57 protein-coding genes and 1 riboswitch (2 of these 58 running past the window's edge) are annotated in these 57,671 nt (G+C 52.8%); of the genes, 33 read left to right on the plus strand and 24 right to left on the minus strand.

From position 1 onward, the window contains the following. A protein-coding gene (locus DBY68_RS03260; RefSeq protein ID WP_041686241.1) for a diaminobutyrate--2-oxoglutarate transaminase crosses the window boundary here: on the minus strand, positions 1-1,099 show its 5' portion. The gene continues 287 nt to the left of window position 1, outside the view; only the first 1,099 of its 1,386 coding nucleotides appear in the window; its start codon is at positions 1,097-1,099; its stop codon lies beyond the left edge, outside the window. A 616-nt stretch (positions 1,100-1,715) separates the two neighbouring features. Here DBY68_RS03260 and lysC point away from each other — a divergent pair. The 8 genes from lysC to DBY68_RS03300 all read left to right on the plus strand — a co-directional run bounded on the left by lysC (position 1,716) and on the right by DBY68_RS03300 (position 8,750). Next, complete coding sequence (lysC, locus tag DBY68_RS03265; protein ID WP_108474261.1) at positions 1,716-3,077, plus strand: lysine-sensitive aspartokinase 3; 1,362 nt, start codon at positions 1,716-1,718, stop codon at positions 3,075-3,077. A gap of 99 nt (positions 3,078-3,176) precedes the next feature. Continuing rightward, the gene (locus tag DBY68_RS03270) at positions 3,177-3,455 is read left to right on the plus strand and encodes a VF530 family protein (protein ID WP_108474260.1); all 279 of its coding nucleotides are present in this window, start codon (positions 3,177-3,179) and stop codon (positions 3,453-3,455) included. A gap of 65 nt (positions 3,456-3,520) precedes the next feature. After that, complete coding sequence (locus DBY68_RS03275; protein WP_108474259.1) at positions 3,521-4,849, plus strand: glycoside hydrolase family 10 protein; 1,329 nt, start codon at positions 3,521-3,523, stop codon at positions 4,847-4,849. A gap of 85 nt (positions 4,850-4,934) precedes the next feature. After that, the gene (gene lysM / locus DBY68_RS03280) at positions 4,935-5,378 is read left to right on the plus strand and encodes a peptidoglycan-binding protein LysM (RefSeq protein WP_108474258.1); all 444 of its coding nucleotides are present in this window, start codon (positions 4,935-4,937) and stop codon (positions 5,376-5,378) included. Positions 5,379-5,456: 78 nt separating this feature from the next. Beyond that, a riboswitch (TPP riboswitch) is annotated at positions 5,457-5,559 on the plus strand. 63 nt (positions 5,560-5,622) lie between these two features. Further along, positions 5,623-6,306 (plus strand): thiaminase II, encoded by a 684-nt coding sequence (gene tenA / locus DBY68_RS03285; RefSeq protein WP_108474257.1) that lies wholly within the window; start codon positions 5,623-5,625, stop codon positions 6,304-6,306. Beyond that, complete coding sequence (locus DBY68_RS03290; protein WP_108474256.1) at positions 6,303-7,043, plus strand: ABC transporter ATP-binding protein; 741 nt, start codon at positions 6,303-6,305, stop codon at positions 7,041-7,043. The genes tenA and DBY68_RS03290 overlap by 4 nt, the downstream gene beginning before the upstream one ends. A gap of 47 nt (positions 7,044-7,090) precedes the next feature. Beyond that, a complete protein-coding gene (locus tag DBY68_RS03295) occupies positions 7,091-7,792 on the plus strand; it encodes an ABC transporter permease (RefSeq protein WP_233503874.1) in 702 nt (233 codons plus the stop codon). A 10-nt stretch (positions 7,793-7,802) separates the two neighbouring features. Then, the gene (locus DBY68_RS03300; protein ID WP_108474254.1) at positions 7,803-8,750 is read left to right on the plus strand and encodes an ABC transporter substrate-binding protein; all 948 of its coding nucleotides are present in this window, start codon (positions 7,803-7,805) and stop codon (positions 8,748-8,750) included. A gap of 129 nt (positions 8,751-8,879) precedes the next feature. Here the strand turns inward: DBY68_RS03300 and mqo are convergent, their stop codons facing one another. The 8 genes from mqo to sad all read right to left on the minus strand — a co-directional run bounded on the left by mqo (position 8,880) and on the right by sad (position 17,518). After that, on the minus strand, positions 8,880-10,535 hold the full coding sequence (gene mqo, locus DBY68_RS03305) for a malate dehydrogenase (quinone) (RefSeq protein WP_233503871.1): 1,656 nt from the start codon (positions 10,533-10,535) through the stop codon (positions 8,880-8,882). Positions 10,536-11,011: 476 nt separating this feature from the next. After that, a complete protein-coding gene (locus tag DBY68_RS03315) occupies positions 11,012-11,926 on the minus strand; it encodes a bestrophin family protein (RefSeq protein ID WP_108474403.1) in 915 nt (304 codons plus the stop codon). Positions 11,927-12,146: 220 nt separating this feature from the next. Next, positions 12,147-13,598, minus strand: coding sequence for a tagaturonate reductase (locus DBY68_RS03320; protein WP_108474252.1), 1,452 nt, complete (start codon positions 13,596-13,598; stop codon positions 12,147-12,149). 114 nt (positions 13,599-13,712) lie between these two features. Then, positions 13,713-14,240 (minus strand): GNAT family N-acetyltransferase, encoded by a 528-nt coding sequence (locus DBY68_RS03325; protein WP_108474251.1) that lies wholly within the window; start codon positions 14,238-14,240, stop codon positions 13,713-13,715. 78 nt (positions 14,241-14,318) lie between these two features. After that, positions 14,319-14,684 (minus strand): DUF4186 domain-containing protein, encoded by a 366-nt coding sequence (locus DBY68_RS03330; protein WP_108474250.1) that lies wholly within the window; start codon positions 14,682-14,684, stop codon positions 14,319-14,321. Further along, complete coding sequence (glsB, locus tag DBY68_RS03335; RefSeq protein WP_108474249.1) at positions 14,684-15,610, minus strand: glutaminase B; 927 nt, start codon at positions 15,608-15,610, stop codon at positions 14,684-14,686. The genes DBY68_RS03330 and glsB overlap by 1 nt, the downstream gene beginning before the upstream one ends. A 163-nt stretch (positions 15,611-15,773) precedes the next feature. After that, positions 15,774-15,926 (minus strand): Hok/Gef family protein, encoded by a 153-nt coding sequence (locus DBY68_RS22715; protein ID WP_146745430.1) that lies wholly within the window; start codon positions 15,924-15,926, stop codon positions 15,774-15,776. 206 nt (positions 15,927-16,132) lie between these two features. Further along, positions 16,133-17,518 (minus strand): succinate-semialdehyde dehydrogenase, encoded by a 1,386-nt coding sequence (sad, locus tag DBY68_RS03345; protein ID WP_108474247.1) that lies wholly within the window; start codon positions 17,516-17,518, stop codon positions 16,133-16,135. A gap of 104 nt (positions 17,519-17,622) precedes the next feature. Here sad and DBY68_RS03350 point away from each other — a divergent pair, with 104 nt between their 5' ends. Next, positions 17,623-18,495 carry a LysR family transcriptional regulator gene (locus DBY68_RS03350; RefSeq protein ID WP_108474246.1) on the plus strand — a complete coding sequence of 291 codons (873 nt, stop codon included), beginning with the start codon at positions 17,623-17,625 and terminating at the stop codon, positions 18,493-18,495. On the opposite strand, the gene DBY68_RS03355 is transcribed toward DBY68_RS03350, so the two are convergent. Next, positions 18,485-19,285 carry a PhzF family phenazine biosynthesis protein gene (locus DBY68_RS03355; RefSeq protein WP_108474245.1) on the minus strand — a complete coding sequence of 267 codons (801 nt, stop codon included), beginning with the start codon at positions 19,283-19,285 and terminating at the stop codon, positions 18,485-18,487. The genes DBY68_RS03350 and DBY68_RS03355 overlap by 11 nt on opposite strands. 197 nt (positions 19,286-19,482) lie before the next feature. Between DBY68_RS03355 and DBY68_RS03360 the strand changes: the two genes are divergently transcribed. After that, on the plus strand, positions 19,483-20,682 hold the full coding sequence (locus DBY68_RS03360) for a sugar transporter (protein WP_108474244.1): 1,200 nt from the start codon (positions 19,483-19,485) through the stop codon (positions 20,680-20,682). Between the two features lie 38 nt (positions 20,683-20,720). Here DBY68_RS03360 and DBY68_RS03365 read toward each other — a convergent pair whose 3' ends face one another. Beyond that, on the minus strand, positions 20,721-21,392 hold the full coding sequence (locus tag DBY68_RS03365; RefSeq protein WP_108474243.1) for a MarC family NAAT transporter: 672 nt from the start codon (positions 21,390-21,392) through the stop codon (positions 20,721-20,723). Positions 21,393-21,631: 239 nt separating this feature from the next. On the opposite strand from DBY68_RS03365, the gene marR reads away from it, so the two are divergent. The 3 genes from marR to marB are packed head-to-tail and all read left to right on the plus strand — an operon-like array spanning position 21,632 to position 22,717. Further along, on the plus strand, positions 21,632-22,066 hold the full coding sequence (marR, locus tag DBY68_RS03370; protein ID WP_108474242.1) for a multiple antibiotic resistance transcriptional regulator MarR: 435 nt from the start codon (positions 21,632-21,634) through the stop codon (positions 22,064-22,066). Between the two features lie 18 nt (positions 22,067-22,084). Further along, positions 22,085-22,468, plus strand: coding sequence for an MDR efflux pump AcrAB transcriptional activator MarA (marA, locus tag DBY68_RS03375; protein ID WP_108474241.1), 384 nt, complete (start codon positions 22,085-22,087; stop codon positions 22,466-22,468). 30 nt (positions 22,469-22,498) lie between these two features. Next, the gene (marB, locus tag DBY68_RS03380) at positions 22,499-22,717 is read left to right on the plus strand and encodes a multiple antibiotic resistance protein MarB (RefSeq protein WP_108474240.1); all 219 of its coding nucleotides are present in this window, start codon (positions 22,499-22,501) and stop codon (positions 22,715-22,717) included. 33 nt (positions 22,718-22,750) lie between these two features. Here the strand turns inward: marB and eamA are convergent, their stop codons facing one another. After that, positions 22,751-23,650, minus strand: a complete 900-nt coding sequence (eamA, locus tag DBY68_RS03385; protein ID WP_108474239.1) for an O-acetylserine/cysteine exporter — start codon at positions 23,648-23,650, stop codon at positions 22,751-22,753. Positions 23,651-23,846: 196 nt separating this feature from the next. Between eamA and ydeE the strand changes: the two genes are divergently transcribed. After that, complete coding sequence (ydeE, locus tag DBY68_RS03390; protein WP_108474238.1) at positions 23,847-25,037, plus strand: efflux MFS transporter YdeE; 1,191 nt, start codon at positions 23,847-23,849, stop codon at positions 25,035-25,037. Between the two features lie 9 nt (positions 25,038-25,046). On the opposite strand, the gene DBY68_RS03395 is transcribed toward ydeE, so the two are convergent. Further along, positions 25,047-25,466: a rhodanese-like domain-containing protein gene (locus DBY68_RS03395; RefSeq protein ID WP_108474237.1), complete on the minus strand. Its 420-nt coding sequence runs from the start codon at positions 25,464-25,466 to the stop codon at positions 25,047-25,049. A 124-nt stretch (positions 25,467-25,590) separates the two neighbouring features. On the opposite strand from DBY68_RS03395, the gene ftrA reads away from it, so the two are divergent. Both ftrA and nqrE read left to right on the plus strand, forming a co-directional pair. After that, positions 25,591-26,562, plus strand: a complete 972-nt coding sequence (ftrA, locus tag DBY68_RS03400; RefSeq protein ID WP_233503872.1) for a transcriptional regulator FtrA — start codon at positions 25,591-25,593, stop codon at positions 26,560-26,562. A gap of 719 nt (positions 26,563-27,281) precedes the next feature. Beyond that, on the plus strand, positions 27,282-27,881 hold the full coding sequence (nqrE, locus tag DBY68_RS03405; RefSeq protein WP_108474235.1) for an NADH:ubiquinone reductase (Na(+)-transporting) subunit E: 600 nt from the start codon (positions 27,282-27,284) through the stop codon (positions 27,879-27,881). 121 nt (positions 27,882-28,002) lie between these two features. On the opposite strand, the gene dcp is transcribed toward nqrE, so the two are convergent. Beyond that, entirely contained in the window at positions 28,003-30,048 is a 2,046-nt protein-coding gene (gene dcp / locus DBY68_RS03410) for a peptidyl-dipeptidase Dcp (protein WP_108474234.1), read from the minus strand. Positions 30,049-30,171: 123 nt separating this feature from the next. Between dcp and ydfG the strand changes: the two genes are divergently transcribed. Then, the gene (gene ydfG, locus DBY68_RS03415) at positions 30,172-30,921 is read left to right on the plus strand and encodes a bifunctional NADP-dependent 3-hydroxy acid dehydrogenase/3-hydroxypropionate dehydrogenase YdfG (RefSeq protein WP_108474233.1); all 750 of its coding nucleotides are present in this window, start codon (positions 30,172-30,174) and stop codon (positions 30,919-30,921) included. A gap of 93 nt (positions 30,922-31,014) precedes the next feature. Next, positions 31,015-31,701: a GntR family transcriptional regulator gene (locus tag DBY68_RS03420; RefSeq protein ID WP_108474232.1), complete on the plus strand. Its 687-nt coding sequence runs from the start codon at positions 31,015-31,017 to the stop codon at positions 31,699-31,701. A gap of 39 nt (positions 31,702-31,740) precedes the next feature. On the opposite strand, the gene DBY68_RS03425 is transcribed toward DBY68_RS03420, so the two are convergent. Next, complete coding sequence (locus DBY68_RS03425; RefSeq protein ID WP_108474231.1) at positions 31,741-32,175, minus strand: universal stress protein; 435 nt, start codon at positions 32,173-32,175, stop codon at positions 31,741-31,743. Between the two features lie 295 nt (positions 32,176-32,470). On the opposite strand from DBY68_RS03425, the gene ydfZ reads away from it, so the two are divergent. After that, entirely contained in the window at positions 32,471-32,674 is a 204-nt protein-coding gene (ydfZ, locus tag DBY68_RS03430; RefSeq protein WP_108474230.1) for a putative selenium delivery protein YdfZ, read from the plus strand. A 186-nt stretch (positions 32,675-32,860) separates the two neighbouring features. On the opposite strand, the gene DBY68_RS03435 is transcribed toward ydfZ, so the two are convergent. The 5 genes from DBY68_RS03435 to DBY68_RS03455 all read right to left on the minus strand — a co-directional run bounded on the left by DBY68_RS03435 (position 32,861) and on the right by DBY68_RS03455 (position 38,694). Beyond that, the gene (locus DBY68_RS03435) at positions 32,861-34,321 is read right to left on the minus strand and encodes a fructuronate reductase (RefSeq protein WP_108474229.1); all 1,461 of its coding nucleotides are present in this window, start codon (positions 34,319-34,321) and stop codon (positions 32,861-32,863) included. 172 nt (positions 34,322-34,493) lie between these two features. Further along, the gene (locus DBY68_RS03440) at positions 34,494-35,870 is read right to left on the minus strand and encodes an MFS transporter (RefSeq protein WP_108474228.1); all 1,377 of its coding nucleotides are present in this window, start codon (positions 35,868-35,870) and stop codon (positions 34,494-34,496) included. A 55-nt stretch (positions 35,871-35,925) separates the two neighbouring features. Continuing rightward, positions 35,926-36,945, minus strand: a complete 1,020-nt coding sequence (locus tag DBY68_RS03445; RefSeq protein WP_108474227.1) for a Zn-dependent oxidoreductase — start codon at positions 36,943-36,945, stop codon at positions 35,926-35,928. A 14-nt stretch (positions 36,946-36,959) separates the two neighbouring features. Continuing rightward, on the minus strand, positions 36,960-38,174 hold the full coding sequence (rspA, locus tag DBY68_RS03450; RefSeq protein WP_108474226.1) for a starvation-sensing protein RspA: 1,215 nt from the start codon (positions 38,172-38,174) through the stop codon (positions 36,960-36,962). Between the two features lie 193 nt (positions 38,175-38,367). Then, positions 38,368-38,694 (minus strand): YnfA family protein, encoded by a 327-nt coding sequence (locus DBY68_RS03455; RefSeq protein WP_108474225.1) that lies wholly within the window; start codon positions 38,692-38,694, stop codon positions 38,368-38,370. Between the two features lie 139 nt (positions 38,695-38,833). On the opposite strand from DBY68_RS03455, the gene DBY68_RS03460 reads away from it, so the two are divergent. Continuing rightward, positions 38,834-39,175, plus strand: coding sequence for a DUF1283 family protein (locus tag DBY68_RS03460; protein ID WP_108474224.1), 342 nt, complete (start codon positions 38,834-38,836; stop codon positions 39,173-39,175). 77 nt (positions 39,176-39,252) lie between these two features. Then, on the plus strand, positions 39,253-39,813 hold the full coding sequence (gene speG / locus DBY68_RS03465; protein WP_108474223.1) for a spermidine N1-acetyltransferase: 561 nt from the start codon (positions 39,253-39,255) through the stop codon (positions 39,811-39,813). Here speG and DBY68_RS03470 read toward each other — a convergent pair. Further along, on the minus strand, positions 39,807-40,517 hold the full coding sequence (locus tag DBY68_RS03470; protein ID WP_108474222.1) for a YnfC family lipoprotein: 711 nt from the start codon (positions 40,515-40,517) through the stop codon (positions 39,807-39,809). The two genes, speG and DBY68_RS03470, sit on opposite strands and share 7 nt — an antisense overlap. Positions 40,518-40,618: 101 nt before the next feature. On the opposite strand from DBY68_RS03470, the gene DBY68_RS03475 reads away from it, so the two are divergent. The 11 genes from DBY68_RS03475 to clcB all read left to right on the plus strand — a co-directional run bounded on the left by DBY68_RS03475 (position 40,619) and on the right by clcB (position 53,760). Next, a complete protein-coding gene (locus DBY68_RS03475; protein WP_108474221.1) occupies positions 40,619-40,888 on the plus strand; it encodes a DUF1161 domain-containing protein in 270 nt (89 codons plus the stop codon). A gap of 143 nt (positions 40,889-41,031) precedes the next feature. Beyond that, entirely contained in the window at positions 41,032-43,467 is a 2,436-nt protein-coding gene (gene ynfE, locus DBY68_RS03480; RefSeq protein WP_108474220.1) for a selenate/tellurate reductase subunit YnfE, read from the plus strand. 66 nt (positions 43,468-43,533) lie between these two features. Further along, positions 43,534-45,963 carry a selenate/tellurate reductase subunit YnfF gene (gene ynfF, locus DBY68_RS03485; RefSeq protein WP_108474219.1) on the plus strand — a complete coding sequence of 810 codons (2,430 nt, stop codon included), beginning with the start codon at positions 43,534-43,536 and terminating at the stop codon, positions 45,961-45,963. Positions 45,964-45,973: 10 nt separating this feature from the next. Continuing rightward, positions 45,974-46,591, plus strand: a complete 618-nt coding sequence (locus tag DBY68_RS03490) for a DMSO/selenate family reductase complex B subunit (protein WP_108474218.1) — start codon at positions 45,974-45,976, stop codon at positions 46,589-46,591. A 1-nt stretch (position 46,592) separates the two neighbouring features. After that, positions 46,593-47,450, plus strand: coding sequence for a dimethyl sulfoxide reductase anchor subunit family protein (locus DBY68_RS03495; RefSeq protein ID WP_108474217.1), 858 nt, complete (start codon positions 46,593-46,595; stop codon positions 47,448-47,450). Between the two features lie 50 nt (positions 47,451-47,500). Continuing rightward, complete coding sequence (gene dmsD, locus DBY68_RS03500; protein WP_108474216.1) at positions 47,501-48,115, plus strand: Tat proofreading chaperone DmsD; 615 nt, start codon at positions 47,501-47,503, stop codon at positions 48,113-48,115. 265 nt (positions 48,116-48,380) lie between these two features. Beyond that, entirely contained in the window at positions 48,381-49,091 is a 711-nt protein-coding gene (gene osmY / locus DBY68_RS03505; RefSeq protein WP_108474215.1) for an osmoprotectant ABC transporter permease OsmY, read from the plus strand. 16 nt (positions 49,092-49,107) lie between these two features. Next, positions 49,108-50,010, plus strand: a complete 903-nt coding sequence (osmX, locus tag DBY68_RS03510; RefSeq protein WP_108474214.1) for an osmoprotectant ABC transporter substrate-binding protein OsmX — start codon at positions 49,108-49,110, stop codon at positions 50,008-50,010. Positions 50,011-50,019: 9 nt separating this feature from the next. Further along, a complete protein-coding gene (gene osmW / locus DBY68_RS03515; RefSeq protein ID WP_108474213.1) occupies positions 50,020-50,667 on the plus strand; it encodes an osmoprotectant ABC transporter permease OsmW in 648 nt (215 codons plus the stop codon). Next, positions 50,667-51,815 carry an osmoprotectant ABC transporter ATP-binding protein OsmV gene (gene osmV, locus DBY68_RS03520; protein WP_108474212.1) on the plus strand — a complete coding sequence of 383 codons (1,149 nt, stop codon included), beginning with the start codon at positions 50,667-50,669 and terminating at the stop codon, positions 51,813-51,815. The genes osmW and osmV overlap by 1 nt, the downstream gene beginning before the upstream one ends. Positions 51,816-52,467: 652 nt before the next feature. Beyond that, the gene (clcB, locus tag DBY68_RS03525) at positions 52,468-53,760 is read left to right on the plus strand and encodes a voltage-gated ClC-type chloride channel ClcB (protein ID WP_108474211.1); all 1,293 of its coding nucleotides are present in this window, start codon (positions 52,468-52,470) and stop codon (positions 53,758-53,760) included. Here the strand turns inward: clcB and bioD are convergent. The 3 genes from bioD to DBY68_RS03540 all read right to left on the minus strand — a co-directional run bounded on the left by bioD (position 53,713) and on the right by DBY68_RS03540 (position 56,784). After that, on the minus strand, positions 53,713-54,408 hold the full coding sequence (gene bioD, locus DBY68_RS03530; RefSeq protein ID WP_108474210.1) for a dethiobiotin synthase: 696 nt from the start codon (positions 54,406-54,408) through the stop codon (positions 53,713-53,715). The genes clcB and bioD overlap by 48 nt on opposite strands. Positions 54,409-54,535: 127 nt before the next feature. After that, a complete protein-coding gene (gene mlc, locus DBY68_RS03535; RefSeq protein WP_108474209.1) occupies positions 54,536-55,756 on the minus strand; it encodes a sugar metabolism global transcriptional regulator Mlc in 1,221 nt (406 codons plus the stop codon). 110 nt (positions 55,757-55,866) lie between these two features. Beyond that, positions 55,867-56,784 carry a LysR family transcriptional regulator gene (locus tag DBY68_RS03540; RefSeq protein ID WP_108474208.1) on the minus strand — a complete coding sequence of 306 codons (918 nt, stop codon included), beginning with the start codon at positions 56,782-56,784 and terminating at the stop codon, positions 55,867-55,869. Positions 56,785-56,900: 116 nt separating this feature from the next. Between DBY68_RS03540 and DBY68_RS03545 the strand changes: the two genes are divergently transcribed. After that, positions 56,901-57,671: the 5' portion of an MFS transporter gene (locus DBY68_RS03545; protein ID WP_108474207.1), read on the plus strand. 480 nt of this gene lie beyond the right edge of the window; the window shows 771 of its 1,251 coding nt (coding positions 1-771); the start codon lies at positions 56,901-56,903; its stop codon lies beyond the right edge, outside the window.

Below are 57,671 nucleotides of genomic sequence, written 5' to 3' on the forward strand. Positions count from 1 at the left end.
GTTTTTGCAGTTCTGCCAGTTTGCCTTTCAGCCACTCACCCTGGGCGGCAACTTTGTCAGCAATGTTGTCATCTTTCAGGATTTTCAGCGTGGTCAGACCGGTAGCCATGGCCAGCTGGTTACCACGGAAGGTACCCGTGTGGTGGCCCGGCGCCCAGGCGTCGAACTGTTTCTTGATACCCAGTACGGCCAGCGGCAGACCGCCACCGACAGCTTTAGACATCACAATGATGTCCGGCTCAATACCCGCATGTTCAAAGGCGAACAGTTTACCGGTACGTGCAAAGCCCGCCTGCACTTCATCAATGATCAGCAGAATGCCGTGTTCCTGAGTCACTTTGCGGATGCGCTGCAGCCACTCGACCGGAGCCGGGTTAACACCGCCCTCGCCCTGTACTGCTTCGAGGATAACCGCGGCGGGTTTACGAACGCCGCTTTCCACGTCATTGATCAGGTTTTCGAAGTAATACGTCAACGCTTTAACGCCAGCGTCGCCGCCAATACCCAACGGGCAACGGTACTGATGCGGATACGGCATGAACTGCACTTCCGGCATCATGTTGGAAACGGCTTCTTTTGGCGACAGGTTACCGGTGACGGAAAGCGCGCCATGCGTCATCCCGTGATAACCACCAGAGAAGCTGATAATGCTGGAACGACCGGTCACTTTTTTCGCCAGCTTGAGCGCAGCTTCTACTGCGTCAGCGCCGGACGGGCCGGTAAATTGCAGGCAATACTCTTTGCCCTGACCCGGCAATAAAGAGAGTAAATAAGATGAAAATTCATCTTTTAAAGGTGTGGTAAGGTCAAGCGTATGTAACGGTAAGCCGCTGCTGATGACACTTTGAATGCTTTGAAGCACGTCAGGATGATTATGACCCAGCGCCAGGGTGCCAGCACCTGCCAGACAATCAAGATATTGATTATTTTCAACGTCAGTGATCCAAACGCCCTGCGCTTTGGCAATCGCCAGCGGCAGTTTACGTGGATAACTTCGTACGTTGGATTCAAACTCAGCTTGTCTTGCTAAAAAGGTATCATTGCTTTGTGGTAATGAATTAGCACTTAAAGTATCAATACGGACTTTATCCGTCATCATATCACTCCCACAACCTCGGGTATTAATAACGCCGGGTTGAATTAAGGTTAAAGGGGCTGCCTGTAAAAAAACGCGGCTAATATAAGTGGTTTTAGCGTAGGACTCAATCATTTATTTTAGCGCGGTTTTCATTAGGATTTTTCCTTTCTGAATCAGGGGTTAACATGGGGTTCTGTCGTTTACATACTTTAAAGATCGTTACCATTTCAGGCAAAATGTAACTGAAGGCTAAAATGCGTACAACGTCATGTAAACCATCAGAATGTCATGGTTTTATGCTTTCTTTACACACATTTACCTTTATTAACGCCCATGAATTGCCGATAAGACATTCTTTTTAACTAGTTTATCGATAAATATAATAAAAACGTCGACCCTAAAAGATAAATCACTTACTATGGCGCGCTTATTTGCACTACATGTAAATAAAAGAACTAATGCGCATCACACCGGTAACGCGTAAGAGGCATACACGTTATCGACAACGGGATGTTTATCCTGGGTTGTCACCAGAAATGTTCGCGGGCGGACATTTCGTAAGGCGAAGTCACTTCCCTTATGCCGAGAATGAAAATTTTCTAGCCATCTTTATATGGCGCCCTGATATGAGATTGTTATGACACGCATTTATCCACAATTCGTCGTTGCCAAATTTGGCGGTACCAGCGTTGCTGACTTTGACGCGATGAATCGCAGTGCCAGTATTGTTCTTGCAGATGAACAGGTTCGCCTGGTCGTATTATCTGCCTCCGCCGGTGTCACTAATCTGTTAGTCGAGCTTTCTGAAGGACTGGAAAGCAGCGATCGTATGGATAAAATCGATACCCTTCGCACCATCCAGTACAACATTATTTCCCGCCTGAAACAGCCAACGGTTATCAGCAAAGAAATAGACCAACTGCTTGAAAATATTGCCCGCCTTGCTGAAACCGCGCAGGCAATGCCATCGGCAGCATTAAGCGATGAACTGGTGAGCCACGGCGAGCTGATGTCGAGCCTGCTGTTTGCCGAAGTGCTGCGTGAACGTGAAGCTCAGGCAGAATGGTTTGACGCACGCAAAGTGATACGCACTAACGACGTATACGGTTGTGCGGAACCGAATCTTAGCCAGATCGCTGAACAGGCTGAAATGCACCTGCGCCCACGCATTGAACAGGCCATTGTTATCACTCAGGGCTTTATCGGTAGCGATGACGCCGGGCATACCACTACGCTTGGGCGCGGCGGCAGCGACTATACCGCATCCCTGATAGGCGAAGCGTTACAGGCAATGCGTGTCGATATTTGGACGGATGTCGCCGGGATCTATACCACCGATCCTCGCGTTGTACCGCAGGCCCAACGCATCGACCATATTTCATTCGCCGAAGCCAGCGATATGGCTGCGTTTGGGGCGAAAGTCTTACATCCGGCAACATTACTGCCAGCGATGCGCAAAAACATTCCGGTATTTGTCGGTTGCAGTAAAAATACTACTGCTGGCGGTACGCTGGTGCGCCGTGAAACCGAGAATCCACCGCTGTATCGTGCGATTGCCGTTCGTCGCAAGCAAACGCTGTTACGACTGCACAGCCTGCACGCGCAGCCTGCCTACGCTTTTTTTGCTGATATGTTTGCCATCCTGGCACAGCATCAGGTGGATATTGATCTGGTGACCACGTCCGAAAGCAGCATTGCGTTGGCGCTCGATCCCTCCTGCGCGACATCCGGGGAAGATCACACCTTAACCACCTCACTGCTGACGGCGCTCTCTTCCCACTGCCGGGTTGAGATTGAAACGGGGCTGGCGTTGGTGACGTTGATTGGAAATCAGCTCCATCACGGTACGGGCGTATGTCGGGATGCTTTCGCTGAACTGGACGCGCATGCGGTACGTATGATTTGTCACGGCGCATCCAATAATAATCTCAGCTTCCTGCTGCCGGGCGACGCTGCCGATAGCGCCGTCGTTGCATTACATCGCAGGCTGTTCGAGTAAGGTTTTCAGGGGCGTTCGCGCCCCTTTTCAATTCATTGCCCCCGTTACCGCTTTCTTGTAACCTTCCCCGCTTATTTACGCACACTTTTTCGGACACTCATGACCGCTCAACATTCGAAAGATCCTTTGCACGGCGTTACGCTGGAAATGCAGGTTAATGCCCTGGTGGCTCGCTACGGTTGGGAAAAACTGGGCAAGCTGGTGAACATTAACTGTTTTAAAAATGATCCCAGTGTGAAATCCAGCCTCAAGTTTTTGCGCCGCACGCCCTGGGCGCGGGCGGAAGTTGAAGCGCTCTATCTTGATTCCCTCGAAGACGATGAACCTCAGGACGGCGGATTTAACCCGTGGCTTCAGGGGCGTGACGATAAGATCTGATTCCCTTCCCCTGCAAATCGTAAGAGAATATCGCCTCTCAAGGGACTAGTAGAAAACGGGCGTTTATGATCATCTCTTTGCGGGGCGTATCCCCGGTCACTCAGGTTAAAAAACTAGGCACGCTGGTTGCCGCGGCATTACTTGTTGTCAGTTGTTCGTCTAAGCCACCGAGTTCACTTGTCACGCCGTCGGGCAACACATCGAAGCCCGCCGATAAAGCACAGCGAAGTAACGAACCGATGCGCGGTATCTGGCTGGCGACGGTCTCACGGCTCGATTGGCCGCCAGTTAACTCGGTCAATATCAGCAGCCCCGCCATTCGCATCAATAAACAGAAAGAAGCGCTGACGGCAAAGCTCGACAACCTGAAACAGCTCGGTATTAATACCGTTTTTTTTCAGGTAAAGCCCGATGGCACCGCCCTGTGGGATTCCAAAATTTTGCCGTGGTCCGATACCTTAACCGGCAAGATTGGCGAGAACCCCGGGTACGATCCGTTGCAGTTTATGTTGGATGAAGCTCATAAACGCGGCATGAAAGTGCATGCATGGTTTAACCCGTACCGGGTGACAACCAACACCAAGCCGTCAACGGTGGCCGAGCTTAATCGCACGCTCTCACAGCAACCTGCCAGCATTTTTGTCCTGCATCGCGACTGGATCCGCACATCAAGCGATCGCTTTGTGCTTGATCCCGGCATTCCGGAAGCGCGCGACTGGATTACCAGTATTGTGGCGGAAGTGGTGGCGAAATATCCGGTCGATGGCGTTCAGTTTGATGACTATTTCTATACCGAAACCCCTGGCTCGACGCTTAACGATAACCAGACCTGGCGCCAATACGGCCAACAGTACGCGTCAAAAGCCGACTGGCGACGCCATAATACGCAACTGCTTATCGAGCAGGTGTCACGCACCATCAAACAGCTGAAACCCGACGTCGAGTTTGGCGTAAGCCCGGCGGGCGTCTGGCGTAACCGTTCGCACGATCCGTTAGGGTCGGATACGCGCGGTGCGGCAGCCTACGACGAATCTTATGCTGATACTCGCCTTTGGGTACAACAGGGCTTGCTGGATTACATTGCCCCGCAACTTTACTGGCCGTTCGCGCGTGATGCAGCGCGTTATGATGTGCTGGCAAAATGGTGGGCGGATGTGGTGAAACCAACCAAAACGCGTCTGTACATTGGCGTGGCGTTGTATAAAGTGGGCGAACCGTCAAAAAAAGAACCTGACTGGGCGGTGAATGGCGGCGTGCCGGAGCTGAGCAAACAGATAGATCTCAACGAATCCATCCCTGAAATTAACGGGACGATCCTGTTCCGTGAAGATAATCTCAATCAACCGCAAACTCGCCAGGCGGTGAATTATCTGAAAACCCGCTGGGGCCATTAATCCTGCCTTTTGTGCGCTACGCAAATCCGGCGTAGCGCGCCTCATCTGCTATGCTTACCCTGACATTCTTTACTGGAGAACGGATATGGGATTGTTTAACTTCGTGAAAGAAGCAGGTGAAAAACTGTGGGATAAACTGACGGATTCGCATCAGGACCAGGGCGAAAAAGTCACCGAGCATTTGAAGAAACTCAATATTCCCGGTGCGGATAAAGTCCAGGTGACGGTTGTTGATGGGAAAGCCAGCGTCACCGGTGATGGACTAACCCAGGAAGAGAAAGAAAAAATTCAGGTTGCGGTGGGTAACGTTGCCGGGGTCAGTGAAGTGGAGAATAACATCACGGCTGCTGATAGCGCGGATGAAGCCACCTATTACACCGTGAAGTCCGGTGATACGCTGAGCGCGATTTCTAAAACCGTTTATGGCAATGCCAATCTGTATAACAAAATTTTTGAAGCCAACCGTCCGATGCTTTCTCACCCGGATAAAATTTATCCCGGTCAGACATTACGTATTCCTAAAGCCTGATAGCCATACGCTTGCCGGAAGTCATTCCGGTAAGCGTTTCCCCCTCGTTGTATTCACAGGCAAAATATCGTATAAAACCTCCTGTCCGAGGGGTGTCCAGTAATGGGCTGAGATGGCGCAAGCCGAACCCTTAGAACCTGATCTGGGTCATGCCAGCGAAGGGACGGGTTAGCCATCTATTTATACAGCCAATTCCTGTTCTTCCCTTATTGCGCCCGGATCTCCACCGATTACTGGAGGTCCCATGTCTTTACCCCTTTTTGAAACTGGTCTTTACGCGCGTCTGCGCTCGCTTGCCGGTCACCACTGGCATGATTACGTCGCGCATGAATTTGTTCAGCAGTTAGGCGCAGGCACCCTGCCTGAACCCGCGTTTCGCCGATATCTCACCCAGGATTATCTGTTTTTAGTTCATTTCGCCCGCGCCTACGCGCTGCTGGTCAGCAAACTGCAAAACCTGCCGGAAATGCGCGCCGCGACAGCATCACTGAATGCGATTCTTAACGAATTGCCGCTGCATATCAGCTACTGCCAGCAATGGGGGTTAACGGAATCCGACGTTACGCAGGTGGAAGAAGCCGCTGAAACGGTGAACTACACCCGTTACGTGCTGGATGTGGGACACTCAGGCGATGTGCTTGATTTGCTTACCGCATTGATGCCCTGTGTAGCAGGCTATGCGGAAATCGGCCTGCGGCTGCTCAACGATCGGGCGACTGTCTTTGAGGGTAACCCCTACGCGCCGTGGATCCGTAACTATGGTGACAAGGACTATCTGGCAGGCGTACAAGCCTCACTGACACTATTTGAAAATCTGGCCGCTGCGCGTGGAGGTGAAAGCCGTATCGGTGAGCTTTCATCTATCTTCACCACCGCCACTCGACTGGAAAGCGCGTTCTGGCAGATGGGATTGAACGCAAAATCATGAAGTGCGTGAATGCATCCCCGGCCATCAGGGTAAAAGACCTTACGCTTCGCTACGGCGATAAGACGATATTTGAACATCTCAACGTCGAGATCCCCGCGGGTCATTTCGTTTCGTTGCTCGGTGCCAGCGGTGCGGGGAAAACCAGCCTGCTGCGTATCGTTGCCGGGCTGGCCGCGCCAACGGCTGGCTCGGTGACGGATGAACACGGTCATCCGCTGGAAGGCCGTATCAGCTGGATGGGTCAGCGCGATCTGCTCTATCCGTGGTTAACCATCGAACAAAATGTTTGCTTGGGTGCGCGTTTGCGCGGTGACCAAGCCGATCGTGAGTGGGCACAAGAGTTGCTCTATCGCGTTGGCTTAAGTGGTTACGGCCATGCCCTTCCGCAGACGTTATCCGGCGGGATGCGTCAGCGCGCCGCCATCGCCCGTACCCTCTACGAACAGCAGCCAATTGTGTTGATGGATGAGCCATTTTCCGCGCTGGATGCGATTACCCGCGCCACGATTCAAACGCTGGCGGCGGAATTACTGGCCGATCGTACCGTGTTGCTGATTACCCACGATCCCGCTGAGGCCTGCCGTTTGAGCCATCGCATTCTCGTTCTGGCGAAATATCCCGGCGGTATTGATGACGCCCACATTATGGCTGGCATCCCGCCACGTGACCTGGACGATCCTCAGGTTATCCAGAGCCAACGCGAGCTTATGCAACAACTGATTCGGGGGGCACAGTGATTTTCTTATCACGTATCTGGCGCGGGGTGACGCTGTTTGCAGGCTTAATGGGCTTATGGTGGCTGGCGACGCTCGGCTCTATTCCGGCATTCCTGCTGCCCTCGCCCACGGCGGTGGTTCAGGCCCTGCACGATAATGGTCGTTACCTCGGCTGGCACACATTGATTACGCTATCGGAAATCGCCAGTGGGCTGGTGATTGGTGTACTGCTCGGGGCAATTCTGGCGCTGTGCATGGTCTTCTCACCCCGTCTTCAGCGCTGGGTGATGCCAGTGGTATTAACCAGCCAGGCGATTCCTGTCTTCGCACTCGCTCCGCTGCTGGTGCTGTGGTTTGGTTTTGGCATGAGCGCCAAGGTCACCATGGCGGTGCTGATTATCTTCTTTCCGGTGTCGTCGGCTCTGTTTGATGGTCTGCGCCGGGTAAGCGGTGATTATCTCGACCTGGCCCGCACCATGGGAGGATCACGCTGGGCACTACTCCGCCATGTCCAGTTGATGGCCGCCCTGCCTGCTTTTGGCTCTGGCCTGCGCATGGCGGCGGCCGTTGCGCCCATCGGCGCCATCATTGGCGAATGGGTCGGCTCGGCGGAAGGTTTGGGTTACGTGATGCTCAACGCCAACGCGCGCATGCAGAGTGATATCTGCTTCGCCGCCCTTCTGATACTCGTTTTGATGACCATCTCGCTGTGGATGATCATCGATGCCCTTTTACATCGCCTGATTTATTGGGTTCCGGATAACCATTGAGAAAACTACGATGACAACAAAAATACTGAAACCTGCGCTCGCTGCTCTGCTTATCGCCGGTACACTTTCGCCAGACGCCTGGGCGCTGGAGAAAGTGACGCTGGTACTGGACTGGTACATCAACCCAGACCACGCCCCCGTGATGGGTGCACAGCAAATCGGCGCATTTAAAGAGGAAGGCCTGGACGTCACAATTGTCCCGCCTTCCGATCCGGCGCTTCCTCCGCGCCTGGTGGCAGCAAAACAGGCCGATCTGGCGATCACCTATCAACCGCAACTGCACTTTTTTGCCGATCAGGGCTTACCGCTGATGCGTGTGGGCACACTTATCAATACGCCGCTGAATACGGTGATTGCGCTGGATAAAAATATTAAATCGCCTGCTGATTTAAAAGGTAAAAGCGTGGGCTATTCCGTCAGTGGCATCGAGCAGGCGACGCTCGATACCATGCTGAAACATAGCAATACGCCAGCGGATGCGGTGAAGCTTATCAACGTTAACTTTCAGCTAACCAGTGCTCTACTGACCGGCAAAGTGGACGCGGTGATTGGCGGCTATCGAAACATCGAAGCCCTGGAGATCCAGCTTCAGGGAAAAGAACCGGTGGTGTTTAATGTCGAGGATTATGGCGTGCCTGCTTACGATGAGCTGATTCTGGTGGCGAATAAAGAGATGGCTGGAGAAGCGAAAATTAAAAAATTCCTCGCGGCTTTGAAAAAAGGGAGCGACTACCTGCACGCGCATCCGCAGGAGAGCTGGAAAACATTCGCCAGTCTGCATCCTGAGCTTAATACCGAATTGAATAAGCAGGCATGGATGAAAACGCTGCCGCTCTTTGCGCAAGATCCGGCAAAACTGGATAAAGCCCGCTATGCGCATTACGAGCAGTTTTTGTTTGATAACAAACTTATCAAAAAAATAACCCCGGTAGAGCAGTACGCTACCGAGGTTATGTAAGCCATACATCAGATTGCGAACGAAGTGCGCTTTGTTATTGCCGGATGTGGCGTAAACGCCTTATCCGGCTACAAAATTTCGTGAATTCAATCTAATGTAGGCCTGATAAGCGCAGCGCATCAGGCAATTTTACAGCGCCATGTCGTGCTGAGGTGACGCTTCAGGCTGTGTTGCTTTCTGCGTGACGTTGTCACTTGCATCAGCATTCATTTTGATTACCGGAGGTTTAACCAGCTGCAACGTGGCTGCGGTATCGTCCCAAACCTGCTGCGTCAGCGCGCTGTTACCGTTCAGTTGCTGACCGTAGCTCGGCACAATCGCGCGGATTTTGCTCTGCCATTGCTCAGAACTGAATTGTTCCGGGAACATCTTCTTAATCACGTTCAGGGTGATGGGAGCCGCGGTCGATGCGCCCGGAGAAGCACCCAGCAATGCGGAAATCGTGCGCTGTTGGTCAACAACCACTTCCGTACCCAGTTTCAGTACGCCACCTTTGTCTTCATCTTTCTTGATAATCTGCACACGCTGACCTGCCTGAATCAGTTTCCAGTCTTCTTTACGCGCCTGAGGATAGTACTCTTTCAGCGCGGCAAAACGGTCATCATCGCTCAACATAACCTGACTAATCAGGTATTTGACGAGATCAAAGTTATCCAGCCCCACATGCGTCATCGGCATCACGTTGCTGGTTGTGGTGGTGCTCAGCAAATCGAAGAACGAGCCATTTTTAAGGAATTTGGTGGAGAACGTCGCGAACGGCCCAAACAGCACCACGCGTTTACCGTCGATGAAACGTGCATCAATGTGTGGTACGGACATCGGCGGCGCACCAACGGAGGCCTGGCCATAGACTTTCTGTAGGTGCTCTTTAGTGATTGCCGGGTTTTCCGTCATCAGGAAAGAGCCGCCAACCGGGAACCCTGCATAATTATCGGCTTCAGGAATGCCAGTTTTTTGCAGTAATTTCAGTGCCCCGCCGCCAGCACCGATAAATACATATTTGGCATCAATCGCATGCTCTTTACCGTTATTCACATCCTTGATTGTCACGTGCCAGGAGTTATCGCCATTGCGTTTAAACTCAGTCACTTCAGACGAGGTTTGCAAAGAGAAATTCGGGCTTTTTTTCAGGCTGCCGATCAACTGGCGGGTAATTTCACCGTAGTTCACATCGGTACCGGCTGGCGTCCAGGTTGCAGCCACTTTCTGCTGCGGATCGCGCCCTTGCATTACCAGCGGAGCCCATTGCTGAATTTGCTGGTGATCGGTAGAGAATTTCATGCCCTGGAACAACGTCGTTTTTTGCAGCGCATCATAACGCTTTTGCAAATAATTAACGTTGGTGTCGCCCCAGACAAAACTCATATGCGGGGTGGAATTAATAAAGGAGTGCGGTTCACGTAAAATGCCGCGTTTCACCTGCGCCGTCCAGAATTGACGCGAGATCATAAACTGCTCATTAATATCCAGCGCTTTGCTGACATCAATCGAACCGTCCGGACGTTCCGGCGTATAGTTCAGCTCCATATTCGCCGAGTGACCCGTACCGGCGTTATTCCAGCCATTAGAGGATTCCAGCGCCACGCCGTCGAGTTTTTCGACCATGACCTGCTTCCAGTCTGGCTGCAGCTCCTGGAGCCACGTGCCGAGAGAGGCACTCATAATACCGCCGCCAATCAGAAGGAAATCGGTTTTTTGTGAGGTTTCAGAATTAGCCCAGGTTGCCGAACTGACAAACAGCGCCACAGAGGTGAGTGAGATAATTGTCTTTTTAATTGCAGGCATAATAGTAATATCACATAGCATTGATGAAACATGAATAAATATAGTAAAGCATTTTTACGATAATTTAAAATATCTACAACATTTTTCGCACTATTATATAATTACATATTTATTTAGTTATTTAATTAAATAAATCATCAACACTCTTTGTTGGGTATTTTCGTTATGTAGGAAGGCATGCGCTTCCCTCGTTCTTATCGAACGAGGGAGTAAAATGAAAGGCTTTACCAGGAGAAATCCTGGACCAGTGATAAGTCCCAGGCAGTGGCAAACAGTGAAATGAAGATGATCAGGTTCACTGCGGTTTCTATTCTTTTTTCCATTTTGATTCTCCTTATGCCGGTTATGACGATCTAACACGGAAAACCTTAATGATTTCTTAATGCTGCACGACCATCATAAGGCGAACGCAGCAGGTTATGAATACGAGTATGCCAATAAAAACCGGCTGCGTCCCCCTCTTTTACTTTTGCGCACTAAGTGAGCTGATAGTGCTTATCTGCCGTCAGTTTTGCCGGGATCACGGTTTCATCGTTCATTTGCAGCAGCTCTATCTCAATCGCGTTGCAGATAGCATCCAGCGGCAGATCGTTATCTTCCATGCCAAACGGCTCTTCCAGTTCTTCGGCAAGGGTATCAAGCGCGATAAACGTGTACGAGATAAGCACCGACACAAACGGCGTCATGTAGTGCAAATCAACAACCAGCGCGAACGGCAGCATGATGCAAAACAGATAAACGGTGCGGTGCAGGATCAGCGAATAGGCAAAAGGCACGGGCGTATTGGCAATACGCTCGCACCCGGCCAGTACGCCCGACATATCATTAAGCCGGTTATTCACGCTATGAAACAGAATGTCCGACAGTTTTCCTTCGCGACGACGCACGGCCAGCCACTCCCCCATCATCAGGAGAATACGGTTTGCAGGCGTTTGAACGGCCAGAACCTGAGCCAGCTGTTTGTCATCAAGGTAGTTTGCCAGCACCGCTTTCGCAGGCTGGCGGCGTAATGACAAGCGCAGGCTGTGGGCAAACGCGATTTGCAGCCTGGTAAACTCCGCAATATTGGGTTCGTCGTGAAGCGTATTTTTCACTTCCCGCAGCAAGGAGCGTGAAGCAATCATCAGTTGCCCCCACAGCAAGCGCGCTTCCACATAACGTGCGTAGCAGGCGTTATTTCTGAAGCCCAGGAAGATAGCAATGGCGACACCAAGAATACTGAATGGCGCCACGGTAAGCTTGATACCCAGTGAGGTGTACCACGGTAAAATTGCGATAACCACAATTGAGAGCAGGAAATTGAGTAGCAAGCGAGAGTAGATCTTGGGAAGCACCGAGCCATGCCAGACAAGAATGCGAGGCAGCCAGTGTTGATGAGGACGCGCAATCATATATTTATCGATTAAGTTAATAACTTGTTTATTAAACGTGATTGCGGTCACATATTCAAGCGGTTTGCTTGGCTGTCGCGTATAATCAATCCCCTTTCATTCCTGCCAAAAATGACGACGCACGATGTTTAAGTGTGGATTACAAAGAGATGAAATATGTATGTTGTAACTAATGGTGCTAAATAAAAAACCCGGCATTTGCCGGGTCTGGTTCATGCTCTTAGCACAGCGGCTGAACGGCTTTACGCATTCCCTGCAGCAGAATCGCGTCAAGATCCAGAGACACCTGCTCGACAAGGCCGACAACCTGAGTCAGGTCCTGCTCCCAATGCTCACTCACAGAAAGCACCGTTTTCACCAGCTCGCTGGTACTAATCAACTGATCACGATGCTGCGCCCACAGTTGCTGATAACGTTCAATCCAGTGCGCATCATCCTGTACCGGATACGTTTCACCGTTACGCTCTGCGCGATAAAACGCAATCAGTGCCGCCAGCGCGAAAGTTAAACGTGCAGGCAGTTTGCCGGTTGCCTTCTGCCCTGCCAGCAGTTGCGGCAGAATACGGGTACGGAATTTCGTCATCCCGTTCAGCGCGATAGAAAGCAACTGATGCTTGATATACGGATTGCGGAAACGCCCGGTTACCGCGCTGGCGAAAGATTCCAGCTCATCACGCGGCAAATCGAGCACCGGGATAATCTCGTCGTAAATGGCTTTTTCAACGAAAGCACAGATTTCCGCGTCATTCATCGCCTCGCCGACCGTATCGAGCCCTGCCTGGTAGGCTACCGGCACCAGAGCCGTGTGCGCCCCGTTCAGAATCGCCACTTTACGCTCTTTATACGGTTTGATGTCATCCACAATCAGCACGTTGAGGGAGAGTTTGTCGAGACGCAGTTCGCTGGCGAGCGATTTCGGCCCCTGAATAACAAACAGGTAGAAGTGCTCAGCGGTATCAAGGAAACCGTCTTTGTAACCCAGTTCCGCTTCAATGGACGCCGCTTCATCACGCGGATAACCGGTAACAATTCGGTCGACCAGGGTGGAACAGAATGTGTTGGATTCATTCAGCCAGGTCACAAATTCCACCGGCAGCGCCCACTCCTGCGCGTAACGCAGCACCAGTTCATGCAGCGCGTCACCGTTATAGTCAATCAGTTCGCAAGGAATGATAATCCAGCCTTTATCCGCTGCGCCGTTAAAATGCGTGTAGCGTTCAAACAGCAGACGAGTCAGTTTAGCCGGATAGCTTACGGCCGGTGCATCATCAAATTTATCGCCGGCATGGTAGCTGATGCCTGCTTCCGTGGTGTTCGAGAAGACAAAGCGCATGTCCGGGTTGTGTGCCAGTTTCAGGAAAGCGTCGTAATCGGTATAAGCGCTGATTTCGCGGTTAACGGAACGAATTAAACGCGCATCGCTCACGGCATCGCCCTGCTCATTCAGGCCACGAATGATGGTCGTGTACAGGCCATCCTGCGTGCTGAGTGACGGCGGGAAATCGCTGGCAATCGGGCGAACAATCACTACACCGGCATTGAGATCGGTGTGTTCGTTCAGCAGGTCGATCTGCCAGTCAACGAATGCGCGCAGGAAGTTACCTTCGCCAAACTGAATGATACGTTCAGGGTACTGCGCACCGGGGAAGTCCTGGCGGTTCAGAGTCTTCACAATCGTTTCCTTTTTTAATTAGTCATACAACCTGGTGGAATTGGTGTAATAACTTAACAGATTTTTAGACAATGAAACCCTGTTTTGATCAAAATGTGAGGACTAATTCATAATTCAGAGGAATTTATAAAACACACTGGTGGCGGTTAACTCCCCCGCAGGCATCAGCGCATAACGCGGGATTTCGCCCACTTTATGCCAGCCAGCGCGCTGGTAGAACGTCTCCGCCCCGCTTCCCGTTGCGGTATCAAGCACAAGCACGTTTTTGCCTGCATCACGCGCTATCGTTTCCAGATGCGACATCAACTGACTTGCTATACCAAAACGTCTGGCATCCTCATGCACCAGCAGTTTAGCCACATCCGCGCGATGCGGCTGGTTCTCGGGTTGATCGATAATAAGCTGGACGGTGCCGACAATCCGCTGCTGCGCATCTACTGCCACAAGTAAGATACGTTCATTCGCCACCACGCTCGCCGCGGTACGTTGCCAGAATGCCAGCGCTTTTTCGCGGCTAAAAGGCAGCATAAAACTGACCGACGCGCCGCCTTCAACGCAGTTGATCAGAATGTCGGTCAGATCATGGAGATGCAACAGAATTTCATCATGGGATAGCGTGCGCACGGTAAAGGACGGGGTCATGTAACTCTCCTGAGTGAATTTCATGTCACTATCGCTGGCGGCGCGTAACAGCACAAGAGGTGCCGTCATCGCATTTACTTATGGTTGTGGTTTATTCATCTGAATCACCAGCCAGTGGTGAATGACGCCGACAATATAGTGTTGCTGGGCGTCATCAAGCGCCGTTCCCGCAGGAATGTTATGCCATTTTTCCAGGCAGCCGCGACAGCAGGTTGCCGTCGCGTGCTGGGCGATAAACACAGGGTGCCCGCGCATGGGTGTTTGCTTGCCATCATTTTTCGGCTGCGCCGGGGCGAGTCGGGATGCGATGAAATCGGCCGCGTGACTGTCGATAACCTCGGGGCCCTTGTCATAGCAATACTGTCGCTCTTTTGCGCCAAGTTTAAAACGGCTACGAAACGTCGAGCGCGCCAGGCGTGTAAACAAATTATCGAGAGGAACCATTAGTACACTGAACGTCCAATCTTATGCGTTAATTTTTCCAGAACCGCGACGCCCGCCAGCGAGTTACCGGCTTCGTCCAGTTCCGGGCTCCAGACGGCAATCGCCATCTCATGCGGCACGATCGCAACCACACCGCCGCCAACGCCGGATTTCGCCGGCAGCCCGACGCGCCAGGCGAACTCACCGGCATTCTGATACATGCCGCTGGTCGCCATGAGAGCATTAACCTGCCGCGCCTGCATCGGTGAAATAATCGGGTGGTGAATATGCGGTGCCCGCCCCTGATTCGCCAGGAACAAAAATGCCCGCGCCAGTTCGTTGCAGCTCATTTTCAACGCGCAATAGTGAAAATAGTTTTGCAGTACCGTCGCCACATCGTTATGGAAATTACCAAAGGATTTCATTAACCAGGCGATCGCCGCATTACGCGCGGAGTGCTCAAACTCGGAGCGTGCAACCACAGAATCGTAGGTAATATCCGGGACGCCGCACAACGTGCGAATAATCTCCAGCATGCGCATACGCGGTGCGCTCAATCGTCCCTGCAGCATATCGCACACAACCAGCGCGCCCGCATTAATAAACGGGTTACGCGGAATACCCTGCTCGATTTCCAGCTGCAACAGCGAGTTAAAGGGCTGACCGGAGGGATCTTTCCCAACCCGTTGCCAGATTTCGTCTTCTGAATAGTGGTTCATCGCCACCACCAGACTGAGTACTTTGGAGATGGACTGAATGGAGAAACGTTCGTCGGCATCGCCCGCCGAGAAGTGCTGACCATCCACCGTGCTGATGGCAATCGCCAGCTTGTTACCGCTTACCTGGGCCAGCGCCGGAATATAATCCGCTACCTTACCTTGCCCAATCAACGGCCTGACGTCGGCTAAAATCGACGCCAGCATGTCATTATCGATGACCGTAGTCACTTACTACTCCTTGCCCGCAGGCTATTTCCGGCCTGCAAGTATAACAGAGCATGATGGATGAAACATAAGAAAGCCCGCACGAAGCGGGCTGAGAAAAAAAAGGGTGCGTTGTGGATATGCCTGACACACAAAGAGTGGCGGGGATCGCTCCCCGCCGTTGCTCTTACACGGATCGGCACGCTGTGAAAACAGCAACCTCCGTTTGGCCAGTTCGGATGTGGACCTCACAGAGATCTTTTCTCATTACCAGCACCGCCACATCGGCGGAAACACAGATAATGACCAGGGCAAGTAGCATCCCTTTGTACTGTTTCATCGCGCTCTTTTCCTTGACCTTACAGTCTGTAAGAGGCACTCTACATGTGCTGACATATAGGGGGCCTCGGGTTGATTGAAAAATCACTCGGGGCTTTTCTCTATCTGCCATCCTGCAAATGCCTGAGACAGTAGCCTCAAGCACCCACAACCATCTTACGCCGCGCCATCCCTGTTTACGCTTTGATAAACACTCTTTTTTCGAGATTATCGACGGTCTTTCCACACCGTTTGTACATTGCAGAATTCATGCAAACCAAAATGCGACAGCTCTCGACCAAATCCGCTTTTCTTCACGCCACCGAAAGCCACGCGCGCGTCACTGGCGCTGTAACCGTTGATAAATACTCCGCCGCATTCGAGCTGTGCGGCAAAGCGTTGAGCCTGTGCGTCATCGGCAGTGAAAACAGTCGCTGAAAGACCAAACTCACTGTCGTTTGCCAGTTCGAGAGCATGATCGGCATCGCGCGCAATGGTAATTGCCGCGACCGGGCCAAACATTTCCTGACGAAACGCAGTCATCTCTGACGTGACATTCCCCAGCACGGTCGGCGCGTAATAATTACCGTTTCCGGCCATTTTTTCGCCGCCTAACAGCAGAGTCGCGCCTTCGGCAAGCGTTGCCTGAACCTGTTGATGCAGTTCATCACGCAGGTCAAAGCGCGCCATTGGGCCTAAATAGTTTTGCTCGTCCAGCGGATCGCCCATTTTCAGTTGCTCGGTTGCCGCAACAAATCGGCGTGTAAAAGCATCCGCGATCCCGGCTTCAACAATAAAGCGCTTCGCCGCAGCGCAAACTTGCCCGGTATTCTGATAACGCCCGATAACTGCCGCCTGCACCGCGGTATCGAGATCCGCATCGTTCAGCACAATAAAGGGATCGGAACCGCCCAGCTCAAGCACGCATTTTTTCAGCGCGGCACCGGCCTGAGCGCCAATCGCGCGGCCAGCACGCACGCTTCCCGTTACCGTGACAGCGGCGATACGCGCGTCGTTAATCGCCTGCGTAACCCCCTCATTGGTCGCATTCACCCAGCCGAAAACGCCCGCAGGAACGCCCGCTTCGAGGAAGATCTTACCGATCAGTTGCGCACTGCCCATCACATTAGGCGCATGTTTTAACAGATAACTATTCCCGGCCAGCAGAATTGGCACCGCGCCGCGCAGCACCTGCCACAACGGGAAGTTCCACGGCATAACTGCCAGAATCGGCCCCAGTGGACGATATTCAATAACAGCTTTGTTATCCTCCACCAGCGTGGATTCGGTATTCAGCATCGCCGGGCCATGCTCGGCGTACCAGTCGCAAAGGCTGGCGGATTTCGTGACTTCCCCGCGCGCCTGAGCAATCGGTTTGCCCATTTCGAGGGACATCATTTGTGCCATCTCTTCGCCACGTTGACGCAGTACGCGGCCAACAGCACGTAATGCCTCTGCGCGCGCCGTGACGGAGGTATTACGCCACTGGCGATAGCCAGCATCAGCAAGGGCGATAGATTCATCGACCTGTGCGGTTGTCGCCCACGGCATTGCCGACAGAGTTTCGCCATTAGCCGGGTTGATGGAAATCGCGTGAGTTACAGGTGAAGTCATTCTCTTCTCTCTTATCCGGTGATGTGATGTTGTCATTCTGGACGCTTGTTGTCTTTCTGAAAACTGAATAATATTAAGCCCATTATTCACGAATCGAGAATATCATGGACCTGACGCAACTTGAGATGTTTAACGCCGTCGCGCAAACCGGCAGCATTACCCAGGCCGCGCAGGTTGTGCACCGCGTGCCCTCAAATCTCACTACCCGTATTCGCCAACTGGAGGCGGATCTGGGTGTTGAACTGTTTATCCGCGAAAGCCAGCGTCTGCGTCTTTCCCCCGCCGGACACAGTTTTCTGCGCTACAGCCAGCAGATCCTCGCGCTGGTCGATGAAGCCCGTATGGTGGTCGCCGGAGATGAACCACAGGGGCTATTTTCCCTCGGAGCGCTGGAAAGCACTGCCGCCGTGCGCATCCCGGAAACGCTGGCACGTTATAACCAGCGTTACCCGAAAATTCAGTTTGATCTGGCGACCGGCCCTTCCGGCACCATGATCGACGGCGTTTTAGAAGGCTCGCTGAGTGCGGCTTTTGTTGACGGCCCGGTGATGCATCCCGGTCTGGAGGGCATGCCGGTGTATCAGGAAGAGATGATGATCGTCGCGGCGAACGGGCACCCTAAAATTACTCGTGCCAGCGACGTCAACGGCACAAGTATTTACGCTTTTCGGGCCAATTGCTCCTATCGTCGCCATTTCGAGAGCTGGTTTCAGGCGGATCACGCAACGCCCGGCAGAATTCACGAGATGGAGTCCTATCACGGGATGCTGGCCTGCGTGATTGCCGGGGCGGGATTGGCCTTGATGCCGCGGAGTATGCTGGAAAGCATGCCCGGACACCACCAGGTCGAAGCCTGGCCGCTGGCAGAAAAATGGCGCTGGCTGACGACCTGGCTGGTCTGGCGACGTGGCGCGAAAAGCCGCCAGTTAGAGGCGTTTATTGAATTGCTGGATGAGCCTCAAAAACTTAAAGACTAGCCTCAGGCAAAAAAAGCGTTCCTTTCAAATAGAGGGACGCTTTCCCGCCCATCAATACCCTATCCCCCTGCCATTCGCAGCGTACATCGCCACCGCGTGCGGAAACCTGACGCGCCAGCATGTGCGTTTTCCCAAGCTTGTCGCCCCAGTAGGGAATGAGCATAGTATGCGACGAGCCAGTCACCGGATCTTCCCACACCGCTTCGCCCGGCGAGAAAAATCGGCTAACAAAATCATACGCACCGTTGCCGCGTGCAGTAATCGCCACTTTATGTTCTCTGGGGATCATAGCGCTAATATTCGGCGTCACGGCTTCCACCTGCTGTCTGTTTTCCAGCTCAATAACCCAGGCGCGGCCTTTACGTGCATGCAGATAATCCGTAATCCCCAGCGCGGCAAGCATGTCGGAAGGCGGCGTCGCGGGTTGCGTCTCGCCCATCGGAAAATCGAGCGTCAGCCATTCGCCATCGCGCGTGACCGTCAGTTGTCCTGATGCGGTTTCGAAGCGAATTGTGCGTTCCGGATAATGCAGTTGCTGAAAAATAACGTGCGCCGTGGCAAGCGTCGCGTGCCCGCATAAATTGACTTCCTGGCGGGTGGTAAACCAGCGCAACGCAAAGCCACTCGGCTGCTGTACCACAAATGCGGTTTCTGACTGATTATGCTGCTGGGCCATTTTTAGTAATAATGAATCGGGTAACCAGTTCTCCAGCACACATACCGCCGCTGCATTCCCCTCAAACGGACGCTCGCTAAACGCATCCACCAGATAAATATCAATTTCCCGCATTCTGATCTCCTGTCGCTATTCAATCGTTAAAATGACACAAATCTGCGGGTCGCGGCAGACGGTGAGGAAAATCGTTGGCAACGCCATTGAGCTAATAACCACAAAATGAGATCCAAATCACAAAATGATTGTCATTCAGCCAACATTGGCTTTAAGATCGCACGTCTCATCCCGATCAAACTACCCCAGAAAATCCTATGACAACCAACACAGTCTCGCGCCACATCGCATGGCTTAGGGTGGTGACGCTCGCCATCGCAGCCTTCATCTTTAATACCACCGAGTTTGTGCCGGTGGGCCTGCTTTCTGATATTGCCGACAGTTTTGCCATGACCACGGCGCAGGTCGGTATCATGCTGACAATCTATGCATGGGTCGTCGCGCTGATGTCGCTGCCGTTTATGCTGCTGACCAGCCAGATGGAGCGCCGCAAGTTGTTAATTGGCTTGTTTGCGCTGTTTATTGCCAGCCATATACTCTCTTTCTTCGCCTGGAACTTTAGCGTGCTGGTTGCCAGCCGTATCGGCATCGCCTTTGCCCATGCCGTGTTTTGGTCGATTACCGCGTCCCTGGCCATCCGCATGGCGCCTGCCGGAAAACGCGCGCAGGCGCTAAGCCTGATAGCCACCGGTACCGCGCTGGCGATGGTGTTTGGCATTCCGATTGGCCGCATCGTAGGGCAATATTTTGGCTGGCGAACCACCTTCCTTGCTATCGGTATTGGCGCGCTGCTGACCATGGTGGCGCTGATTAAACTGCTGCCCAAACTGCCGAGTGAACATTCGGGTTCCCTGAAAAGCCTGCCTGTGCTGTTTCGTCGCCCGGCACTGGTCAGCATTTATCTGCTGACCGTGGTTGTGGTGACCGCTCATTACACCGCGTATAGCTACATCGAACCTTTTGTGCAGAACGTCGCTGGGCTGAGCGGAAATTTTGCCACCGTGCTGCTGTTGATTCTTGGCGGTGCGGGCATCATCGGCAGTATTCTGTTCGGGAAACTGGGTAACCTGCACGCTTCTGGTCTCATCACCAGCGCAATCGGCCTGCTGTTGATTTGCCTGCTGCTGCTATTGCCGGCGTCCCATCAGGCCAGCCATCTTGCGGTGCTGAGCGTCTTCTGGGGTATTGCGATTATGATTATCGGCCTGGGCATGCAGGTGAAAGTGCTGTCGCTGGCACCAGATGCAACAGACGTGGCGATGTCGCTGTTTTCCGGGATCTTTAATATTGGTATTGGCGCGGGCGCGCTGCTGGGAAGCCAGATAAGTAGCCACATCTCAATGGCCTCAATCGGTTACGTCGGGGCGGTTCCGGCGATTGCCGCGTTGATCTGGTCGGTGATTATCTTCCGCCGCTGGCCCACAGCGTCATTAGAAGAGCAGGCGCACCGCTCGTGAGGATTCGGGAGCCGGGCTGACATCCCCGGCTCCCTGCATTACGCGCCCGGCCAGGTGTTAATGATTTCCACCACGCCGTTAATAATAAACTGCACGCCCATACACACCAGCAAGAATCCCATCAGGCGCGAAATGGCTTCGATGCCACCTTTCCCTACCCAGCGCATGATCGCCCCGGAACTGCGCAGGCTACCCCACAGGATAATCCCCACCAGCGCGAATATAATGGGCGGCGAGACAAGCACTACCCATTCCGGGAAACTCACGCCGTGTTTAATAGTAGACGCCGAGCTGATAATCATGGCGATAGTACCCGGCCCCGCCGTGCTCGGCATGGCCAGCGGCACAAACGCAATATTGGCGGTCGGCTCATCTTCCAGCTCTTCTGATTTGCTGGACGCTTCCGGTGATTCGTGGGCTTTCTGCTGCGGGAAAAGCATGCGGAAACCGATAAACGCGACGATCAAGCCGCCTGCGATACGCAGACCAGGTATTGAAATACCGAATGTATTCATCACCAACTGACCGGCATAGTAGGCAACCATCATAATGACGAAGACATAAATAGAGGCCATGCGCGCCTGATGGTTACGTTCTGCCGCATTCATATTTCCCGCTAATCCGAGAAAAAGCGCCACGGTGGTGAGCGGGTTTGCCAGCGGTAAAAGCACCACCAGACCAAGCCCGATTGCCTGAAAAAGTTCAATCATATGAGATACTAGCCTTCTCTGTTTTCGAATAAGTTCGCAGTCTACGCGATGCAGTATAGCGTTTTCGCAGCATCTCTTGCTATGTGGGCCCTTTGTACAGAATGTCCTCTTTATTGTAGTTGGATACTCTCTGTTCAGCGTTTTAGCAAATCGTGGCATCCCTTAATCCATTCAGTTGACTTATGATTGCACGAGAAATAATATCCTCCGCAACTAAAGTACTTGCCAGGGCAACCATTGTGAACATCACAAGCGACCTCTTTGATGAAATCATCCCGCTTGGGCATTTGATTCACATGGTTAATCAGAAAAAAGATCGCTTACTCAACGAGCATCTATCGCCTGAAGACATTACTTCCTCACAGTTCAGGGTGCTCTGCTCTATTCGCTGCAAAGGCAGCATTACACCGGTAGAGCTGAAGAAAATCCTGTCGGTCGATCTGGGCGCGCTTACCAGAATGCTTGACCGATTGCTTTGCCGGGGCTGGATTGCCCGTTTGCCGAATCCTCATGACAAACGCGGCGTGCTAATCCAGTTAACGCCAGAAGGCGCTGAAATTTGTGAGAAATGTCATCAGCTTGTTGGGCAGGACCTGCATCAGGAATTAACAAAAAACTTAACGGCAAACGAAGTTGAAACGCTTGAGCTTCTGTTAAAAAAGATTTTGCCGTAAACAGAAAGAGGTAAGACGATGTCCAGACGCAACACTGACGCTATCACCATTCATAGCATTTTGGACTGGATCGAAGATAACCTTGAGTCGCCCCTGTCGCTGGAAAAAGTGTCAGAGCGTTCAGGTTACTCCAAATGGCACCTGCAACGGATGTTTAAAAAGGAAACGGGACACTCTTTAGGTCAGTACATTCGCACCCGTAAATTGACCGAGATTGCCCAGAAGTTAAAAGAGAGCAATGAGCCGATTCTCTACCTGGCTGAACGCTACGGTTTTGAATCACAGCAGACGTTGACGCGAACCTTTAAAAACTATTTCGATGTGCCGCCGCACAAGTATCGCGTCACCAATATGCACGGAGAGTCTCGTTATCTCTTCCCGCTTAATCACTGTACTTATTAATCGCCTGCACAAGACGTATCGAGGAATACCATGAAACTGTTCGCCTCCGCTGCCTTCGCTATTATGGCGTTGGTTTCCAGCCAGAGTTATGCGGAGCAAACCCTGACACCGACGCAACACAACGCCCGAGACACCATGATTATGCCGTCGGCTAACCAACAGTCGCCGTTCGATTTTAATCATATGGATGCCGGTAGCGACAAATCAGACGAACTGGGTGTACCTTACTACAACCAGCGTGGTTTCTGATTTGTGTCCGCCCCGCACATGCGGGGCGTTGCTTTATCCCCTCGCCGCCCGCATGCCGGGTAGACGCAATCCGAAGACGTTAATAAACAAGCCCGCCATAATCAGCACCGCCCCCAAAAGCTGTAATGCCGATAAGGTTTCATCGAGCAATAACGCCGCGCTTGCCAGCCCCACAACCGGAACCAGCAGCGACAACGGTGCCACGCGCCAGGTTTCATAGCGCCCAAGTAACGTTCCCCAGATACCATAGCCGATAATCGTCGCCACAAACGCCAGATAGACCAGGGACAAAATAGTGGTGAGATCGATAGTCAGCAGGCTTTGCACCATCAGAGACGGGCCATCGAAAATAAGCGAGCTGAGCATAAACGGAATAATCGGGATCAGTGCACTCCACACCACCAGCGACATCACTGCCGGCTTTGATTCATGCTGCATGATGCGTTTATTAAAGATATTGCCGCAGGCCCAGCTTAATGCCGCCGCCAGGGTGAGCATAAACCCTAACAAGCCGACATGCTGGCCGTTCAGGCTCCCCTCAATCAGCACCAGTACGCCAAATACCGCAAGAGAAATCCCGGCCACCTGCTTACCCTGTAATCGTTCGCCAAACACAAACGCGCCAAGAATGATGGTAAAGAATGCCTGCGCCTGAAGCACCAGCGAGGCCAGCCCGGCTGGCATACCAAATTTAATCGCGCAAAACAGAAAGGCAAACTGACCAAAGCTGATGGTCAGGCCATAACCCAACAGCAGGTGAAGAGGAATTTTTGGCCTTGCCACAAAAAAGATGGCCGGAAACGCCACCAGCAAAAAACGCAATCCTGCTAACAACAGTGGTGGCATATTATGCAGGCCCACTTTGATCACCACAAAGTTGATGCCCCACGCCACCACCACCAGCAATGCCAGTAGCCCATCTTTACGCGTCATACCCTGCCTCAATTATTTATTAAAATTATGTGAACAGATTCAACATAACTAAAAATAGCAAGATCGAACAGATCATTATTTTTAGCAGGGGTAAATGCGAGGGCACCTTTTTGCATCGTGTATACAAGCACGCACTGGCATGATATTTCTGAAAGGCACATCACAACCAGGACATAACCATCCGTCAGGCAGAACAATGAACTCAACTCTACGCCGCTCCACAGGAGCGCTGCTGGCGTCGTCGCTCCTGTTGACCATCGGACGCGGCGCGACGCTTCCTTTTATGACCATCTACCTCACGCGCAAATACGCAATGACGGTCGATTCCATCGGCTATGCCATGACTATTGCGCTGACCATTGGCGTTATTTTTAGCCTTGGATTCGGCATTCTCGCGGATAAGTTCGATAAGAAACGCTACATGCTGCTGGCGATTGTTGCGTTTATCGCCGGATTTATCGCGATTCCACTGATCAATAGCGTCACTTTAGTGGTGCTGTTCTTTGCACTGATCAACTGCTCATATTCCGTATTCGCAACCGTCCTGAAAGCCTGGTTCTCTGACGCCCTGTCATCCACGGAAAAAGCGCGGATCTTCTCCCTGAACTACACCATTTTGAATATCGGCTGGACGGTCGGGCCACCGCTCGGCACGCTACTGGTAATGTACAGTATCAATTTACCCTTCCTGCTGGCCGCTGTCTGTGCTGCCTTACCGTTGGTGCTGATTCAACGTTACGTCCAGCACATACTCATCAGCGAAAGTGAACAAACGCCGGCGGCGTGGGATCCGTCGGTATTACTCCATGACAAAGCGTTGTTATGGTTTACGCTATCGGGTCTGCTCGCCTCTTTTGTAGGTGGGGCGTTTGCTTCATGCCTCTCACAATATGTGCTGGCAGTTGCAGACAGTGTTTTTGCAGAGAAAGTGGTCGCGGTGATTCTGCCGGTGAATGCCATCATTGTCGTCACACTTCAGTATGCGGTGGGGCGCCGGCTCAGCGCCAGGAATCTGCGCCCGCTCATGACGCTGGGCACCGTTTGCTTTGTGCTGGGCCTGATCGGATTTATGTATTCCGGAAACAATTTGATTTACTGGGGACTCGCGGCGGCGGTGTTTACCCTTGGCGAGGTTATCTATGCGCCCGGCGAATATATGTTGATTGATAACATCGCCCCGCCGGGCATGAAAGCCAGCTACTTTTCCGCCCAGGCGCTGGGCTGGATGGGCGCCGCGCTGAACCCCATGCTCACGGGGCAAATTCTTACGCACATGCCACCCGCCTCGCTGTTCCTGATTTTAATTACCGCGATCGTCATCGCCTGGGCTTTGGTGCTGAAAGGCATGAATGCCAGCGGCGGGCGGAAAGCGCTCACCGCGCAGTAACCCTCATCCTCAGCGCGTAAGTGTTGCGCGCTGAGGTGTGCCGGCAAATTCATATCCTTCATCCTGCCAGCCAGTCATCCCGCCGATCATCACTTTCACCGGACGCCCCAGCAATGCCAGCTTCAGCGCCGCCTGGTCAGCGCCATTACAGTGTGGCCCCGCGCAATAGACCACAAACAGTGTCTCCTGCGGCCACTCTGCCATCCGCTCCACCGTCATCTCGCGATGAGGTAAATGACGCGCACCGGGAATATGCCGAGCGGCAAACATTTCCGGGCTGCCGACTGCATGCAGAAGCACAAAATCCACATCCTGATTACGCATGGCGGCGTGCACATCGGCACAGTCTGTTTCCATACTTAAGCGCTGGCGGAAATGACGCACCGCGTCTTCGGCAGAGGCCACGGCACATTCACTCACATAACTCATAGTCACATCTCCTGGTCTGTGTTAACACTATGTAGTCCCCGCGTCTGCGGGTTCCACTATCGCGAGTATAAACATGGTATTACCTTCAGAGCCGCCAGCATTTCTGACAAAAAAAGACCAGAATATGACAATCACTCACGCCCCCCTGGTAGTCGTGCTGGCCTATGACGGGCTATGTACATTTGAATTTGGCGTTGCGGTTGAAATTTTCGGTCTTCCCCGCCCCGAGATGGGTGATGGCTGGTATCGCTTCGCCGTCGCCGCCGTTGATGAGGGTGAAATGCGCGCGCTTGGAGGTATTCGTCTGGTGACGGATGGCAACCTGGAACTCCTGCAGGACGCTGACACGATTGTTGTGCCGGGCTGGCGGGGCGTGGAAACCCCGGTGCCCGATGCGCTGAGTGACGCCTTGCGTAAGGCTCATGGCCGTGGTTGCCGGATGATATCCATTTGCTCCGGCGTCTTTGTGCTGGCGGCGGCGGGCTTACTGGACGGTAAAAAGGCCACCACCCACTGGCGTTATACCGAAAGGCTTCAGCAGCGTTATCCCGCCATCAATGTGGTTGAGGATGTGCTTTATCTGGAAGAGGATAATGTCATGACATCGGCAGGCAGCGCGGCGGGGATTGATCTCTGTTTGCACGTCGTACGGCTCGATTTCGGCCTTGAGGCCGCAAATGTTGTTGCGCGTCGTTTAGTGGTTCAGCCACATCGTGACGGCGCGCAACAGCAGCAGGTTGCGCGCCCGGTCGCACGTGACCGCGAAAGTCTACGGATGGGCTCGCTGTTTGATTATCTGCACCAAAACATTGCTGAAAGCCATACGGTGGCCTCGCTGGCACAGCATACAGGGATGAGTGAACGTACTTTTTTACGCCGATTTCAGGACGCAACAGGAAAAACACCGGCCCGCTGGCTGTTAGACGAACGTCTTAGCCGGGCCCGGCACTATCTGCTGACAACACGACTCAGTATGGAAAGCGTGGCTGAACGCGTGGGCTTTGGAAACGGTAAGACCCTGCGTCGTCATTTTCAGCAGCATCTGGCAAGCAGCCCGCTCGCGTGGCGGAAAAAATTCACGGGTAGCGGTGAATAATCGTATTTCTGGCAAAAAAAACCGTCAGATAACTGACGGTAAAATGCTTGCATGGATAGATCTGTGTTTTTGGTTAGTACAACCATTCGTAGACATCCCTGGTCACGACGGCTGTTGCTAAAATCATCCTAGCACTGGCTTCCTCAATGAAAGCTAAACGACAAATACGTCATTCAGCGTATTTGTTTTCCAGCCTTTTTTGCTTTTGCAGCAGGCAGTGCGATCCGCCCACATTCTGCCAGACCGTGATTCCTGTAAATTTTGATTTTCAGGCGTGTTTGACCAGGTCACACCACGGCGAATTTTACGCATACTTTTTTTCATACTACCCTCCGGTAGATTGTCGAAATTTAATCCGTTAACTCAACAAGTTACGAGTCAATAGTAACAGCCTGAATGGCGAGTTACTTCAATAAATGCGCTTATTTGTAAAGACGGTGTGAGGAAATGCACGAATACTAAAGACATAGATATCAACTTCAGACACCTACCGATTATGTCGGGTTGTCGTGAAATTCATCTTGCGTAAGATAGCCAGCGTTATCTTCCTTCAGGGTTGATAATGAGAATGCATAATTCATTGTCAGATTTAGCCCGCCTTCCCCTGTGCGGGCTTTTTTTATGTCTTTATCACAAAAACGGACAACAAAAATAAAAAACATTTGATACACAGACAGATTAATTATAATTCGGATGAATAACACTACAGGGAGGTTGTCGTGTTTGAATCACATTTAAATATTTTTATCAAAGCGGTGTTTGTCGAAAACATGGCGCTCAATTTCTTTTTAGGGATGTGCACATTTCTGGCAATTTCTAAAAAGATCGACATCGCCTTTCGCCTGGGACTTACGGTGACGGCGCTACTTACCGTAGCGACGCCCATCAACAATCTGATTTATACCCATCTACTGCGAGAAAACGCGCTGATTGAGGGTGTGGATCTGAGCTTTCTCGATTTCATCACCTTTATTGGTGTTCTGGCTGCGCTGGTACAAATTCTGGAAATGGTGCTGGATCGCTTTCTGCCTGCTTTGCATCACACTCTGGGGGCGTTCCTGCCATTACTGACCATTCACTGTGCCATCTTTGGCGCGACTATTTTTATGGTTCAGCGTGAGTATACGTTCGGGGAGTCCATCACTTACGGTGCCGGATGCGGCCTCGGCTGGATGCTGGCACTGGTGGCTCTGGCAGGTATTCGCGAGAAACTGAAATACGCCAATATGCCAAAAGGCCTGCGCGGGCTGGGCAGCGTGTTTATTACTGCTGGGCTGATGTCGCTGGGGTTTATGTCGTTTTCGGGGATATCGCTTTAGGCAAACTCCCCCCTCACCCTAACCCTCTCCCCCTGGGAGAGGGGACCGATAGTGCCAATCCTCAGGGTAAGTGCGGTTTTCTCCCTCTCCCTGTGGGAGAGGGCCGGGGTGAGGGGCCATACTACTCACTCAACCCACGATTCTTGAGCATCGGTTCAATCAGTGGATCGTGTCCGCGCCAGTCACGGTACAACGCTTCTAAATCGCTGCTATTGCCGCGCGACAATATGGCCTTGCGGAAACGTTCACCGTTTTCACGGGTTAACCCCCCCTGCTCCTCAAACCAAAGATAGCCGTCATCGGCCAGCATTTGCGTCCATAAATAAGCGTAATAGCCTGCTGCGTAGCCCCCGCCAAAAATATGGGCAAAATAGCTGCTTCGGTAACGTGGAGGAACCGCGGCGAGAGCCAGATTTTCCTGCTGTAAGGCCTGCGCCTCAAACTGCGCCACGTTCTCTGGAATAGACTGCGTTGTCACCGTATGCCAGTTCATATCCAGCAACGCCGCGCTCAGCAGTTCCGTCATGTCATAGCCTTTATTGAACTTCGCGGCGCGGAATATCTTGTCGCGCAAGGCTTCCGGCATCGGCTCGCCCGTTTGGTGATGGCGGGCATAATGGGCAAATACCTCAGGATGGCTGGCCCAATGTTCGTTGATTTGTGACGGAAACTCGACAAAATCACGCGGTGTACTGGTGCCGGAAAGTGTGGCATAGCGCTGACTGGCAAACAGGCCATGTAGCGCGTGACCAAATTCGTGGAACAGCGTAATGACGTCATCCCAGGAGATGAGCGCACTGTTGCCAGCGGTCGGTTTAGAGTAGTTACAGACGTTATAAATCACCGGACGCGTATTAAGCAGCGTGGATTGCTGAACGAAGTTATCCATCCACGCCCCGCCGCTTTTACTGTCACGCGCAAAGAAATCACCGTAAAACAGCGCCATTCCTTCACCATTTTCGGCGAAAATCTCCCAAACGCGCACGTCGGGATGATAAACCGGAATATCAAAGCGCTCGACAAAACGAATGCCAAACAGTTGGCTGGCCGCCCAGAACACGCCATCAATCAGTACACGGTCGAGTGCGAAATAGGGTTTGATTTGCGCTTCATCAATCGCGTATTTCTCGCGACGAACCTGCTCAGCGTAATAGAGCCAGTCCCAGGCCTGCGCTGCAAACGGCGCGGGCTGAGAATCAATAATCTGCTGAATATCCGCCAGTTCTCGCTCGGCGCGTGCCCGGGCGGCGGGAGCGATTTCACGCATAAAATGCAGCGCTGCGTCCGGCGTTTTCGCCATCTGATCGGCCATACTCCAGCTGGCGTAATCTGCAAAACCTAACAGGGCCGCCTGTTTCGCGCGAATATCAACCAGCTTCAACACCAGCTCGCGAGTGTCGTTTTCATCACCCTTTTCTGTGCGTGACCATGCCGCGTTAAACAGCTTTTCACGCGTTTGCCTGTCGCGCAAAGACGCCAGCAACGGCTGCTGAGTCGTATTCAACAAAGGAAGCAACCAGCTGTTATGCAGCCCGCGATCCTGTGCCGAAACCGACGCCGCGGCTAACTCCTCCGCATTCAGGCCATCAAGCTCAATGGGTTCCTCGATGACCAGCCCTCCTGCTTTTGTGGCCGCCAGCAGGCGCTGATGAAACTGGCTGCTGAGGGTAGCAGACTGCGTATTCAGCGCTTTTAATTGCGCTTTTTCATCCGCGCCCAGGGTGGCTCCGGCCAAAATGAAGCGCTGATAAATGACCTCCACAAGACGACGTGACTCCGCATCCAGAGACAATTCATCACGTGACGTCCAGACCGCCTCTACACGATTAAACAATGCATCATCAAGATAGATATCGTTTGCAAGATCGGCCAGCTCAGCCGAAAACTGTTCGTCGAGACGCTGAATCTCATCATTTGTGTGTGCCGCAGCCATCGCAAAGAAAACGCTGGTCACGCGGGTCAGCAATTCGCCGCTTTTCTCCAGCGCAATGAACGTATTCTCAAAGCTCGCTGGCTCCGGGTTATGTGCGATAAGGCTAATTTCCTCGCGTTTACGTTTAACACCTTCGTTAAACGCCGGGCGATAATCGCTGTCGCTTATCAAATTAAATGGGGGCGCCTGATACGGCAGCGTACTGGCGGCTAAGAATGGATTGGTGGTCAACATGTTCAACTCCTTGAGATGCTTTCCCTTAGAGTAGGCAACCCCTGGAAAGACCGCAATCACTTCCCGCGATGGAAAGGAGCATGCTATCGTAATAACACACAAAAAGCGTTGAGGAACAGAGAGATGATCATACTGGTTACCGGGGCAACGGCAGGTTTTGGTGAAAGCATTACGCGTCGTTTTGTCGCCAATGGACACAAAGTGATTGCCACAGGACGCCGCCAGGAGCGCCTGCAGGTGTTAAAAGAAGAACTCGGAGACAGCGTGCTGACTGTGCAGCTTGATGTGCGCAACCGTGCCGCAATTGAAGAAGCGCTGAGCCAGTTACCTGCTGAGTGGCAGGCGATTGATATCCTGGTAAACAACGCCGGGCTGGCGCTGGGCATGGAACCGGCGCACAAAGCCAGCGTAGAAGACTGGGAAAACATGATCGACACCAACAACAAAGGCCTGGTGTACATGACCCGCGCCGTGCTGCCTGGAATGGTTGAGCGTAACCGCGGGCATATTATCAACATAGGCTCCACCGCAGGTAGCTGGCCATATGCAGGTGGTAACGTTTATGGTGCAACCAAGGCATTTGTGCGTCAGTTCAGCCTGAATTTACGTACCGACCTGCACGGTACCGCCGTTCGCGTAACCGATATTGAGCCGGGTTTGGTCGGCGGTACCGAGTTCTCTAATGTGCGTTTTAAAGGTGATGATGCTAAAGCAGATAAAACCTATGAAAACACCAACGCACTGACCCCGGAAGACGTGACTGAAGCCGTCTGGTGGGTGGCGACCCTGCCGAAACATGTCAACATCAACACCGTTGAAATGATGCCGGTTAGCCAGACTTACGCAGGCCTGAGCGTTCACCGCCAAAAATGATGCTTTTAGCCCTGCCCGACGCCCGTCGGGTATGGGCTCAGCAGTAAAAAAAGCGTAAAATAGAGGCCAAAATCAGCGAATAAGAATGAGTCAATGGCCGCCGAAACACAACTGAATCCGACACAACCCGTCAACCAGCAAATTTATCGCATTCTGCGCCGCGATATCGTGCATTGTTTGATTCCCCCTGGAACGCCACTTTCTGAGAAAGAGGTGTCGATGCGCTTTGAGGTTTCACGTCAGCCGGTTCGCGAGGCGTTTATTAAACTGGCGGAAAATGGTCTGATCCAGATTCGTCCTCAACGTGGCAGCTATGTGAACAAAATATCGTTGTCTCAGGTACGCAACGGCTGTTTTGTGCGTCAGGCGATTGAATGTGCGGTGGCGCGCCGGGCGGCGACAATGATCACCGATAAACAGCTTTATCAGCTGGAACAAAATCTTCACCAGCAGCGCATTGCCATCGACCGTCTCCAGCATAATGATTTTTTTCAGCTTGATGATGAATTTCATCAGTTGTTATCCCTGATTGCCGATTGTCAGCTGGCATGGGATACCATCGAGAATATAAAAGCGGCGATCGACCGGGTACGATATATGAGCCTTGACCATGTCTCTTCCCCGGATATGCTGCTGGCTCAGCATCACGATATATTCCATGCGCTGGAAAAACGCGACCCTGATTTAGTGGAAAAAGCGATGACGCTGCATTTACAGGAGATTAGCGAATCTGTGCAGTTAATTCGCCAGGAAAAACGCGACTGGTTTAGCGAAGAGTAACAAAAAGCCTTCACTCACGAGTGAAGGCTTTTACGTTTTTCAGGATCCTCTGACAACCATGGTTGGTATTGCGGCGTGACGCAGAATCGACTCGGCATTAGAACCCAGCAAATGGGTTGTGCGACCGGGGCTGCGGGAGCCGATAACGATGGCATCGTAACCCTCTGTTTTACTCATCGCGATTATCTCATCGCGGATGTTGCCAAACCGCACTTCGGTACGCAGCCGCGAGGCGGGAATATCCAGCATCTTCATCAGCCGCTTCATTTTAATTTCCGACTCGTTCGACATAAACGAATTGAACTTTTTGATGTCGGAGGCAAAACCGCGTAATAACGAACGACTGCTGTTGGGCAGTACATTAACCAACGTGATTTCCCCCTCGTCACCCGCCAACCAGGCTGCGTGGCGCAATGCTTTGTCACTTAAATCCATTTCAAATACATCTACAGGCATCAATATTTTTTTGTACATGGCCCGATCTCCTTATTCCAGAGGAACTGTATTGCAGCAAGGTAACAATGCCATAATTAAACTAAACAAAACAACAATAATCACAATGCTAAATAATTTACCTTTGCAAAGGTTCGTCCATTATTTCAACTACTCTTATCTAGCGTGTAGTTATGTATACGCCCTCACTCCCTTAAAAAAATCGTGTAATTGATCAAAAACAATTTAATTTTTTAGGGATAGGCGTATTTATATACCCCGTCGTTGCCACATCCTATTTTGTAACCGGCTTCGATGTGAAAGAAAGGAGAACACCATGATGACTTACGATCGTAACCGCAATGCAATTACTACTGGCAGCCGTGTAATGATTAATGGTACCGGGAAAACCGGCACTATCAAGGCGATTAAAGCAGACGGCATGACACCTGACCAGGTGCGCCGCAGCAAAACAGTTGAGATTGAAGGTTGTGACGGACAGTTCGAGCCGATTGAGCTTATTCGTCTCGGCATGCACTAATTAGTGGTGTCATTCGGGTGGCCTTATTCCAGGGTCGCCCGAAAATAATTTTCCAGTCTGCGTTCTATTCCCCGATGTAAATGTTGTGCCTGCATTTTGCCGGATGGCGCTACGCTTATCCGGCCTACGAAGAAAGTGCGTATCCGTAGGCCCGGTAAGCAACGCGCCACCGGGCAACCTATCGCATCAGGCGTTGGCAAATTCTGCAACCGTCGCCTTCGCACCTTTCGCCAGTAGCGACAGATAAGCCTTCGTCACCTGCTGAACAAATTTCGCTTCAAGCGGCAGTTCTTTACCGAAAATAGCTTCGATCCCCAGCAGCGCTTTCACGCGGGCTTCTCCCTCTGCGCTTTGCGCAACGGTCGTCTGAATCACCGACAGCAGCGGGTCGCACACTTCGATCGCTTCGCCCTGCTCGTCCACGCCGCCAACGTAGCGCATCCAGCCCGCAACACCCAGCGCCAACAGATTGAAACTGCTGTTATGAACCAGGTGCCAGCGAACGGAATCCAGCATACGCTGCGGTAACTTCTGGCTACCGTCCATCGCAATTTGCCAGGTACGGTGACGCAGCGCGGGGTTAGTGTAACGCTCGATCAGCAGATCGGCATAACGGGAGAGATCCACGCCCTGTACTTTCAGCGTTGGCGCCTGCTCTTTCAGCATCAGGTCGTGCGCGGCACGGCGATAGTTCTCGTCACCCATGCAGTCATTAATATGCTGATAGCCTGCAAGGTAGCCGAGATAGGCAAGGAATGAGTGGCTGCCGTTAAGCATACGCAACTTCATCTCTTCAAACGGAATCACGTCGCAAACCAGTTCCGCCCCCGCTTTTTCCCACTCGGGGCGGCCAGCAACGAAGTTATCTTCAATTACCCACTGGCGGAACGGTTCGCAAGCCACGCCTGCCGGATCGCGCACGCCGGTCAATTGTTCAATTTTATCCAGCGTATCGGCAGTGACCGCCGGAACAATTCGGTCAACCATGGTAGACGGGAACGTCACGTTCTGTTCAATCCACGCCGCCAGATCTGCGTCCACTGCGCGCGCGTAAGCAGTAACAACATTACGCATCACGTGACCGTTTTCCGGCATGTTGTCGCAGGACATGACGCTGAATGCCGGCAGCCCTGCCGCTTTGCGGCGTGCCAGTGCTTCAACAATCACACCCGGCGCAGATTTCGGCTGATGGGGGTTTTCGATATCTGCAGCGATAAATGGATGATCGAGCATCAGTTGCCCGGTCGCCGGAGAGTGGCAGTAGCCTTTTTCGGTGATTGTCAGGGAAACAATCGCCACCAGCGGCTCACACATTTTCGCAAGCACGGTTTCCAGACCATCGACCTGCGCGTGCAAGGCTTCTTTGACCACGCCAACTACGCGCGCAGTCCATGCGTCGGCAGACATCTCTGCCACGGTGTATAAATTGTCCTGGTTCTTCAGATCGGCAATCTGCTGCTCGCCGCCAATCAGGTTAACTTCGGTGTAACCCCAATCACTGCCGTGCTCCGTGGCAAGGATATCTGCATAGATAGCCTGATGAGCGCGGTGAAAAGCGCCAAAGCCAAGATGAACAATGCGCGGCACCAGTTTGCTGCGATCAAAAGTCGGGAGTGTTGCCTTAGCGGTTAATAGCTTATTTTGCATCTTTTTGACTCACTGTAGAGAACGTTGATTGCCATACTAGATTAACGAGTTCAATGGGTGTGTTTTTGATTTGAGTTAACTTATTGGCGATTGGTATGACATGATTTTTAAGTTGTGTGACAGGATTATAATTTTGAGATAAGCACGCCGCGTGAGCAGCGTGCTTTTGTTGTCAGATCATTTGCCCAGCGGCTCTCTGCTTCTTGTTTAGAGTGACATCCGCAGCATCATGTAGCAGGCTCAAATCACGGTCGCGAACTTCTGGCATGAGTAGCGCGGAGATAAAGCCGATGAGTGAATAGCAAATAATCATAACCACAATCGGCATCCATGATCCTGTCATATTACAGAAAATCCCTGCCAGAAGTGGGCCGAATCCAACAGCAACCAGCCCTCCTAACTCTTTTGAAATCGCCATTCTCGTAAACCGGTTCTTCGAACCGAACATCTCTGCCATCGTGATGTTTTCAAGTGCGAATAATCCCAACACGGCAAAATTATGAATAATGATGATGGAGGCCATAATCATACTCACGCTATAGCTTTTATCGACAATGATCGCCAGCATAGGATAAGCCAGAATCATCGCGGAGAAACTCAAGAGCATATACGGGATCCGTCGACCATATTTATCCGACAACCAGCCTAACAATGGTATTGTCAAAAAGCCCAGAATCGAACTTATCATTAACGCATCGGTAGGAATGGCTTTATCAAATAACAGGGTTTGTACGAGATATCCTGCAAGGAAGGTCTGAATCAGACCTGAATTTCCCGCTTGACCGAAACGCAGCCCTGTCGCCAGCCAAAATGATTTACTGCGGAACATTGCCCCCACGGAATTTTCAGTCGTAACGGCTTTATTGGGTGCGAGTTCTGTATCATTAACCTTTTCGAATACCGGGCTTTCTTTAAGATTGAGCCTCAGCCAGATAGCAAAGATCATGACAACCACACTAGCGAGGAACGGAATACGCCAGCCCCATGCCACCAGTTCTTCACGATCCAGGACAAAGAACATAAACGCCCAAATTGCCGTCGCGCTTAAGGTGCCACAGTTTGTCCCCATCGCCACCAGCGACGAGATAATGCCACGTCTGCCTTTTGGCGCATATTCGGCAAGCATCGTTCCTGCGCCAGAAATCTCGGCTCCCGCTCCCAGCCCCTGAATAATACGCAGTGTGACCAATAAGACGGGTGCAAAAATACCAATTTGCGCGTAAGTCGGCAGCACGCCAATAAGCGTCGTACAGATGCCCATCATGGTGATAGTAATAAACAGAACTTTCTTTCTGCCTACTCTGTCGCCCATTTTCCCAAAGATAAAAGCACCCGCTATGCGTGCGATATATCCTGCACCATAGGTACCCATTGCCAGAATCAACGCCATTGCCGCCGATTGTTCCGGGAAAAAGATCTCATGAAATACGAGTGCCGCACCCAATGAGTAAAGCTGGAAATCCATAAACTCCAGGGCAGTTCCGAGCCAACCGGACAGAGCAGCTCTTACGAGGTCAGAGGTTGTTCTTTCATGTTTTATTTGAGTCATAGCGTTCATCTCTAAACGTTAGGATGCGTACAACTTAATCGCATGTTAATTATTTTTATTTATTGAAGGTTAAAAGAACCTTACAGCACGATTTTTGATCTTTCTCGAATAACTCTATGGCCTCAATGACGTGTGTGTAATTAAAGCGATGAGTGATTAATTTATCAGGGTCAATAAGTCCATTTTCCAACCAATTCAATACCACAGGAAATTTATTAGCATTAAGTCTTGAGGTATAAATAGAGATCTCCTTCCCGGTCATGCCCTGCTGAACTACGGTGGATGGCTCGCTGGAAAATCCCATCAATACGACCCGTGCTGCGGGTGATGCCAGCGTAATGGCCTCCTGTAATATTGATGGATGGCAGGCAGCATCAACGATCAATGTCGGCTTGATCCCCTTTTCCTCAAGTAACGACGGCAATGACAGCGTACTGTTATTAATTACCCAGTCCGCACCATTCTTTTCCGCCATAACTAATCGTTCATCAATGCGATCAACCACAATAACCTGCTTGACCTGGTAGACATTTTTTAACGCCTGCAAGGTCGTCAACCCCATCGGGCCAGCGCCATAAATGAGCGCGATATCCTCTTTACGGGGTTCCACCTGGCCGGTGACATTCGCCGCAATAGTGAACGGCTCGACCATAACCGCGTGGTGATCGGCAATCGTCGGGGCAACAGCCCAGGCATTTTTCGCTGGCACGACAGCATATTCACTGAATCCACCATCACGATGTACGCCGAGAACAACCAGTGATGTACAGACATTAGGCTTGCCCACTGAGCAGGGATAACAATGACCACAACTGATAACCGGATCGACACATACTCGTTGCCCGTGAGATTTATCCGTTACCCCTTCACCTATAGCATCAATGACCCCAAAAAACTCATGGCCAATGACGCGTGGGTATTTCGCGAAAGGATTATGCCCACGGTAAATATGGCTATCTGAACCGCAAATACCTGCCAGACTTATTTTGACACGCACTTCCCCCACACCAGGAACAGGCAGTAGACGTTCTTCAATCACAAGTTCATTGGGTCGCTGAACAACAATACTTTTCATTTTTTATTCCTTACTCACCAATTCCACAACGTGCCATCTTCCAGACGTGCTACCGGCAAATACGCCGGGTCATACGGGTATTTCGCCGCCAGCTTTTCATCGAACTCAATACCCAGTCCTGGCTTCTCACCCGGATGCATGTAGCCGTTATCAAAAGTCCAGTTATGCGGGAAGACTTCCAGCATTTGCTCGGAATAACCCATATATTCCTGCACGCCAAAGTTAGGCACCCACAGGTCGAAATGCAGTGCCGCAGCCATGCAGACAGGCGACAGGTCGGATGGCCCATGAGAGCCCGTGCGTACCTGATAAAGTGACGCAAAATCAGCAATACGACGCATCCCCGTGATACCGCCAGCGTGGGTGATTGTGGTGCGGATATAATCAATTAACTGCTCTTCAATCAGTTGCTTACAATCCCAGATGCTGTTGAAAACTTCGCCAACTGCAATAGGCGTTACCGTATGCTGACGAATCAGGCGGAAACATTCCTGATTCTCCGCCGGAGTCGGATCTTCCATCCAGAACAGTCGGTAGTCTTCCACGCTTTTACCGAAACGCGCGGCTTCTATAGGCGTCAGGCGATGATGCATGTCATGCAGCAGGTGTTCGTCAAAACCGAACTTGCTGCGCACGGCATCGAACAGCTTCGGCGTGAAATCGAGATATTTTTCGGTCGACCATAGCTGCTCTTCCGGCCATTGCCCTTTGGTTGCTGGTTCGTATGCCAGCCCTTTTCCTTTTGACATACCGTAGGTCGTTTTCATGCCCGGCACGCCGCACTGTACGCGGATAGCCTTAAAGCCCATCTCTTTGTGGCGTGCGTAATCTTCCAGCACGTCATCAATCGTGTGGCCCGTGGTATGGCAATAAACCATCACGCCTTCACGCGACGCGCCACCGAGCAACTGATAAAGCGGCATATTTGCGGCTTTTGCTTTGATATCCCATAGCGCCATATCCACAGCGGAAATCGCCGACATGGTCACCGGGCCACGACGCCAGTAAGCGCCTTTATAAAAGAACTGCCAGATGTCTTCGATGCGGTGTGCATCGCGGCCAATCAACTGTGGGCACAGGTGATCTTTCAAATATGAGGCAACGGGAAGTTCTCGTCCGTTCAACGTGGCATCGCCGTAACCCACAAGCCCCTCAGACGTGGTGATTTTCAACGTGACAAAATTTCGCCCCGGGCAGGTAACAAAAACTTCAGCTCCTGTGATCTTCATCTCTAATCCTTACATCTCATCGGTTAATGGCGTTAAGTTACACAACTGAGCTACTACCATACAAGTATAATGATCAAAAAATGACTATCACGATCACAAAAAATTAGTACCCGATACGGTTGTGTTTGTTGGCAAAGGGCAGAACTTCATGCCGGATGCGGCATTACGCCTTATCCGGCCTCCGGTTCAGGAATCATCCCCGGCCCCATCCCGCCACAATAATCAACATGCCGCAAAACGCCACGCCTGCGCCTGCCCAGTCATACATTGAGAGTTTGACGCCATCCACCACCCGCAGCCAGATCAGCGCAGTAAGAATATACACACCACCATACGCCGCGTAGACTCGCCCGCTGGCGGCAGGATGCAGGGTCAACAGCCAGACAAACATCGCCAGTGCTAGTGCGGCAGGAATAAGCATCAACGGCGTCGCACCACGTTTTAGCCATAACCAGGGCAGATAGCAGCCAAGGATTTCACACAGTGCCGTCGAAAAGAAAAGTAAGGATGTTTTTAACATGATTATCGCAGCGTTAAGATGGGTTGAACGATGATACGGGATAATCCGCTGTAGGCGACCCTATATTTCCCGTGGGTATGCCGCCGAAACGAGTTGTAGTAAACTGTTATCAGTTTTCGTTACGCCAAAGGAACCTGCAATGAATATGACATCTGGCAAACGCCTGTGCCTGACGGCGATGCTGGCACTGAGCGCCGTTATGTATACCGCGTCCTCTTCTGCTAATACCAGCAAACTGATTATTGAATCGGGTGATAATGCCCAGACGCGTCAGGATGCCGCGATGGATAAAGAGCAGTGGAACGATACGCGTTCGCTGCGTAACAAGGTCAATAACCGCGTCGAGAAAGAGTGGGATAAAGAAGATGCCGCTTTCGATGCACGTGATAAGTGCCAGCAAAGCGCTAACGTAAACGTATACTGGGAACCGAATACCCTCCGCTGCCTTGACCGTCGCACGGGCCGCGTCGTTAACCCCTAGTTGTTAACCTGGAGTTGTTGGGCGCGTTTGCGCCCTTTTCCCCTTTTTATCCCATTGTCAGCCTGAAAGGATTTCACATGAGTGACGCCTGTAACGTCAGACTTCGCCCGCTCGAACGCGAAGACCTCCGCTTTGTCCACCAGCTCGATAACAACGCCAGCGTCATGCGCTACTGGTTTGAAGAGCCCTATGAAGCGTTTGTTGAACTCTCCGATCTTTATGACAAGCATATTCACGATCAAAGCGAACGTCGTTTTGTGGTGGAGTGCAACGGTGAGAAAGCGGGCCTGGTCGAATTAGTCGAAATTAATCACGTACACCGTCGTGCGGAATTTCAGATCATTATTTCGCCAGAACATCAGGGTAAAGGGTTAGCCTCGAAAGCCGCAAAACTGGCAATGGACTACGGCTTTACGGTGCTTAACCTCTATAAGCTTTACCTGATTGTCGATAAAGAAAACGAAAAAGCGATTCACATCTACCGCAAACTCGGTTTTATGGTGGAAGGCGAACTCATCCACGAATTCTTTATCAACGGCGAGTACCGTAATACCATTCGTATGTGTCTGTTCCAGCATCAATATATGACCATGCACAAAACACCGGCTCCCGGGTTGCTGAAACCGACGGCTCAGTAATACTCAATCACATTTTTAATCGTATAACGGAGCGTGACCGCCGGGTTCACGCTCATATCTATCACCTCAAGGTCGCAGCTAACCGGATTATCATGCCGGTCATAATCACAACTCTGTTTTACGTTGCCAACCGGCTGTTTATTCAGCAAGCTGACCGAGGTGTAATCGAGCTTTTTACGCGGATCGTCTGACGGTGTAGATAATATCGCCAGCGTATTTCCTTTCGTCAGCGACGTTTTACCCAGCGGATACCCCTCGCTGTCATATTGATAATTTACTTCACGCTCTTTGCTGAGTGATTTCACCACAAAGCCGTCGTCGTTTGTTTCCCACGCAACGCCTGCGGACGGCAATTCCGCCAGCTGACATTTTCCCTGCAACCGCACGCGTTTTTCCTGAGTCATGCCATCGACGTAGTAGTTGGCATCCAGCACCAGCGTCGCGCCGGTGTTGTTTTCCAGATCGTGAAACTCCAGCACGTCGAAACAGCCCTCTTCAGACATCTGTCCGCTCACCCGCTTTGCCACCTCGCCCTTCTCATTCATGAGGGTCTGGCTAAAGTCTTTAACAGGCCCACGCAGCGGATCGAAATCGAACTCATTAGAAAAGCTCGCCATTTCAGGGGAAAACGCCTCAGGCGAGTCATTTTTATCGCAGGCTGCAAGTAGCGCTATCAATGGGGTCAGCAACAGAAGTCTCTTCACACCGGGATCCTTTTTGGGGAATTTTCTCAATCATATTAGCAAATACAGTTATTTACACTAGCTTTGCTATACTTGATTTACATTTCAAAAAGGAGATTGCCATGAGATCTTCACGCTGGTTACTCGCGTTACTGTTGGCCGGAGCCGCAGCGCCCGCGCTGGCAGCCCCTGACTCATGTGAACGTGTCAGGAGTGATATTCAACAAAAAATCATCAACAACGGCGTTGCCGAAAGCGCGTTTTCACTGGATATCGTGCCTAACGATCAGGCCGATCAGTCAGGCGCTCAGGTTGTTGGCCACTGCGCCAATGACACCTTTAAAATAATCTATACCCGCAGCGATAACGCCCCTTCCAGCGACGCACAGTAACGTCGTATTCTTCATCAAATATTATCCCTGGTTTGACCAGGGATAATTATTTCCTACCTCTTAATATGTATGATCCGCTCACCATTAGCCGGTATTTAATTTCGCGTTGAAATTAATTAGTCAAAATAATAATGGAGTGAGCGATGTCAACAACGGAATCTCCCGCCGGGATAAGCCGACGGACGCTTATCAAATCCTCAGCCGCAGGCTCACTGGCCCTGGTCGCTGGGGGATTATCTCTTCCTTTTGCCTTACGCCCTGCCGCCGCCGCGGTTTCATCCGCGATCCCGCCCGAAGATAAAGTTGTTTGGGGCGCCTGTTCTGTTAACTGTGGCAGCCGTTGCGCTTTGCGTCTGCACGTGCGCGATAACGAAGTGACTTGGGTTGAAACCGATAACACCGGTGACGATATCTACGGCGATCACCAGGTCCGCGCCTGTCTGCGTGGGCGCTCGATTCGCCGCCGGATAAACCATCCGGATCGCCTCAATTACCCCATGAAGCGTGTAGGTAAACGCGGCGAAGGCAAATTTGAACGCATCAGTTGGGATGAAGCGCTCGATACCATCAGCAACAGCCTGAAAAAAGTGGTGCAGGAATACGGTAACGAAGCGGTGTATATCAACTACACCTCCGGGATCGTCGGCGGTAATATCACCCGCTCTTCACCCTACGCCTCGTTAGTCGCCCGTTTGATGAACTGCTACGGCGGTTTTCTCAGCCACTATGGTACCTACAGTACCGCGCAAATCGCCGCCGCGATGCCGTATACCTACGGGTCAAACGAAGGCAACAGTACCTCCGATATCGAAAACACCAAACTGGTGGTGATGTTCGGCAATAATCCTGCGGAAACGCGGATGAGCGGCGGAGGGATTACCTATTTCCTTGAGCAAGCGCGTGAACGCTCAAATGCGCGCATGATCGTTATCGATCCTCGCTATACGGATACCGCAGCAGGGCGTGAGGATGAGTGGATCCCCATCCGCCCCGGCACGGACGCTGCGCTGGTGGCGGGTATCGCCTGGGTGTTGATTAACGAAAACCTGGTTGATCAGCCTTTCCTTGATCAATATTGCGTCGGCTACGATGAGAAAACCCTGCCGGAAGGAGCCCCCGCTAACGGGCATTACAAGGCGTATATTCTCGGCCAGGGCGAGGATGGTATCGCCAAAACCCCGCAGTGGGCCTCGCATATTACCGGCATTCCGGCGGATCGCATCATTAAGCTCGCTCGCGAAATTGGCACCGCCAAACCCGCTTATATTTGCCAGGGCTGGGGGCCACAGCGTCAGGCGAACGGTGAACTGACTGCCCGGGCAATCGCCATGCTGCCTATCCTCACCGGTAACGTAGGGATTAACGGTGGCAACAGCGGCGCGCGTGAATCGACCTACACTATCACTATCGAACGTATGCCTTTACCGGAAAATCCGGTGAAAACGCAGATCTCCTGCTTTAGCTGGACGGATGCCATTGACCACGGCCCGGAAATGACCGCCCTGCGGGATGGCGTGCGCGGAAAAGAGAAGCTCGATGTGCCGATTAAGTTCATCTGGAACTATGCGGGTAACACCATCACGAATCAGCACTCCGATATCAACCGCACTCATGACATTTTGCAGGATGAGTCAAAGTGCGAAATGATCGTGGTGATCGAGAACTTCATGACTTCGTCGGCGAAGTACGCCGATATTCTACTGCCCGACCTGATGACCGTCGAACAGGAAGATATCATTCCCAACGATTACGCCGGGAATATGGGGTATCTGATTTTCATTCAGCCCGCGACTACACCGAAATTCGAGCGTAAACCGATCTACTGGATCATGAGCGAGGTGGCAAAACGACTCGGCCCGGATATCCACCAGCGCTTTACCGAAGGCCGTACCCAGGAAGAGTGGCTCCGCTATCTTTACGCCAAAATGGAAGCCAAAGACTCCGCGCTACCCTCTTATAATGCGCTGAAAAAGATGGGCATTTATAAGCGCAAAGATCCAAATGGCCATTTTGTCGCCTATAAAGCCTTCCGCGACGATCCGCACGCTAACCCGCTGAAAACGCCGTCCGGAAAAATTGAGATTTACTCCAGCCGTCTGGCGAAAATCGCTGAAAGCTGGGAATTGCCAGAAGGCGATGTGATAAGCCCACTTCCCGTTTATGCCTCCACCTTCGAGGGCTGGGATGGCCCGAAACGCAGCCAGTTCCCGCTGCAGCTATTCGGTTTCCATTATAAAGCGCGCACCCACTCCAGCTACGGTAACGTGGACGTATTACAGGCCGCCTGCCGCCAGGAAGTGTGGATAAACCCGGTCGACGCGCAGCCGCGCGGCATTGCGAACGGCGATATGGTGCGCGTCTTCAACGATCGCGGCGAAGTCCGCTTGCCGGCAAAAGTGACACCGCGAATTCTCCCCGGCGTCAGCGCCATGGGCCAGGGCGCGTGGCACGACGCCAATATGGCCGGCGATAAAATCGACCACGGTGGCTGCGTCAATACCCTCACTACGCAGCGCCCCTCCCCGTTAGCTAAGGGCAATCCGCAGCACACCAATCTGGTGCAAATCGAAAAGGTTTAACACGTTTTGCCCGGGTGCAGCTCTTCCCGGGCGTTTTAATTATGGAAAGCAAAAAAGTGAGTCACTATGAAAATCATCGCGCCTGAGGCGCTTATGACGGCGAAGATTAGCCGCCGAAATCTGGTGAAAACCTCCGCGATAGGTGGCCTGGCCGCCGTCAGCAGCGCCTTCACGCTGCCGTTTACCCGCATCGCTCAGGCGGCGGATAAACTGGCACCCGTAGAGGAAAAAGCGGTCTGGAGTTCGTGCACCGTTAACTGCGGTAGTCGCTGCCTGTTACGGCTTCACGTCAAGGACGACACTGTTTACTGGGTTGAATCAGATACCACCGGCGAAGATATTTACGGCAATCATCAGGTTCGCGCCTGCCTGCGCGGACGCTCGATTCGCCGCCGTATGAACCACCCGGACCGTCTGAAATATCCGATGAAACGCGTCGGTAAGCGTGGCGAAGGCAAATTCGAACGCATTTCGTGGGACGAAGCGCTGGATACTATCGGCGACAACCTGAAACGTATTCTGAAAGAGTACGGTAACGAAGCGGTACATGTGCTTTATGGCACTGGTGTTGATGGCGGGAATATCACCAACTCTAACGTTCCTTATCGCCTGATGAATTCGTGCGGTGGTTATCTGAGCCGTTACGGCAGTTACAGTACCGCACAAATCAGCGCCGCCATGAGCTACATGTTCGGCAGTAATGACGGCAACAGCCCGGACGATATCGCCAACACCAAACTGGTGGTAATGTTCGGCAACAACCCGGCAGAAACGCGCATGAGCGGCGGCGGCGTCACCTATTATGTGGAACAGGCGCGCGAACGTTCGAATGCCCGCATGATTGTTATCGACCCGCGTTATAACGATACTGCGGCCGGACGCGAAGATGAGTGGCTGCCGATTCGACCTGGCACTGACGGCGCACTGGCCGCAGCGATCGCCTGGGTATTAATCACTGAAAACCTGGTCGATCAACCGTTCCTCGATAAATACTGCGTCGGCTACGATGAAAAAACGCTGCCTGCCAGCGCTCCGCGAAACGCGCACTACAAAGCCTATATTCTCGGTGATGGCCCGGATGGCATCGCGAAAACGCCTGAATGGGCGGCGCAAATCACCAGCATCCCGGCGGATAAAATCATTAAGCTGGCCCGTGAGATCGGAAGCGCAAAACCGGCCTATATTTGCCAGGGCTGGGGGCCGCAGCGTCACTCCAACGGCGAACAAAACTCGCGTGCCATCGCCATGTTATCGGTGCTAACCGGTAACGTTGGTATCAACGGCGGTAACTCCGGCGTGCGCGAAGGCACCTGGGATCTCGGCGTAGAGTGGTTCTCGATGCTCGATAACCCGGTTAAAACGCAAATTTCTGTCTTCACCTGGCCGGACGCCATCGACCACGGCGAGAAAATGACCGCCATCAACGACGGCGTGCGCGGCAAAGATAAACTCGACGTGCCGATTAAGTTCATGTGGTGCTATGCCAGCAACACGCTTATCAACCAGAACGGGAATATCAGCCGCACCCATGAGATTTTGCAGGACGATAGCAAATGCGAAATGATTGTCGGCATTGAGCATTTCATGACGGCATCGGCAAAATATTGCGACATTCTGCTGCCGGATCTCATGCCGACTGAACAGGAAGATCTGATTTCTCATGAATCCGCCGGGAACATGGGGTACGTCATCCTCGGTCAACCGGCCACCAGCCGGAAGTTCGAACGCCGTCCGATTTATGAAATCTTGTCTGAAATCGCCAAACGCCTGGGCCCGGATGTCTATCAAACCTTCACCGAAGGCCGCACTCAGCATGAATGGATCCAGTATCTTCATGCCAAAACCAAAGAGCGGAACCCGGAAATGCCGTCTTATGAAGAGATGAAAACGCTCGGCATCTTCAAGAAAAAATGCCCGGAAGAGCACTATGTTGCCTTCCGTGATTTCCGTGAAAACCCGGCGGCGAATCCACTTAAAACACCCTCGGGGAAAATTGAGATTTATTCCGAACGTCTGGCTGAAATCGCCCAAACCTGGGAGCTGAAAGAGGATGAGATCGTTCACCCCCTTCCGGCCTATGCGCCAGGTTTCGATGGCGTGAGCGATCCGGCGCGCAAAACCTATCCGCTGCAATTAACCGGCTTCCACTATAAAGCGCGAACCCACTCCAGCTACGGCAATATCGACGTCCTGCAACAGGCCTGCCCGCAGGAGATCTGGATCAACCCGGTCGATGCAAAACCGCGTGGCATTGCCAATGGCGATACCGTTCGCGTCTCCAGCCAGCACGGTCAAATGCTGATCCCGGCGAAAGTCACGCCGCGCATCCTGCCAGGCGTCACCGCCATCGGGCAAGGCGCGTGGCTGAAGGCCGATATGTTCGGCGATCGTCTTGATCACGGCGGCAGTATCAACATTCTCACCTCTCACCGTCCATCGCCGCTGGCGAAAGGGAACCCGTCTCATAGCAATCTGGTTCAGGTTGAAAAGGTATAAGGAGTAACCGATGACAACCCAGTACGGCTTTTATATTGATTCCGCCCGCTGCACAGGCTGCAAAACCTGCGAGCTGGCGTGTAAGGATTACAAAGATTTGGGCCCCGATGTCAGCTTCCGCCGTATTTACGAATACGCGGGCGGCAACTGGCAGGAGGACAACGGCGTCTGGCATCAGGATGTGTTCGCCTATTACCTCTCCATCTCCTGCAACCATTGTGACGATCCGGCGTGCACCAAAGTGTGCCCGAGCGGCGCGATGCACAAGCGCGAAGATGGTTTCGTGGTGGTGGATGAAGATGTCTGCATCGGCTGTCGTTATTGCCACATGGCCTGCCCGTATGGCGCGCCGCAGTACAACGCCGCGAAAGGCCATATGACCAAATGCGACGGCTGTCATGACCGCGTCGCCGACGGTAAAAAACCGATCTGCGTCGAGTCCTGCCCGCTACGCGCGCTGGACTTTGGCCCTATCGATGAGCTGCGTAAAAAACACGGTAATCTGGCGTCCGTCGCACCGCTGCCGTCCGCGCACTTCACTAAACCAAACATTGTAATTAAACCTAACGCTAACGCGCGCCCGACCGGCGATACCACCGGTTATCTGGCAAACCCAAAGGAGGTCTGAAATGGGAAATGGATGGCATGAATGGCCGCTGGTACTCTTCACCGTACTGGGCCAGTGCGTGGCTGGGGCGCTGATCGTCAGCGGACTCGGCTGGTTTGCCATGAAAGATGATGCTGCCGCACGTCAACGTCTGGTGCGCAGTATGTTCTTTTTATGGGTCGTGATGGGCATCGGTTTTCTGGCGTCGATTATGCACCTCGGTTCACCTCTGCGGGCGTTTAATTCCCTCAATCGTGTGGGCGCGTCCGCGCTGAGTAATGAGATTGCCGCCGGATCGATTTTCTTCGCCGTCGGCGGTTTCTGGTGGCTGGTTGCCGTGCTGGGGAAAATGCCGGAAGCGCTGGGCAAACTCTGGCTGCTGGTAAGCATGGTGCTGGGGCTGGTATTTATCTGGGCAATGACCCGTGTTTATCAAATCGACACGGTGCCAACCTGGTATAATGGCTATACGACACTGGCCTTCTTCCTGACGGCCTTCGTCAGCGGCCCGCTGTTTGCCGCCCTGCTACTGCGTGCCGCACGCGTTATGTTCAACGGTGCAACCTTTGCGGCAATCAGCGTTCTCGCGCTGCTGATAAGTATTGCGGTGATTGTTTTGCAGGGCATTTCGCTCGGTGGCATTCACAGCTCCGTACAACAGGCCAGCGCGCTGGTACCGGACTACGGCAGCCTGCAGGTCTGGCGTATCGTGCTGGTTGCCGCGGGTCTCGGCTGCTGGATCTGCCCGCTGGTGCGTCGTAAAGAACCGGCAGTAGCTGGCCTGTTGTTGGGGCTGATTATGGTACTGGCGGGTGAACTGATTGGCCGTGGTCTCTTCTACGGTCTGCACATGACCGTGGGTATGGCCGTTGCAGGTTAACGGATGACACAACTGGTGCGGGGCAACCCGCACTTTTTAGGATGGTTTGAATGACTGATTTTACTCAACACGACGCATTTCCCATGACCGCCCGCGTACTCGGCGCGCTGTTTTATCTTCCGCCGGAAAGCCCGGAAGCCGCGCCGCTGGTTGAGGCGCTGAAAGGCTCGGAATGGCTGACTCAGTGGCCCTTGCCACAAGAGGCTTTACAGCCATTAACTATTAAGTTCAATGCTGAAGCCGAAGAAACGTTATCTGAAGCCTGGCAGCGTTTGTTTGTCGGGCCGTATGCTTTGCCTTCTCCGCCGTGGGGTTCCGTCTGGCTGGATCGCGAATCGGTGCTGTTCGGTGATTCGACCCTGGCACTGCGCCAGTGGATGCGCGAGAACGGAATTCAGTTTGATATGCAGCAAAACGAGCCGGAAGATCATTTTGGCTCTTTGCTGCTGCTGGCCGCCTGGCTGGCGGAAAATGACCAACACGTCCTGTGTGAGCAACTGCTGGCCTGGCATCTATTCCCCTGGACTACGCGTTTTCTGCAAGAATTCGTCGCCAACGCTAATCATCCGTTCTACCAGGGATTAGGTGAATTGGCGCAGCAGACGCTGGCGCAATGGCAGTCTCAGTTACTGATTCCTGTCGCCGTGAAAACCTTATACCGGTAATACCATGGGGGCCGGATAAGGCGTAACCGTTATCCGGCCCAAGGCCATTCGTGACAACGTCACTTTTATTTTTTATTTTTAAGACTATTCTACAAATCCCCCGCAAACCGTTATCCCATATAGCCAACTTACTGATTTCGCTGAAAAGCCTGGAAAAATAAATCGCCCTGTTTCTGGAATGCCTGCTCATCCGTTGCTATAGGTCAAATGTGTCACTGTGAAACATGACGCGTTAATAAAACCTATAACAGGGAGAAACACAGCAATGCAAGCTTCCCCCCTTATGCGCTTTCTGGGCTTTACTGGCGCGATTGTTCTGGTACTGGCGCTCCTCGCCTGGGGCATCGGACTGGACACAATAAAAGCCCGTCAGGTTGACCTGATCTACCTGGGTCAACAACACCTTAAACTCGTCTTTATCTCCATGTTTTTTGCCCTGCTGGTCGGCATTCCCAGCGGTATCCTGTTAAGCCGCCCGGCGGCAAAAGGTATCGCCGAATATGTGATGCAGATTTTCAACGTCGGTAACACGCTGCCGCCGCTGGCGGTACTGGCGCTGGCGATGGTGGTCATCGGGATCGGTGATATTCCCGCTATCGTGGCGCTTTTCCTCGCTTCACTGCTGCCGATTGTGCGTAACACCTATTCCGGCCTGAAGTCAGTTCCGCCTTCGCTGATTGAAGCGGCCAACGGAATCGGCATGACGAAATGGCAACGGCTCTGGCAGGTCGAACTCCCCAATTCCTGGCCGGTGATGCTGTCCGGGATCCGTATCGCAACCGCAATCAACGTCGGTACTGCCCCGCTTGCCTTCCTGATTGGCGCGAGCAGTTATGGCGAACTGATCTTCCCGGGGATTTATCTCAACGATTTCCCAACCCTCATTTTAGGCGCCACGGCTACCGCCCTGTTTGCCCTGATCCTCGATTCTCTGCTCGCCTGGCTTGGCCGCGTACTCAGCCCCCACACAGCCTGAACATAAGGAGCGTGACATGACATTTAAAAAACAGCTGCTGGGATGGTTTAGCGCAACGTTACTGTTTGCCGGAATCGCGCAGGCCGCGCCGATTACCCTGGCCACCAAGAGTTTTACCGAACAGCATATTTTGTCAGCAATGACCGTGCAGTATTTGCAAAAGAAAGGATTTCAGGTTCAGCCACAGACTAATATTGCGACCGTCATCTCGCGTAACGCGATGATCAATAAACAAATCGATATGACGTGGGAGTACACCGGCACCTCACTGATTATCTTTAACCATATCAACAAACGGATGAGCCCGCAGGAGTCCTACGACACGGTAAAACGGCTGGACGCCAAACTCGGCCTGGTGTGGCTAAAACCCGCGGACATGAACAACACCTATGCCTTTGCCATGCAGCGTAAACGTGCGGAGGCCGAAGGCATTACCACCATGTCACAAATGGTGGAGAAGATTGAACATATTCGCCAGACCGACCCGGATAAAAACTGGCGTCTGGGGCTGGACCTTGAATTCGCCGGTCGCAGCGACGGCATGAAACCGTTGCAGGAAGCCTACAACATGCCGCTCGACCGCCCGCAGATCCGCCAGATGGACCCGGGCCTGGTCTACAACGCGGTGCGCGATGGCTTTGTTGATGCCGGGCTTGTCTACACCACTGATGGTCGCGTGAAAGGTTTTGACCTGAAAGTGCTGGAAGATGACAAAGGTTTCTTCCCAAGCTACGCCGTGACGCCGGTGGTGCGTAAAGATGTGCTGGAGGCCAATCCGGGGCTTGAAGAAGCGCTGGATACCCTCTCCGCCCTGCTGAATAACGATGTGATCGCCACGCTTAATGCACAGGTGGATATCGACCATAAAACCCCGCAGCAGGTGGCCCGTCAATTCCTGCAAGATAAAGGCATGCTGTAAGGAGCGCTTATGGACACGTTGCATTACATGATGGAGAACGCAGGCTACCTTGCCACGCTTACCCTGCAGCACCTGTGGCTGGTGGCGCTGGCGGTGGGTCTTGCGATAATTATTGGCGTACCGCTTGGCATTCTCATCGTGCGTCATAAATGGCTGGCAACGCCGGTACTGAGCGTTGCGACGCTGCTGTTAACTATTCCGTCTATCGCCCTGTTTGGCCTGATGATCCCACTGTTTTCGCTGATCGGTCACGGAATTGGCGTACTGCCCGCCGTCACCGCGGTTTTCCTCTATTCACTGCTGCCGATTGTGCGCAACACACATACGGCGCTGGACGCTCTGCCGCCTGGCCTGCGGGAAGCCGGACGTGGCATCGGCATGACGTTCTGGCAGCGTCTGCGCTGGGTAGAAATTCCGATGGCATTACCGGTCATTTTTGGCGGTATTCGCACCGCCGTAGTAATGAACATCGGCGTGATGGCGATCGCCGCCGTGATTGGTGCTGGCGGACTGGGATTACTGTTACTGAACGGCATCGGCGGAAGTGATATCCGCATGTTGATTGCTGGCGCGCTGATGATTTGTTTACTGGCGATTGTGCTCGACTGGCTGCTGCATCGCCTGCAAATCGCTCTGACACCGAAGGGGATACGATAATGATAAAACTGGAAAACCTGACTAAACAATTTTCACAGAAAAACGGCCAACCCTTGAAGGCCGTCGATAACGTGAACCTGAATGTGCCAGAAGGCGAAATGTGCGTACTGCTGGGGCCCTCCGGCTGCGGTAAAACCACCACACTTAAAATGATCAACCGCCTGATTAAACCGAGCAGCGGAACCATCCTCATCAACGGGCAAAATACTGATGAGATGGACACGGTGACCCTGCGTCGCAATATTGGCTATGTTATCCAGCAAATCGGCCTGTTCCCCAACATGACTATTGAAGAGAACATTACCGTGGTGCCGCGCATGCTGGGTTGGGATAAAGCGCGCTGCAAAACCCGTGCGCAGGAACTGATGGAAATGGTGGCGCTGGATGCGAAAAAATTCCTTCATCGCTACCCTAAAGAGATGTCCGGCGGCCAGCAGCAGCGTATTGGTGTGATCCGCGCACTGGCGGCGGATCCCCCGGTACTGCTGATGGATGAACCTTTCGGCGCGGTTGACCCGATTAACCGTGAAGTGATTCAAAACCAATTCCTGGAGATGCAGCGTGCCCTGAAAAAAACCGTCATGCTGGTGAGCCACGATATTGATGAGGCGCTGAAACTGGGCGATCGTATTGCCGTATTCCGTCAGGGGCGTATTGTTCAGTGCGCCAGCCCGGATGAACTGCTGGCAAAACCGGCCAACGAATTTGTCGGCTCGTTTGTTGGCCAGGACCGTACGCTGAAACGCCTGCTGTTAGTCTCGGCGGGCGACGTTACCGATCAGCAACCGACGATCACCGCCCGCAGCACCACGCCGCTTGCTGAAGCATTCGGCATTATGGATGACAATGATATACGCGCGTTGACCGTGGTGGATGAGGAAGGTAAACCGCTCGGTTTTGTTAAGCGTCGCGAAGCCCGTCAGGCGAGCGGCGTATGTTCCGACCTCATTCACCCGTTCCGCGTCACCGGCAAGGCGGAAGACAACCTGCGCGTGGTGCTATCGAAACTCTATGAGAGCAACACCAGCTGGATGCCGATTGTCGATGAAGACGGGCGCTATAACGGCGAGATTTCACAAGATTATATTGCCGATTATCTCAGCTCCGGGCGTACGCGTCGGGCGCTGAATATTTATAGCGAGAACTAATCCCTCACCCCGACCCTCTCCCATAGGGAGAGGGAGAAAACCGCGCGTACTTAACCACTGGCACTTTCGGCCCCTCTTCCTGTGGGAGAGGGAGAAAACCGCGCGTACTTAACTACTGACACTTTCGGCCCCTCTCCCTGTGGGAGAGGGAGAAAACCGCGCGTACTTAACTACTGGCACTTTCGGCCCCTCTCCCTGTGGGAGAGGGAGAAAACCGCGCGTACTTAACTACTGGCACTTTCGGTTCCCTCTTCCTGTGGGAGAGGGAGAAAACCGCGCGTACTTAACTACTGGCACTTTCGGTTCCCTCTTCCTGTGGGAGAGGGAGAAAACCGCGCGTACTTAACCACTGGCACTTTCGGCCCCCTCTCCCTGTGGGAGAGGGAGAAAACCGCGCGTACTTAACTACTGGCACTTTCGGTTCCCTCTTCCTGTGGGAGAGGGAGAAAACCGCGCGTACTTAATCACTGGCACTTTCGGCCCCTCTCCCTGTGGGAGAGGGAGAAAACCGCGCGTACTTAACTACTGGCACTTTCGGTTCCCTCTCCCTGTGGGAGAGGGTTAGGGTGAGGGGATCCGCACCCACAGCTTTTGCATCTCCCCTGCTTTCCCCGCAAAATAGCCGCCTGAACTTCTTCGTGCGAAACCACTCATGCAACGTCTTCACGCCTATCCCGATCTGCGCACTATGCTGCGTCGCCTGCTGTTTGCCGCCATCACCGGTATTCTCGCCGCGTTGGCGGTGACTGGGTTTCGTCATGCCATGCTGTTTCTGGAGTGGCTATTCCTCAGCAATGACACCGGCAGTCTCGTTAACGCTGCAACGGGTCTTTCCGACTGGCGGCGCGTGCTGACGCCCGCTCTTGGCGGATTCGCCGCGGGAATCCTCTTGTGGGGCTGGCAGCGATTGAATCAACAACGGCCTCACGCGCCCACGGACTACATGGAAGCGCTGCGCACCGACGGGCAATTTGATTATGGTGCCAGTCTGGTTAAATCACTGGCATCGTTACTGGTGGTGGTCAGCGGTAGTGCTATTGGCCGTGAAGGCGCAATGATCCTTCTCGCGGCACTGGCAGCCTCGTGGTTTGCTCAGCGCTTTACCGCACGTGAGGAATGGAAATTATGGATTGCCTGCGGAGCCGCCGCCGGGATGGCGAGTGCCTATCATGCACCGCTGGCAGGCAGTCTGTTTATCGCCGAAATTCTCTTTGGCACGCTGATCCTTGCCTCGCTTGGCCCGGTGGTGGTGTCAGCCGTTGTCGCATTGTTAACCACACACCTGATCGGTGGCGGCAGCGAACCACTCTACGCGGTCAATCTGCCGCTAACGCTCAATGTAACGGCGTATGCATTGATTATCGCCACCGGCCTGCTGGCGGGTATTTTTGGCCCGCTACTGATGGGGTTAATGAACGCCACGCACAATCTCTTTTTGCGGCTCAAACTCTCTCCACCCTGGCAACTCGCGCTCGGCGGGTTGATAGTTGGCCTGCTGTCGCTGCTCACGCCCGCGGTCTGGGGAAATGGCTACAGCGTGGTACACGCTTCATTGCTTTCTCCACCGTTGCTCGCCACGATTTCAGGGATATTCCTCTGTAAACTTTTGGCGATCCTCGCCAGTAGCGGCTCCGGCGCGCCGGGCGGCGTCTTTACGCCAACGCTGTTTCTGGGGATGGCGGTGGGCATGCTGTTTGCGCAGCTGTGTGGGATTTGGCTACCGGATCAGCCGTCTATGGCCGTCTTACTGGGGATGAGCGGCATGGCGGCGCTGCTGGCGGCAACCACGCATGCACCGATTATGTCGACATTGATGATTTGTGAAATGACCGGGCAATATCGCGTACTGCCCGGTTTATTGATTGCCTGCGTACTGGCGTCGGTGCTGTCACGAACCTTACGCCAGGATTCTATCTACCGTGAGCACGTTGCTCAGCATGGATAAATTAATGTACTGGCTCAGTTCACGCTGTTCGGCACGCGGCAGATAGGGCAGTTCACCAATCAGCGGCGCGGGCAGTTTTTTACTGAGCACATCAATGATTTCCGCGTAATGTGCGAGACCCGGGTTAATACGGTTGGCTACCCAGCCAATCAGCGGCAGGCCGTCGTTAGCGATGGCCTGCGCCGTCAGCAGCGCATGATTGATGCACCCTTCCTGAATCCCCACCACCATCACAACCGGCAGTTGCTCCTGAACCACCCATTCAGACAGCGGCCGCAGGTCATTCATCAGACTACGCCAGCCGCCTGTCCCTTCAACCACAACGTTGTCCACTTTCTCGCTCAGGCTGGCGAGCCCGTTTGACAGCAAAGTGTAGTTGATCGGACAACTGTGCGCGACGCTGCTCTCTTCTTCGCTCAGAGCGATAGGATTCACCGCATCGTACGGCAGTTCCAGCGATGACACGCTTTGCAGTACCAGCGCATCTTTGTTGCGTAGCCCTTCCGGGGTCTCTTTGCTGCCTTTTGCCACAGGTTTGTACCCGGCTACTCGTTTCCCGCTGGCTGCCAGCGCCTGCAGTAGCGCACGGGAAACCACCGTCTTGCCGACAGAAGTATCAGTACCAGTAATAAAGAAACGGTTAAGCATTACTAACTCCACAGTTATGCCGGTGAAATATACAGACCAGAAATAATTTAAAGTGGTGAAAGTCTACGTGATGAACCAGAAACCCGGCTTGAGATAGCGCAATTTTTTGCACGACAGTGAAAAATTGTTAACCCTGTAACAGTCGAATCAGCAGCGATCCGTTATAGAGCGCATCTTTGACCAACGCCGCCCCGGCCATCGTGCCACGGTTCGAAAACTGAGTCTGCTCAACGGAAATATGTTTGCTGTAAGCCGGAAGTGACTGCTGGCGAATACAGTCGCTAATCGCCGGGAAAAGGATATCGGCAGCCTGATTAAACGGCGAACCGATAAGTATTTTTTGTGGATTGAATAAATTCACCATGATCGCCAGGATGCGCCCAACGTTGGTGCCGACGCTGGTAATGATATCTTTCGCCAGTAAATCGCCCTTGACCGCGGCGAGGCACAGCGACTCTACCGTCAGCGGCTGCTGATGCAGCATCGAACTCATTGACTGGTGCATACGCACCTGCGCCAGTTCCAGCACGCTCTCTACGCTCGCGATCGTCTCCAGACAACCGTGGTTACCGCAGTAACAGCGCTTACCATACGGGTCGACCTGCGTATGGCCAATCTCCACCAGGCTACTGCTGCCCGCATGAAGCAGCCGCCCATCGGTGATCACCCCCGCGCCGACGTTATGATCAATCACCACCTGAATGACGTCCCGCGCCCCGCGTGATGCGCCAAACAGCGCCTCGGCCATGGTCCACGCGCTGATATCATGTTGAATATAAACAGGTACGCCTGTATGCGCCGCCAGCGTTTCACCAAGCGGCATATCTTTCACATCCTCGTAAAACGGCATCCGGTGAATGATCCCGCTTTCCGTATCAATGATACCAGGCAGCGTAATGGCGATGGACGTTAACCGCTCCAGCTTCCCCTGATGGCGAATAAAGAACTGATCGATCTGCGTGATAATCCGCTTCAAAAGCGGCTGTGGGGCCTGGAGCGCCAGTTCGAGACGTTCTTCCACCACCAGCTTGCTGCTAAGATCGCGCAGAGCGAGATGAATCTCTCCCCGGCTGATACGCAGCGCCAGATAGTGCCAGGCTTCCGTTTCCACCATCAAACCGACGGCTGGACGCCCACGGCTGCCAGGTTCCTGTATTTCAGTTTCCTGCACCAGGTGCGCTTCGAGCATTTCACGCACAATTTTGGTAATACTGGCCGGCGCCAGTTGCGCCAGCCGGGAGAGGTCGATACGCGACACCGGGCCAAGCTGATCAATCAGGCGATACACCGCGCCCGCATTGGTCTGCTTTATTTGATCGATATGGCCTGGCTGACTGTCCGCTACCACCGTAGACTCCCTTTATTTTCGCGCTTCGAAATAATCTCAGGGCTATGGTGAAGGACTTCAATGGGGTACGCCAACGTTTTCCTTAGCCTTGTGATTTGCCGCACATTTTTTTATGCATTTTCGTCAGAAATGCTTATCTTTGCCGCAGCCAGCAGTTGTTGCTTAAAACGCAGGGCAGCCTGACTAAGTTCATGATGTTTAGACCACACCAGCCACATTTCCGAAACGGCATCCTCTTCAATAATGGGCACCCAGCGCATCTCCATAAGCTGGACACGACGAAACGACGCCGGGAGAATCGACACCCCAAGCCCGGACGCCACCAGACCAATAATGGTCATCGCCTCGCCCACTTCCTGCGTCATTCGCGGCGTCACGCCATAACGGCGCAGCAGGCCCAGAATATCGTCATACAGACCTGTTCCCACGTGCGGGTCGAAGAAAACAAAAGGCTCATTGGCCAGCTCAGTCAGACTCACCGCGCGTTGATTCGCTAGCGGATGCTCATGATGAATCATCGCCAGCAGTGGCTCATGCAGAATAACCTCCCACTCCAGCGTGTCAGGAAGCTGCGTGTTACGCATCAAACCGAGATCCAGCGAACCTTCGGTAAGCGGCAAAATCTGCTCGCGAGTATTGGTCTCACGGGTCTGAATATGAACATCGGGATAGCGACGTCGAAAGGTCGAGAGCGTATCAGACACCGCCTTAATGAAAGGAGCCGACGAGGTAAAGCCAATATTCAACTCGCCCGTTTCACCATGATGCAAACGCCCCGCGCGGGCGGCAGCCTCTTCAACCAACAGCATAATTTGACGGCTATCAGCAAGGAACTGCTTTCCCGCCGCCGTGAGGTTAACGCTACGGTTGGTGCGGGCAAACAGACGGGCGCCAATTTGCTGTTCAAGCATCTGAATTTGCTGACTTAGTGGAGGTTGCGAGATGTTCAGCCGGGCAGCAGCACGACCAAAATGGAGCTCTTCCGCTACCGCAATAAAGTAGCGCAGATGGCGCAGCTCGATATTCATATTTGTTACATATCAATTGAGATTATTAATATATTAGACAGAATATTCGCGATTTCCTACTCTAATTATGTGACCTGTGTCTCTATTACCTTTTGTTTTTACGCAAGGATCTTCCCGTGAGTCGTACAACCACCGCAGACAACGAACCGGCTATCGATGTCCGCGATAATGCTCCATCAAGGCCGAACCAATTTATTACTCGCGGCACACCTCAGTTTATACGGGTTACTCTCGCCCTCTTCTCTGCCGGACTGGCGACGTTTGCTCTGCTCTACTGCGTTCAGCCGATTCTGCCCGTGCTTTCCCATGAGTTTGGTATCTCGCCTGCGGGAAGCAGTATTTCTTTGTCGATTTCCACGGCGATGCTGGCGATAGGGCTGCTCTTTACCGGGCCGCTTTCCGATGCCATTGGCCGCAAACAGGTGATGGTCACGGCGCTGCTACTGGCATCGTGCTGCTCTCTGCTCTCCACCATGATGACCAGTTGGCACGGCATTCTGATCATGCGCGCGCTGATTGGTTTATCGCTCAGCGGGGTGGCGGCGGTCGGTATGACCTATCTCAGCGAAGAGATCCACCCCAGTTTTGTCGCCTTCTCGATGGGGCTCTACATTAGCGGTAACTCGATTGGCGGGATGAGTGGACGTCTGCTCACCGGGGTTTTCACTGATTTCTTCGGCTGGCGTATAGCCCTGGCGGTGATCAGCGCTTTTGCCCTGGCCTCAGCGGTGATGTTCTGGAAGATCCTCCCGGAATCCCGCCACTTCCGCCCTTCCTCCTTACGCCCTAAAACGCTGCTGCTCAATTTCCGTTTGCACTGGCACGACCGGGGTTTACCGCTCCTTTTTGTCGAAGGCTTCCTGCTGATGGGGGCGTTCGTCACATTG

Source organism: Pseudocitrobacter sp. RIT415, assembly GCF_003057695.2.
Lineage (GTDB): Bacteria > Pseudomonadota > Gammaproteobacteria > Enterobacterales > Enterobacteriaceae > Pseudocitrobacter > Pseudocitrobacter faecalis.

Coding starts and splice junctions, on each gene's coding strand:
- ftrA (WP_233503872.1), top strand. CDS start 25,591: ATGACAATCACTCACGCCCCCCTGGTAGTCGTGCTGGCCTATGACGGG.
- DBY68_RS03395 (WP_108474237.1), bottom strand. CDS start 25,466: ATGAGTTATGTGAGTGAATGTGCCGTGGCCTCTGCCGAAGACGCGGTG.
- DBY68_RS03275 (WP_108474259.1), top strand. CDS start 3,521: ATGATCATCTCTTTGCGGGGCGTATCCCCGGTCACTCAGGTTAAAAAA.
- osmV (WP_108474212.1), top strand. CDS start 50,667: ATGATAAAACTGGAAAACCTGACTAAACAATTTTCACAGAAAAACGGC.
- DBY68_RS03440 (WP_108474228.1), bottom strand. CDS start 35,870: ATGACTCAAATAAAACATGAAAGAACAACCTCTGACCTCGTAAGAGCT.
- ydfG (WP_108474233.1), top strand. CDS start 30,172: ATGATCATACTGGTTACCGGGGCAACGGCAGGTTTTGGTGAAAGCATT.
- ynfF (WP_108474219.1), top strand. CDS start 43,534: ATGAAAATCATCGCGCCTGAGGCGCTTATGACGGCGAAGATTAGCCGC.
- DBY68_RS03475 (WP_108474221.1), top strand. CDS start 40,619: ATGAGATCTTCACGCTGGTTACTCGCGTTACTGTTGGCCGGAGCCGCA.
- eamA (WP_108474239.1), bottom strand. CDS start 23,650: ATGACGCGTAAAGATGGGCTACTGGCATTGCTGGTGGTGGTGGCGTGG.
- DBY68_RS03495 (WP_108474217.1), top strand. CDS start 46,593: ATGGGAAATGGATGGCATGAATGGCCGCTGGTACTCTTCACCGTACTG.
- osmY (WP_108474215.1), top strand. CDS start 48,381: ATGCAAGCTTCCCCCCTTATGCGCTTTCTGGGCTTTACTGGCGCGATT.
- DBY68_RS03350 (WP_108474246.1), top strand. CDS start 17,623: ATGGACCTGACGCAACTTGAGATGTTTAACGCCGTCGCGCAAACCGGC.
- dmsD (WP_108474216.1), top strand. CDS start 47,501: ATGACTGATTTTACTCAACACGACGCATTTCCCATGACCGCCCGCGTA.
- dcp (WP_108474234.1), bottom strand. CDS start 30,048: ATGTTGACCACCAATCCATTCTTAGCCGCCAGTACGCTGCCGTATCAG.
- DBY68_RS03460 (WP_108474224.1), top strand. CDS start 38,834: ATGAATATGACATCTGGCAAACGCCTGTGCCTGACGGCGATGCTGGCA.
- DBY68_RS03315 (WP_108474403.1), bottom strand. CDS start 11,926: ATGATTGCGCGTCCTCATCAACACTGGCTGCCTCGCATTCTTGTCTGG.
- DBY68_RS03300 (WP_108474254.1), top strand. CDS start 7,803: ATGACAACAAAAATACTGAAACCTGCGCTCGCTGCTCTGCTTATCGCC.
- DBY68_RS03445 (WP_108474227.1), bottom strand. CDS start 36,945: ATGAAAAGTATTGTTGTTCAGCGACCCAATGAACTTGTGATTGAAGAA.
- DBY68_RS03330 (WP_108474250.1), bottom strand. CDS start 14,684: ATGGTTCCTCTCGATAATTTGTTTACACGCCTGGCGCGCTCGACGTTT.
- rspA (WP_108474226.1), bottom strand. CDS start 38,174: ATGAAGATCACAGGAGCTGAAGTTTTTGTTACCTGCCCGGGGCGAAAT.
- DBY68_RS03290 (WP_108474256.1), top strand. CDS start 6,303: ATGAAGTGCGTGAATGCATCCCCGGCCATCAGGGTAAAAGACCTTACG.
- tenA (WP_108474257.1), top strand. CDS start 5,623: ATGTCTTTACCCCTTTTTGAAACTGGTCTTTACGCGCGTCTGCGCTCG.
- DBY68_RS03295 (WP_233503874.1), top strand. CDS start 7,091: ATGGGCTTATGGTGGCTGGCGACGCTCGGCTCTATTCCGGCATTCCTG.
- bioD (WP_108474210.1), bottom strand. CDS start 54,408: ATGCTTAACCGTTTCTTTATTACTGGTACTGATACTTCTGTCGGCAAG.
- DBY68_RS03435 (WP_108474229.1), bottom strand. CDS start 34,321: ATGCAAAATAAGCTATTAACCGCTAAGGCAACACTCCCGACTTTTGAT.
- DBY68_RS03540 (WP_108474208.1), bottom strand. CDS start 56,784: ATGAATATCGAGCTGCGCCATCTGCGCTACTTTATTGCGGTAGCGGAA.
- DBY68_RS03365 (WP_108474243.1), bottom strand. CDS start 21,392: ATGATTGAACTTTTTCAGGCAATCGGGCTTGGTCTGGTGGTGCTTTTA.
- ynfE (WP_108474220.1), top strand. CDS start 41,032: ATGTCAACAACGGAATCTCCCGCCGGGATAAGCCGACGGACGCTTATC.
- DBY68_RS03490 (WP_108474218.1), top strand. CDS start 45,974: ATGACAACCCAGTACGGCTTTTATATTGATTCCGCCCGCTGCACAGGC.
- DBY68_RS03455 (WP_108474225.1), bottom strand. CDS start 38,694: ATGTTAAAAACATCCTTACTTTTCTTTTCGACGGCACTGTGTGAAATC.
- speG (WP_108474223.1), top strand. CDS start 39,253: ATGAGTGACGCCTGTAACGTCAGACTTCGCCCGCTCGAACGCGAAGAC.
- DBY68_RS03325 (WP_108474251.1), bottom strand. CDS start 14,240: ATGACCCCGTCCTTTACCGTGCGCACGCTATCCCATGATGAAATTCTG.
- sad (WP_108474247.1), bottom strand. CDS start 17,518: ATGACTTCACCTGTAACTCACGCGATTTCCATCAACCCGGCTAATGGC.
- DBY68_RS03425 (WP_108474231.1), bottom strand. CDS start 32,175: ATGTACAAAAAAATATTGATGCCTGTAGATGTATTTGAAATGGATTTA.
- DBY68_RS03360 (WP_108474244.1), top strand. CDS start 19,483: ATGACAACCAACACAGTCTCGCGCCACATCGCATGGCTTAGGGTGGTG.
- DBY68_RS03420 (WP_108474232.1), top strand. CDS start 31,015: ATGGCCGCCGAAACACAACTGAATCCGACACAACCCGTCAACCAGCAA.
- lysM (WP_108474258.1), top strand. CDS start 4,935: ATGGGATTGTTTAACTTCGTGAAAGAAGCAGGTGAAAAACTGTGGGAT.
- lysC (WP_108474261.1), top strand. CDS start 1,716: ATGACACGCATTTATCCACAATTCGTCGTTGCCAAATTTGGCGGTACC.
- ydeE (WP_108474238.1), top strand. CDS start 23,847: ATGAACTCAACTCTACGCCGCTCCACAGGAGCGCTGCTGGCGTCGTCG.
- ydfZ (WP_108474230.1), top strand. CDS start 32,471: ATGATGACTTACGATCGTAACCGCAATGCAATTACTACTGGCAGCCGT.
- DBY68_RS03270 (WP_108474260.1), top strand. CDS start 3,177: ATGACCGCTCAACATTCGAAAGATCCTTTGCACGGCGTTACGCTGGAA.
- mqo (WP_233503871.1), bottom strand. CDS start 10,535: ATGCCTGCAATTAAAAAGACAATTATCTCACTCACCTCTGTGGCGCTG.
- marA (WP_108474241.1), top strand. CDS start 22,085: ATGTCCAGACGCAACACTGACGCTATCACCATTCATAGCATTTTGGAC.
- DBY68_RS22715 (WP_146745430.1), bottom strand. CDS start 15,926: ATGAAACAGTACAAAGGGATGCTACTTGCCCTGGTCATTATCTGTGTT.
- marB (WP_108474240.1), top strand. CDS start 22,499: ATGAAACTGTTCGCCTCCGCTGCCTTCGCTATTATGGCGTTGGTTTCC.
- osmX (WP_108474214.1), top strand. CDS start 49,108: ATGACATTTAAAAAACAGCTGCTGGGATGGTTTAGCGCAACGTTACTG.
- clcB (WP_108474211.1), top strand. CDS start 52,468: ATGCAACGTCTTCACGCCTATCCCGATCTGCGCACTATGCTGCGTCGC.
- osmW (WP_108474213.1), top strand. CDS start 50,020: ATGGACACGTTGCATTACATGATGGAGAACGCAGGCTACCTTGCCACG.
- DBY68_RS03355 (WP_108474245.1), bottom strand. CDS start 19,285: ATGCGGGAAATTGATATTTATCTGGTGGATGCGTTTAGCGAGCGTCCG.